This window comes from Calothrix sp. PCC 6303 (genome assembly GCF_000317435.1).
GTDB lineage: Bacteria > Cyanobacteriota > Cyanobacteriia > Cyanobacteriales > Nostocaceae > PCC-6303.
The window spans coordinates 6516876-6574546 of record NC_019751.1 but is presented as its reverse complement, the minus strand read 5'-3'; the positions used below and the strand labels follow the sequence as shown (position 1 = coordinate 6574546).

The window sequence follows — 57671 nt, the reverse complement described above, 5'->3', positions numbered from 1 at the left end:
GATGTGCGCTTGGTAATTCACTACAACCTACCACGAAATATCGAAGGGTACTACCAAGAATCAGGACGGGCGGGAAGAGATGGAGAACCATCCCGCTGTACAATGTTTTTCGGAGTTGGCGATATCAAAACCATAGAATGGAGTATCAACCAAAAAACTGATTCCCAAGAACAACTCATAGCCAAACAGCAACTGCGTCAAGTTATAGATTTTGCTGAAGGTACTGATTGTCGTCGCACCATTCAACTGGGTTACTTTGGTGAACGTTTTTTAGGAAACTGTGGAAACTGTGATAATTGTCGTTATCCCAAACCTGTGCAAGATTGGACAGTGGAAGCGATGAAGTTTTTATCTTGTGTTGCTAGATGCAAAGAAAAATTTGGTATGGGACACATTATTGATGTGTTGCGGGGTGGGAAGACAGAAAAAATCAAGCTTTATAAACATGATACCCTCTCCACCTACGGCATCGGCAAAGATAAAAGTTTAGATGAATGGCGGATGTTGGGACGTTCTCTATTACATCAGGGTTTAGTTGAACAATCAAGTGATGGTTATGGTGTCTTAAAACTTAATTCCCTCAGTTGGGAAGTGATGCGTCGTCAACGCAATGTCTCTGTAGCTGTGTTAACAGTGCAAAGGGAAAATGTTAAAGAAAAAAGTCAAAAAGCAGTGGCAGCAGAAATGCTATTGCAGCGGTTGCGGGGGTTACGTAAGAGTTTGGCAGATGAACAAAAAATCGCACCATACGCGATTTTTGCAGACTCCAGCTTGAAGTTAATGTCACAAAGTCTTCCCCGCACCAAAGCAGATTTTGCCAAACTTTCCGGTGTGGGAAAACATAAATTAACTGAATATGGCGATCGATTTGTCGCCGAAATTCAAGCTTTTTGTCGAGAAAATAATATACCAGAAACTAAAATTATAGAAACTAAAACGCAATTTACTACAGTTAGTGATGATTCACCTTCCACAACAGAATTAGTTACTTTGCAACTGCATAAACAAGGTTTGAGTATTGGGGAAATTGCCCAAGAACGTAATTTACGCTCTACAACAATAATTCGTCATTTATCTGACTTAATTGAAAAGGATCAATCTATAGATATTAATCAATTGGTGGATTTAGAAAAGCAAAAGAAAATTCGCCAGGTTTTAGATATATTGGGTGATATTTCTCTCACACCAATTAAGGAATATTTGGGTGATGATTATAGCTTTGATGATATTCGTTTGGTGCGGGGAATTTGGCGGAAGAAAGGAAAGAAGTGAAAATACAAGTTTGGATTTAATTGAATGTCTTTCCCTAAAGTCTGCCATGATCATCCCACCCTGGCAAGCTTTACATTAAAACTAAATTATCGCGGTGAATCACGGTTTCTACACCTTTGTATCCAAGGATTTGAGCGATCGCTTGTGACTTTTGACCCTGAATTTTGCGTAGTTCTTCACTTCCATAGTTTACCAGTCCTCTGGCTATTTCATTGCCAGTGCGATCGCATAACTGAACGGCTTCTTGAATATCAAATTCTCCCTCAACTAAAATTATACCCGCTGCCAGTAAGGATTTGCCGCTTTGGGCGATCGCAGATACTGCACCTGCATCTAAATACAGTTTTCCTGCGGGTACCAAACCATAGGCAATCCAGCGTTTCCTGGCTGATGTGGGTTCTGGTTGCGCTTGGAACTGCGTACCAATATCCTCACCCTGAATAATTTTGGTAATATTGCGTGGTTGTTTCCCTTCAGTAATTACAGTTCTCACCCCCGCAGACGTGGCAATTCTCGCGGCAGAAATTTTGGTTTTCATTCCCCCTGTCCCCCATTGTGTCCCCTGCATCCCAGTTTCAACTTCTAAATCTTTGATGTTGCTTACCAAGCTAATGGGTTTGGCATCTGGTACCGAGCGAGGATCAGCAGAGTATAATCGATCCACATCCGTCAGCAAAAACAACCAATCGGCTTCCACCAAACTGGCAACCAATGCCGAAAGCGTGTCATTATCACCAAATTTCAGTTCTTCCACCGCCACAGTATCATTTTCGTTAACAATGGGAATTACACCCAACTGCAACAATTCATTAAAAGTATTGTAAACATTTAAATAGCGGCTACGCTGCACCAAGTCACTACGGGTTAGCAAAACTTGGGCAATGGGTTGCTGTAAAGTTGTAAATAAGTCGTCGTAAATTCGCATCAGTCGTCCCTGTCCCACAGCCGCTACAGCCTGCTTGAGGGCGATATTTTTGGGACGTTCAGTTAAACCTAATCGCGCACAACCCACACCCACAGCACCAGATGACACTAAGATGACGCGGTATCCTTGACGCTGTAATTGTGTCAGGATTTCTGCTAAAGTCGCAATGGTGGATAGCGCCAGTTGCCCGGTTTCTGGTTGCGTGAGGCTGGATGTTCCAATTTTGATAACGAGAGTTTGCATCTGAAAGGGGAAAAGGAAAGAGTATTTTTGTAAATTCTTCCTATTTGTTATCGTGGCAGACTTTGTGCAAAGTAACGCATTAAGCTATCGTATTTTTGAAAATAGTAAAAAAACATAACATGACAGCTATATTCCCACACAAAAAAGCTAAAGCACTCAAAGCTGGTAGTCGTCGTCCAGCAAAAGAATTATGCAGTGAATGTGGATTATGCGATACATATTTTGTTCATTATGTCAAGAATGCTTGTGCATTTATTAATCAGCAAATAGGGGCTTTAGAGCAGCAAACTCACGGACGCGAACGACTTACGTCGCGCCAGCTTCCCATTCTTGAAAATCCCGATGAATTATATTTTGGTGTCCATCAGCAAATGATGGCAGCTAGAAAAGTTGAACCCATCGAGGGGGCACAGTGGACGGGAATTGTGAGTTCCATTGCCATTGAAATGCTCAACCGTGGGATGGTGGAAGGGGTAGTATGTGTCCAAAACACCAAAGAAGACCGTTTTCAACCAATGCCAGTAATTGCCAGGACTCCTGAGGAAATTCTCGCCGCCCGTGTGAATAAACCCACCCTATCCCCCAACCTATCGGTGCTGGAAGAAATCGAAAAATCAGGGATGAAACGCCTATTAGTAATTGGCGTTGGTTGTCAAATCCAAGCTTTGCGAGCGGTAGAAAAACAGCTAGGCTTAGAAAAACTCTATGTTTTGGGGACTCCTTGTGTTGATAACGTTACCCGCGCTGGGTTACAGAAATTCTTGGACACCACCAGCAAATCTCCGGATACAGTTGTGTATTACGAGTTTATGCAAGATTTTCGCGTACATTTCAAGCACGAAGATGGTTCTTTGGAAACAGTCCCCTTCTTTGGCTTGAATACCAAAGAACTCAAAGATGTCTTTGCCCCTTCCTGTATGAGTTGCTTTGACTATGTAAATTCCCTGGCAGATTTGGTAGTTGGGTATATGGGCGCACCATTTGGTTGGCAATGGCTCATAGTACGGAATGATACAGGAAAAGAAATGTTAGAATTGGTACAAGACCAAATTGAGACTCAACCTGTAACGTCTCAAGGAAAACGCCAAGAAGCCGTTCAGCAGAGTATCCCTGCTTACGATAAAGGCGTAACTTTACCAATGTGGGCAGCAAAATTAATGGGTGTGGTAATCGAAAAAATTGGTCCTAAGGGTTTAGAATACGCCCGTTTTTCGATTGATTCCCACTTTACCCGCAATTATTTGTATGTCAAACGACACCACCCTGAGAAACTAGAATCACATGTGCCGGAGTTTGCCAAGCAAATTGTCAAACAATATAAATTACCAGAGTAAGTGAAGTACCCCATCTTGCCTTCGGCTGAAAATGGGGCTTCCAATTTCAACTAGCACAAGGACGGTCTTATTCGTCTACGGAGTTTCCCGTCTCATTCGCAATTGCCTCCACTAGCCATCTAGCTTTTGGTCTTACACCGCGTCCACAGGCAGAACCTCGCCTTCCGCAAGGTTATAACTTTTTAGTCCTACTCGCCTTGGATTTACGGCAATAGCCAACCAGCTAGGTTTTCAGATTCCCTGAACTCTGCCGAGTACATACTTTATACCCAAAGGGTGGCCTCTTAGTCAGTCAGGTGGGTCATCGACCGATACAATTATACCAGATTGTGCGCTGGATAGAGCGCACGTTGCTATCCATCCCCAGCTTGTAGAAGCATGGGGAATTCCGCAAATTTCGTTAAAAAATAAGTAATGAGTAATGAGTAAGGGACTTCCAAGAAATAATTTCTCCAATTTTGTGGAGTGGGCTTCTAGCCCGCTCAATATAAGGACGGGCTGGAAGCCCATCCCACAAGAAATAATTTGGGTATTTTTTTATTTGGAAGTCCCTAATAAGTAATAAGTCTGTTTTTTGACGACGATTTTGATTTTGTATAGACGTGTGTGTACACCGTAGCTTACAAGTCACAGGAAACAAAAAATCTCTTCTCCTGCCCCTGCTTTCCCCATGACTGGTTTAATATTAATTGTTGATGATGAAAGTTTAGTGCGATCGCATCTGCGGGAATTGCTAGAAAATACAGGTTATGTAGTGGCAGAAGCTGAGACAGGAGAAGAAGCCCTGTCAATGTATAGTCAGCTACATCCAGATTTGTTGTTACTGGATGCGACCATGCCAGAAATGGACGGTTTTACTTGTTGTCAGAGGTTGCAATTACTTCCGACTGGTGACAAAATTCCAGTATTAATTATGACCGATGATTCTGATCAAGTAGCAATTGAAAAGGCTTTTGCAGTTGGGGCAACCGATTATATCCAAAAGCCGATTCAATGGTGTGTTTTGAAACGAAGAATACAACAAATACTAGTAGCCCGCAGAACCATGGAAGAATTGCGTAGCTTGCGGGACGTAGCTTGTTCAACGGAAGTCGTAAGTCTTTCCCAAGCTCAACAGTCATATTTGCCAGAGACGCAGTTACGGGTGGCACTACAAGCGACGCGGATGGGGATTTGGGATTGGGACATTAATACGGGTTTACTTACATGGTCAAATGATCAACAGATATTATTTGGTTTTAATCCTGGCGAATTTGATGGTAAATACGAAACTTTTTGCAGATGTATTCACTTTGATAGCCGTCATGTTGTCACCAATGCAGTTGAAAAAGCCATCAATGACGATGTTGAATATGACATTGAATTTAGAATTTTGTTACCCGATGGAAATATGCGCTGGGTTGCCAGTAAAGGGGTAGTAATTCGTGATGCTTCGCAGGTAGCATTGAGAATGACTGGTGTTGATACGGATATCACCAAGCGCAAGCAAAACGAGTCAGCTTTGGAAGTGTATGCTAACCATCAAGCCTTAATTGGTGAACTTAGTCAATTGGCATTAGCTGGTAGTGATTTAACCACATTATTTGAATGGGCTGTTTTTTTTCTGGCTAAAAGTTTGGCAGTTGAATACACCAAAGTTTTGGAACTAATGCCAGATGGAGAAAACTTGTTGTTGCGGGCTGGGGTTGGATGGATGCCCGGTTTGGTGGGAAATGCTTTGGTAGGAACAGATGTTAAATCTCAAGCTGGTTATACGCTACTTTCTAATGAACCTATTGTCACTGACTTACGAACAGAAAGGCGATTCTATCAACCACAGATATTATGTGATCACCGCGTCATTAGTGGTGTCAGCGTGTTAATTCACGGAAACAAACGTCCTTTTGGGGTTTTGGGGGCACATACCAGATTACGTAGAAAATTTACGCAAGAAGATGTTTATTTTTTACAAGCAGTAGCAAATATTTTAGGAACAGCAATCGAGAGAAAGCTTTCAGAAGAAGCTCTCAGGCAAAGCGAAGAACGCTTCCAAATATTAGCAAGGGCAACAAATGATACTGTTTGGGATTGGAACTTAATTACAAATCAGGTGTGGTGGAATGAATCTGTAAAAACCCAATTTGGTTATTCACCTCGAAGCAGCAAAACCGATCATCACTGGTGGAGCGATCGCTTACATCCAGAAGAGCGGGAAATTGTGTTAGCCAACTTGAAAAAGGTAATCGATGGTGGAGAACAATCTTGGTCAAGTGAATACCGTTTTCGTAATGATAGCCACCAATATAGCCATATTTTTGACCGTGGATTTGTGGTCAGAAATCAAGATGGGCAAGCAGTACGGATGATTGGGGCAATGATGGACATTACAGATCGCAAACATGCTCAAGAAGAGCTAGTTAAACAGAACATGCGAAGCTTGCGCGAGGTAAGTCGTTCGCAGTTATTCGCCGATATCACATTAAAGATTCGCCAATCCCTGCAAATTGATGAAATTCTCCAAACCAGTGTCAACGAAGTCCAAAAACTCCTAGATGCAGATCGGGTTTTGATCGTCCGTCTTGATCCCGATTGGTCAATCAAAGTTGTTAAAGAAGCCCTAATTCCTGGATGTACATCAATTCAAGGACATGATATCAATGATCCTTGCTTTAATCAAACCTATATAGAAAAATATCGCCAAGGGGGAATTAGTGCGAACGACTTACGTCGCGCAAGCTTCGCTAACATCGAAGAAAGCAACATTCAAGGCTGTCATGCGGAATTTCTTCGACAATTCGGTGTTAAAGCTAACCTAGTTGTCCCAATTTTAGTCCAAAACCAACTGTGGGGACTATTAATTACCCACCAATGTAGCCATCCCCGTCCTTGGACAACCTGGGAAACTGAGCTTTTATCACAACTCGCTGATCAAATTGGCATCGCCCTAGCCCAAGGTAAACTATTAGAAACAGAAACCCGTCAGCGTCTAGAACTTGCCCGTTCTAATGAAGAATTGCAGCAATTTGCCTTTGTCGCTTCCCACGACTTACAAGAACCACTGCGAAAAATCAAAGCCTTCGGTAATCGACTCAAAGTTACCTCTAGCGATAATCTCGGCGAACAAGGACTAGATTACATCGAACGCATGACAAATGCCTCTGAGCGAATGCAATCGTTGATTGAAGACCTATTAATGTTGTCACGAATTACAACCAGGGCACAACCATTTGTACCTGTGAATTTAGTTCAAGTTACCGCCGAAGTCTTATCCGACTTAGAAGTAAGTCTTCAACAAACAGGTGGACAAGTAGAAGTTCACAATCTTCCAGTTATTAACGCTGATCCGATCCAAATAAGGCAACTCTTACAAAACCTCATTGGTAATGCTTTAAAATTTCACCGTCCCCAAGTATCACCCTTAATAAAAATTTATGGTCAAATATTAACTAAACCTGATGGTACTGAAGAATGTGAAATTACCATCGAAGATAACGGTATTGGGTTTGATGAAAAATACCTAGACCGAATTTTTAACGTTTTTCAACGTCTTCATGGACGTAGCCAATATGAAGGTACAGGTATTGGTTTAGCTATCTGTCGCAAAATCGTCGAGCGTCATCAAGGTAAAATTACTGCACATAGTCGTCTAGGATATGGGGCAAAGTTTATTGTCACTTTACCGAAATATTGGGTGTGAACTGTCTAAAGCCCCGTCCTTCTGGGACGGCTTTTTATTGTATTTTCATTTAATGGGTAGAATTTTTGTTATCTTCTTAAGATTCTTAAAATAAAATGTATTTGCTCTCTTAACTTATATATTGTTAATGGGAATAATAAAAAATGAATCCTTTTGCATTAATTATGCATGTTTAATCACATAAATGCTCTCACCTCATCAGAACTAAAATCCGCCATTGTTCGTTATCCGTTGACAGTGAAACCAGATACAACAGTGATGGATGCGATCGCCCAAATGAGCGGTGTGCGGAGTCTTTGTGAAACAACTGCATCTGTTGACAAGCAATTGGATGAACTATATTTAGAAGCACGCTCAAGTTGTGTGCTAGTGGTGGAAAATGAAAATTTAATAGGTATTTTCACTGAGAGAGATGTGGTGCGCCTCTGTGCCCAACAGGTTCCTCTGGAAAATTTGGCAATTCGAGAGGTGATGATCCATCCAGTAGTTACCATACGTGAATCTGAATTCACAGATTTATTTTCGGCAGTTCAACTCATCCAGCAGCACCGTATTCGCCACTTACCAATCCTGGATGAGCAGAATTGTATAGTAGGGTTGATAACCCACGAAAGTCTGCGGCACTCTTCTCGTCCTGTAGATTTATTGCGGTTGCGGCTAGTATCAGAGGTGATGACAAGTGAGGTGATTTGTGCCGCACCAGATGCCTCCATGCTGGTGATCGCCCAGCTAATGGCAAAACATCGGGTTAGCTCCATCATGATTATAGAATCAGATGATCAGCAAACTCCAGCTTTAGCAACTCCTGTGGGAATTATTACCGAGCGTGATGTTGTACAGTTTCAGGCATTGGGCTTGAATCTAAAAACCTGTCTAGCAATGACAGTGATGAGTACGCCAATTTTTGCTGTTCAACCTGATGATTCCCTATGGCTGGTACAGCAAACCATGGAACAACGCTTGATCCGCAGGTTGGCAGTGACAGGACAACAGGGTGAATTATTGGGAATTATCACTCAAACAAATTTGTTACAAGCCCTCAACTCCTTAGAAATATTCAAGTTAGCAGAGGTATTGGAAAAAAAAGTAGTACGCTTGGAAGCAGAGAAAATCCAACTACTAGAAAGCCGCACCGTTGAACTAGAGCAGGAAATTAAAGCTAGGACGAATATCCTCATAGCTAAAGCAGAGCGCGAGAAGTTGGTGACAGATCTCGCCACACAAATTCGTTCATCTCTGAGTTTGCAAACAATTTTGGACACCACCGTGGCAGAGGTACGGAAATTATTGGGTTGCGATCGCGTGAACATTTGGCAGTTTGATCAGAATTGGCAAGCGATCGCAGTTGCTGAGTCCACTAACTCCTCACGTTCACTGCTGGGCGAGTGCATTAATGAAACCTGCTTCAAAGAACAATATAGTGAAATTTATCGCCAGGGACGGATTCGTGTCGTATCTGATATTTACAACGCCAAAATCTCCGATTGTCACCGCGATATGTTGGTGGGTATCGAGACGCGAGCCAAAATTTTGGTACCCCTATTGTGTGGTGATCAGCTTTGGGGTTTACTCAATGTCTCCGAAAGTCACCACCCCCGTGATTGGCAGCCAGAAGAAGTCGAATTGCTACAAGTGTTATCAGTACACCTAGCGGTGGTGCTTCAGCAAGCCACAACCTACCAAAAATTGCAAGAGGAACTCATTGATCGTCAACAAGCAGAAGCACTACTCCAAGAAAGTGAAGAACGCTACATCACATTAACTACTAATGCTCCTGTGGGTATTTTTCGTACCGATACTGATGGGAAATGCATATATGTTAACGATCATTGGTGTCTAATTTCTGGAATTGCCCCAGAGGATGCCTTTGGAGACGGATGGCGACAAGGATTACACCCCGAAGATAGAGACAAAATCACGGCAGAGTGGTACCAATCGGCTCAAGAATGCCGCCCCTTTCAACTTGAGTATCGCTTTCAACGACCTGGTGATGGTAAGGTGGCATGGGTCTACGGGAAATCTGTAATAGAGAGGAATGCCAACGGAGATGTAATTGGCTATGTAGGAACAATTACTGATATTACCGACCGTAAACGTATACAGTTAACATTACAAAAATTAGTTGAGGGAACAGCCGCCGTTACTGGAGAGGACTTTTTTAACGCTTTAGTACGCCACATTGCCGAAGCCTTGAATGTCCCCTATGTCATAGTTACAGAACTTGCAGACGATAAGCTCCATACCTTGAGCTTTTGGGCAAATGGAGCCTTACAACCGCCAATTTCCTACCATCCGGCTCTTACTCCCTGCGAATGTACTCTCAGAAATGGGGAATTTTACTGTAAAAACCAAGTTCAGAAATTTTTTCCTGACGATTTAGACTTGGTGACGATGCAGGCAAATAGTTATTTGGGTATTGCCTTAAAAGATGATCATGGCAATGCCATTGGCAATCTTTGCATTCTAGATGTGCAGCCATTTCGGGAGACGCAATACAGTGAAGCACTCCCTATTCTTCAGGTATTTGCAGCGCGAGCAGCGGCAGAATTACAACGCAAGGTAGCAAACAATGCAATATATCGCTTAAATCATAGTTTGGAAAAGAGGGTAGAACAGCGAACTCAAGAACTACAAGCACGAGAAGCTCAACTGCGTGATCTGTTTGACAACGCCACCGATTTAATTCAAAGTGTTGCTGCCGATGGTCAGATTGTATTCGTGAATAAGGCATGGAAACAAACTTTGGGATATGACGATACTGACTTAAAGCAGTTGTCTATTTTCCAGATTATTCATCCTGATGAATTAGTCAACTTTCAAACAACAATGCAAGGCATATTTGCTGCTTCCGATTGCTTAAGGATGGAAACCAGATTCTTGACAAAAGATGGTAGAGATCTGATTGTTGAGGGGAATATCAATTGTCAATTTCAAGATGGTATCCCCATTGCGACACAGGGTATTTTTCGGGATATTACCCAGCGCAAACAAGCTGATGAAACCATTCGACTGCAAGTCAAACGAGACAGTTTACTACGAGAAATTACTCAGAAAATTCGTCAATCTCTAGACCTACATACTATTTTTGATACTGCTTGTCAGGAAATCCGTCAAGCACTTCAAGCTGATCGGGTAGGGATTTTCAAATTTTATCCTGAATCCAATTTTGATGATGGCGAATTTGTAGCTGAATCTGTGGTTGAGGGATTTTCCTCCGTGATGAAGATTCGGGTACATGATCACTGCTTTGGCGAAAATTATTCATCTCTGTATTCCGAGGGTAGATTTTATGCTGTTGAGGATATTTATAATGGGGAACTGAAAAACTGCCACACTAGCATCCTGGCTCAGTTCCAAGTACGTGCCAATTTAATTATGCCCTTACTTTGCGGTGCTGATTTATGGGGCTTGCTATGCATTCATCAATGTGCAACAACTCGCACTTGGCAGCAGCCAGAAATTAACTTGACACAGCAGCTTTCCAACCAGTTAGCGATCGCTATTCAACAAGCAAATCTGTATGATCAATTGCAACAAGAACTCACCGAACGACAACAAGCAGAGGCAAAGTTAACCCATAGCAATCAAAAATTGGAAATTTCTAACCAACAACTTGCCCGTGCCACCCGCCTTAAAGATGAATTCCTAGCCAACATGAGCCACGAACTTCGTACCCCCCTCAACGCTATTCTGGGGATGACTGAAGGACTACAAGAACAAGTTTTTGGCACCATTAATACAAAACAACTTAAAGCTTTGGAAACTATTGAGCGCAGCAGTTCCCATTTGCTGGAATTGATCAACGATATTCTGGATGTGGCAAAAATTGAAGCCGGACAAATTGAACTTGATTACACCAGTACTTCAGTCTCTCATTTGTGTGAATCAAGTCTGGTATTTATTAAACAACAGGCATTACAAAAACGTATTCAACTGCAAATAAAACTTCCAGGCAATTTACCTGAATTGCTTGTGGATGAACGACGCATTCGTCAAGTATTAATTAACTTACTTAATAATGCCCTCAAATTTACTCCAGAAAAAGGACAGATTACCTTAGAAGTTATGCAACTTCCACCCGACATATCATCTATCGATTCAACGGAGCAATATTTCTTACAATTTGCTGTAATTGATACGGGTATTGGTATCTCGCCAGAAAATATCAACAAATTATTTCAACCCTTTGTACAGATTGATAGCTCCTTAAATCGTCAGTATGCAGGTACAGGCTTAGGGCTAGCATTAGTCAAGCGAATTGTCGAACTCCATGGCGGTAGGGTGGGGTTAACTAGTGAACTAGGTATAGGCAGTCGTTTCACGATAGATCTGCCATTTAATCACAGTTCTACCCTGTCACGGGAAAAAATAGGAGGTGAAAAATCAACTGTTACTCTAGAACAAGATCTTCAAATGGCTGAAGAAACAACAAATATAGCCCCCCTAATCTTATTAGCAGAAGATAACGAAGCCAATATAAGTACAGTTTCTAGCTACCTTGGCGCTAAAGGTTATCGTATTGTGTTAGCAAATGATGGACAAGAAGCTATCGACTGTGCTAGAAACCATCGTCCCGATTTAATCTTGATGGATATTCAAATGCCAGGGATGGATGGTTTAGAGGCAATGAAACAGATTCGTCTTGACCCGAAATTAGCGGATATTCCGATCATAGCGCTTACAGCATTAGCAATGACAGGCGACCGCGATCGCTGTTTAGCAGCAGGTGCTAATGAATACTTGAGTAAGCCTGTGAAGCTTAAGCAACTGGCTAGCACAATTCAACAACTCATAGCAGCCAAGGAAAACTAATGAATGCAAGTAGGCAGTTGGGATAAGCGCAAACAAGGCGTGTAGCTTTGCTTCCACCTTAGTTTGTAAGAAGGCTTTGAGTAAAGTTTACGATTTGTTACCATCAACACTGGATTCCTTTCTTGTCTAATTCAGGTTTATAGAGATTTTTAATCCTAACCTTTTCTCCTCTCCTCAAAAAATCATGTAGATTAAGTTAAGTAAAGCTGTATATTTTTGCGTTCCAAAAAGCCACGATGCTGAAATCTCGCTATTCTATTGCTTGGATAAATAAACTTGCACAAGTACCACAAGCAGCCTGGGATGCTTTGGCAATGCCTCTAAAAACGCCATTTTTAGAGTGGGAATGGCTGAATAATTTGGAGGTGTCTGGAAGTGCGACGGCAAGAAATGGGTGGTTGCCGAATCATTTGACAATTTGGCGTGAAGGTGTGTTGATTGCTGCTGCACCACTATATTTGAAGGGACATAGTTACGGTGAATTTATTTTTGATAATCAATGGGCTGATTTAGCGCAGCGCATTGGGATTGAGTATTATCCGAAAATGGTGGGGATGACTCCTTTTACTCCTGCGGAGGGTTATCGATTTTTAATTGCACCGGGGGAAGATGAGGGGGAAATTGTGGAAATGATGGTGCATGAGATTGATGTTTTCTGCACGAAGCATGGAATTAGTGGATGTCATTTCCTGTATGTCGATCCTACCTGGAAATCGGTTTTAGAAAGAAGTGGTTTTACGGGTTGGATAAATCACAATTTTGTCTGGCAAAATTCCGATTTTAGTAGTTTTAATGATTATTTAGCTGTTTTTAATGCTAACCAAAGACGTAATATTAAGCGGGAACGTCAAGCTGTAGAGAAAGCTGGTTTACGACTCAAAGCTTTGACAGGGGAAGAAATTACCAAGCCGATGTTAGGTTTGATGTATGATTTTTATGCTGATACCTGTGACAAGTTTGGTTGGTGGGGAAGTAAATACTTAACTAAACGCTTCTTTGAATCCCTGTCTGATCAATATAGCGATCGCGTGTTGCTAATGGCGGCATATAATCAGGACAATGACCAAACCCCCGTCGGTATGTCGTTTTGTTTATATAAAGGTGAACGACTCTATGGGCGTTATTGGGGAAGCTTTCAGGATATAGACTGCTTACATTTTGATGCTTGCTACTATTCACCAATTGAATGGGCAATCAATAACGGTATCAAGATTTTTGATCCTGGTGCTGGTGGAAGACATAAAAAACGTCGAGGTTTTCCCGCAACCCCAAACCACAGCTTGCATCGATTTTACAATAACCGTTTGCAGCAGATTCTCTGCCCTTATATTCGAGAAATAAATCAACTCGAACAAAAGGAAATCGAGGCAATTAATGCTGAATTACCATTTAACCAAAAAAATAATTCTGGGGCATCTACTACATGAAATCAAGAGCAAGAATTTCAATCAAAATAAATGGTTGATTTCTGCACGCAGGAATCGCGTGACTTCCAGTCATGCGAGGTTCAATTATTTACTTCCTTTCTGCTGTGGGTGGGAAAAGTATCATAATCTTTCAGCATTGTCCATGAAAATACTAAACTGTAAATAAGACAACAAATCTTAAGATAGTAATTTGTGAGGGGAAATTCATGGATTTAACACTGGAAAATCTTACAGCAATTGATGACAAACTATCGCAGCGTTACATCGAACTTGATCCCGAAGGTTATTTTATTATATACGTTGACCGTGAAGCTGGTATTATATGTGCCAAGCACTATTCCAATATAATTAATGATAAAGGTTTAGCGGTTAATCCCGAAACTGGTGAGGTGATTCCGGCAAAGGGAAAAGTTGAACGCAGTAATATGACTCTTTATACTGGCAGAACTGCTAAGGAGTTATGTGTGAAATTATTTGAAGAAATTAAACCTTCTCCTGTAAGTATGCTTGACCATGCGGCATATTTGGGAAGAGAATTTCTCAGGGCAGAAATTGCTTTGATTTCGCAACGAGAGTATGTGCAGGATTAGGAAATAGGGTGACAGATTGGTTTGCGTCAATCTATCACCCTTTAGGAACTTCCGCTGTTTCAACTAAATCTGAAACTATCTAGAGAGTGAACATCCTCAGATTAGATGTCGTGTCTATTTTTGTATCATGGTTAAAGGCTAACTAGCGAGATTTTATTTACCCATCAGAAGAAGGTTGATTCACTTGATATATATAGTATGTTGCCATGGGGATGACGGTAGCAGCGATTAAAAGTCCGATTACCCAAGCTGTGGAATTACCACGTTCTTTTTCAGTTTCTTCTGAAGATGCAAAGGTGCTTTCAACTCGAACATTATCAACGATTTCTGGTGGACCTGGATCTGGTTTTCCGCTCAGAATTGCCACTACGCGATCGCTTACATCCAAAAATGCCTGATTATATCTATTACCATCCCGTAATGGTGCCATTAATGTTTCATCAGTGATACTTTTAGCTGTATCATCTGCAAGTGTAGCCTTGACGGCATCACCAGTTATAATTGCATTCCCGTTAGTCAGAGTGTCGATCATGATCAAGGTTTGGTTTACTTGTGCTTCTTTGCTGGGAAACCATTTCTCAAACAATGCTTTGGTAAAACTCTCCGGGGTTTCACCATAATCGAGACGACGAACTGTAATAAATCTGACTTCGTTACCCGATGCTTGAGCTAATTCTGATAATGCACTGCTAATTTTACCTTCATTGGCACGACTGATAACATCAGCTTCATCCACTACCCAAGTATCGGGTGTAAGTCCTGATATTTCATATACACCTGTTGCTAAAGCTGGAGTCGCTAATAGCGTTATCGCTAAAATCACCATCACTAGGCTATGAACAATTGCCTTGATGGATTTTTTCCAGCTTTTGAATGTGTTGAGGAGCTGTTTCATTGAAATAGACCATTCATACTGACTTCCTCAAAAATACTACACAACAAGTACCCGTGAAGTCTCGTTTTTCGAGAAAAAGGCTAAATCCATCCTTCCAGCAGTTATCTATATTCAACAAGAAGGCTTTGCGTACAGCCAAAAGCTAGGAAAATAGACCTTAAGGTGTTGAAACTGTTCCCTGTTCACTGCTTGCTGTTACCTGATTTAATTGCCTTCCTCACAGCTTCCTCTTGTCCAACTATTGATACATAAGGTGTAAGTAAATGCCGACAAGCAGCAGCATATATTTGTTCTGCATTAACAGCGCTAATCATTTCTTGGAAGCGGATATCAAAGTCAATACCTAGTCCCAAGGTTTCATACCATCCATAAATTTGGGCGATTTGGGCGTTAGTTTGTTTACCCAAAGCATATTGACCCAGAATTTTATTTTTTGCTGCTTGGATTGTATCATCGCACAGAGGAGCAGACGAAAGTAAATCGACTTCGTTTTTCAAACCGTCTAAAGCGATTCTGGTATTTTCCGGTGCAGTCCCCATATATACAATAAATGAGGCAGTAAGGAGACGAGTTGGATAAAATGCGGAAACTTCGTAGGCTAAACCGCGTTTTTCGCGTAATTCTACAAATAAGCGGCTAGAAAGTCCGTTACCTAGGTAGGTTGATAATAGTTTTAAAGCAGCATAGTCAGGAGAATCAACAGCGGGTGCGAGATAACCCAGCATGATGATTGACTGTTGGGTTTGTTGAAATGTGCTAATAGCGTGGGGTGCAGTATCAATCTCAGATACAGTTAAACCTGGAATTGGTTGGTTAATGGGTGCTTGCCAATCACCAAAGACTTCTTGGATTAGTGCGATCGCATCACTAGATTTAATCCTACCAGCTATACTAATTACTAAATTATCTGGGCGAAAATAGGTTTGGTGATATTTCACCAAATCATCGCGGGTTAAACTTGCCATGGTTTTTTCATCACCTAACCCTGATTGGGAATAGGGATGATCTTTGTACATTGCCAAGCGTAATTGTTCAAAAGCAATACTGAAAGGTTGTTCTTTTTGGGAGCGAATATCTTGAAGTGCTAACCGTCTTTCTAATTCTACTTCCAACTCTGGGAAAGTAGGCGATCGCATAATTCTCCCAGCTAGCGCTAACATGTTGGCAAAGTCTGCCGTTACCGTTTTGAGAGACACCAAAAAATAATCAGCACTTGCGTCTGTACCCAAACTAGCACCTACCGACTCCACCTGCTCGGCAATTTCCATGCTAGAAAGTCCGTCACATCCCTTAGTTAGCAATGCCGATAGCAAATGAGCTAAACCTGATTTTTCTGATGGTTCATGACAACTCCCAGAACGGATAAAAATTCGTCCGGCTATGATATCCGCAGTGGGGTTCTCTGTTAATAACACCACAATTCCGTTATCTAAAACAGTTCTGTGAATATGGGAGTTTCTTGGCAAGGTTGTCATAAATTAGGAGGTTATTTTGTAGAGATGAGACAATTACATCTCACTTCATCACAGTTACTGTATATTTTTCTGGAGAAAGATAACTATTAGCGAGTTTTTGCAGTTCTAAGACATCATACGACAAAATTTGCTGCGGATAAGTTACAGCAATTTCGGGTTGGGCAACTGTACTGTAATATCCATACAAGCTAGCTATTTGGTTGGGAGTTTCTGTAGAAAACGCATAATCACTGCACAACAAGCGTTGACATCGAGTTAATTCAGCTTGACTAATTCCTTCTGAAAGTAGCTTTTCTAAATGTAAGCAAATCAAAGCTTCCACAGTCTCAATATTCTTGGGTTCCAACCATGCAGTAATTGTAAATAAGCTGGATTCCTTTTGCAGAGAAAAATTACTACAAATTCCCTGAACTAACTGTTGTTCCTCCCGTAAATCCCGCACTAAGCGCGATGTGCGTCCCTCTGCTAATAATGTTGATAACAAATCCATCCCGTAAGCTGCCCTCAATTTTTCTACTCCAGGACAAACCCAAGCCATAATTAACCTAGCTTGTTCTAATCTAGGGATAGCAATTTCTTGACGATTAATTCCGGTAATTATTGGTTTTGATGTTGTTTCCGGCTGTAAAAACCCATAGCAATCACTGGTAAATTCACAAAACGTCTCACCAACAATTTCTAACGCTGATGCTTGAGAAATTCCACCCACAACTACAGCAGTCATATTTTCCGGTTGGTAATATTTTCCGTGAAAATTTCGCATTGCGGCAGGTGAATTTTGCATCAATTCCGACTCAGTTCCCAAAACAGAACGTCCGTAGGGATGATGTTGATAGATATTATTAATTAAATGTTGGTATCCTAACCAATCAGGATCGTCTTGTGCTTGACGAATTTCTTCTATTACTACATCTCGTTCTCGATTGAATTCATCATCGGGAATTGCTGGATGAAGCAACATTTCCAACATTTGTGGCAATATTTCCCCCAAATGGTCTGATACGGTAGTCAGATTATAATGGGCATAATCATAACTAGTAGCAGCATTACTTACTCCACCTCGGTTTTCAATATTTCTATCGAATACTCCTGGTGCGACTTTGGCAGTACCTTTAAAGATCATATGTTCTAAAAAGTGAGCCATGCCAAAATACGGTTGAGATTCTAAAGCTGAACCTGCACCCACCCAAATATCAGCCACAACAACGGGAGTCGCAGTAATCTGTTGATGAATGAATGTTAATCCATTGTCTAATTTACAGACTGAAGCTGGAAACTCTTTATTAATCGACATTAATCGACTTTTATGTATAATATCTTTGCTGTTTATAGCCAAAATTTGGCTAATTTAACTAATCTTAACTGTTATTCAAATTACATTTAGACTCAATTTATACAAATAATACAAATTACAGGTTGAGGTGTCGAGACTTAATAATTAAAGCCTCCAAAGTTTTATCAACTTTGAAGGCTTCAAATATTGTGTACCGCAACGCCGTTTTACCTAAGTTTTTGACCTGGAAAATCCAGGTGGGAACCAGTTCCTCCGTTTAAAGTTTCCGGGTACATGCCCGGTATACTGCCACGAGAATTGTAAGGCTCCCTTTTGCTTCAAGTTATAGATCAAAAAACTTGATGGCAGTCACCAACGTCACAGTACAACAACCCCATTATAACCTTCCAAAATCATGTTGTGTCTTGATTAAAGGAAAATTTACCATTTTTGATTTAATCATGACTTTGCCTAACTTTGAGTCGGGTACCAGATTGATTCTATTTGTTGGGCTGTTGCGATCGCATGTTCTCGCCGACACTGGTCTAATATAACAGTTACATGTCCCAATTTGCGTCCAGGACGGGATTCGGTTTTCCCGTACCAATGGAGATGTGCTTGGGGTATTTCTTCTATTTGTTGACGCTTTGACAGATAATCACTTTGAGAATTTTCATATCCCAAGAGATTCACCATCACTGCACCTGGACAATTTAGAGCAGTGTTTCCTAATGGTAAACCACAAACTGCTCGTAGGTGTTGCTCAAACTGAGAAGTCTGGCAAGCATCTAGGGAGAAGTGTCCAGAGTTATGGGTTCTTGGGGCTATCTCATTCACTAGCACTTTGTCATCTGCCGTCAGGAATAGTTCTATTCCAAAGACTCCAATCACCTCTAAATGATTGAGTAAAGTACAAGCTATATTGGCAGTTTGGGCTGCTACCTGGGGTGAGATATCCGCAGGGGCAATAACTCGCCGACATACCTGTTCCTCTTGTTGAGTCTCTACCACTGGATAGATGACAACTTCTCCATTTACTGATCTAGCTGCGATAACAGCTAATTCACGAGTGAAGGGAATGAATTCTTCCAATAGATATATCGGTTGTGTGGATGAGTATCTAGAGTGGTGAGTGGAGGCAAGGATTTCTTTTAGCTGTCCTAGGTTTTTGACAATGTAAGTTCCTTGTCCATCATAACCATGACGACGAGCTTTGAGAACCACAGGGAAACCTAATTGTGTCAAGCCAGAATCACTTGATGCAATTATCGCTTCACTATCCAAAGGGAGGAAATTAGGAACGGGTAAATTTAAATCTTTGAGGTAACAGCGTTGGTGGTATTTATCCAACAAGGGTGCCAAAGCTTCGAGTCGCGGACGAAAGCAAACACCTTTGTGTGCCAAAATCGACAGTGCTTCCACATCAACAAATTCATTTTCAAAGGTAATCACATCACTTTTTTTCGCAAGTTCAGCAGTGGCAATGGCATCATCAACCCTTGCTTGCACAAAAAAGTCTGACTTTAAATCGTATCTTGTGAACTTTTGGACTGGTTTCTGCAATAATGCGATCGCAACAGCCGGATCATCAGGACTGGGAGTTTGGACTACCAACTCAACTCCTAGCTTTTTCGCTGCACCACCCATCATCCAAGCCAACTGTCCACCACCAATTACACCAACACGCTTCATTTACACCCTAGCGAATAACGAGTTTCAACACCAGTTTGAGAATTTACACCACTAGCTATGTTGCACAATTCTCTAATTTGTGCACCATCTAAGATTGCATCTGTAAAATCTGCACCATTGATCTTTACATCAGTAAAAATCGCACGCAGCAATAGCGCTTCCTGAAGGACGGCATCACTTAAATCCGCCCCTGTTAAGTTTACCTGATCCACTAGTGCATTTGCTAAATTTGCTCCATGTAGATTGGCTTTAGTCATAGTTGATGCACTCATTACAGCACCTCGTAAATCTGCACCCCTAAAGTCAGCTAATTCCATATTGGCATTAGAAAATTCGGCTGCTTGCAGGCTTTGTCCTGAAAAATCCTGACGGGCTAATTGGGCATTACTAAATGATAGTGGGTGTGTCCAGTCTGCCAATGCTGGAGATGTCAAGAAAAATGCATCTATGACTAATATCAATACTACAACTTTTCGCCAAAACATAACTAATTAGATCAGGTAGGTTGCTTTTCTCAGCTTACAGCTTGTAACTTCACACTATACACATCAGTTTTTGTCATTTTTGGGGATCAAGAGTAGTTCCGTAACCATAGAGGTAAATTAAGCACTTTATCCCTAGAAAATTAGATTATCTAGTCAAAGACTAGAATCTCAATCTTCATAAAAATCAATAATCTCAGTATATAGACTTAAGGCTTTTTCTAATTTTTTAGCGACAAATTTAAAATATCTACTGGTAGGCAAATTTATCAAAGATCAAACCATTGATGTTTTAAGCATAAATTCATCATTTATTGCCAAGAATAGCTCTTTAGTTTAACTTAATATTTTCTATTTTTTGATATATATCAAGACTTGTGAGTCAATGCCACAGTTATCGCTAGTATTTTTCTCATATCATCTTTATTGCGAATTATATCGCCAACAAGAGTTAAGTAAAGTTTATTTTCTTTTTGCTTGAAGCACCCCATTTTGCTGTTAGTCTTATAGTTGTAAAGCAGCGGTCTATCCGCGTAATAAAACCTATTATAACTGCTTCATAAAACTTGACATAAGTTGATTAATTGATATCTATAAGTTTCCATTACCAAACCTGTTAGCGACCATCTAATCGCTTCATCGCCAACCCTTAGTCCTCAATAAATTATGCAAAGTTCTATTTCTCGCCTTCGTCTCATGAATCACTTTTGTAACCAATGGGTTGAAGAATGGTGTGAAGATAACGGCTGGACTGATTTATTTGAAGAGCGACGAAATAATTACTGGGCATTTCCCCCAGGAGCAGTCATGCCTGAGCCAATTCCCGGTAAAGTATTAAGAGCTATCAAGCAAGAGAAAGGAATGACATCCCAAGAAAAAATCTGGTCAGTTTCCGCTGTGGTGGCTACTTGCGTGGCAGTAGTTTCGACCTATATATTCAAGTGTCCAATGCCGATAATCGTAGCCTTCGCATTCGATGCAGTTACAGCTGCAAGATTAGAAGTTGAAGATATATAGAGGATAGCAACTGTGCCAAGTCAATTTTGCTAGACGAAGACATGGACAAAAAAGCCCCTTATTTCCGGCTTCTCGTTTTAGGACTAATACAATTAAAATTGATCTTATTCAGAGTGGAGATGTAGCAGTGCTGCATCTCCACTTAGTTATTACTTTTTAAGCAACTGGGATATTTGTCTACAAGAGAGGCAAAATTCAGTGTCGGTTTTCCATTTGCATAATTGTCATCAGTCACGGAAAATTTCCACACCCTTAAGACAATAAGAGCCATAAATCAGTACATTTTCCGTTTAATTACGATAATAAACCAGATTTTTGCACCAAAAAGCCAAAATATCCATTATTATCGTCTATGGAAACATGATCATAGGTTCACAGCCTAAATTTGGGTAAACAGTTCAAATCAGATTATGACCCAGTTTCCCTGCTATTAGATACAGATATTTAGGTTTCCTAAACACAAGTTAGACCTGATAAAGGTGTACTTGATAAAAACGAACAACACTCTATATCTAGAATATGTCAACTCTTTCTTTAATTCGATAATGTAAAAAAACCTCGTCTTCAACTCGATTTACTTCAAGCAACTGTAAGCGGGGTGCAACATCAGCCAAAAAACCCATACCTGCTACCGCACTGGGTGCAGCAATACCCCCCAAAATCAAAGGACAAACAGTAAACCATAATTCATCCACCAAATCAGCTTTTATCATCGATGCCACCAAATCACCTCCACCTAGTACAGCAAGACGTTCGATACCTAGATTCGGTAAACATGAAAGTACTTTTGTCAAGTCTATTTGACCACAATCACTCTCAAATATCAAAATTCGCTGAAATTCTGAGCGATTCTGCCAAAAATTTGCCCCCTGCTGACTGGTAATTAACCAGCGATGCACTGGCTGATTAAAGAAGCGAATTTCCGGATCTAACTTAGCTAGATCTGTAATAATTAGATGAAGCGGTTGAGCATCCTTACCAGCTTCTTTTCTGTGTCGTAGCAAATCTAGATCGGTAATAGTTAGTGTTGTGCCGTAGGCTCGAAGCGTATCAGCACCAAATAGTACAGCGTCAGAGGCAGAAATCTGTCTTTCTAGGTGTGCTTTATCAGTATTTGAGCCGAACCGAGCAGGCGATCGCCTAAAGTCTGATATCTTACCATCTACACTCACTGCAAGAATTACAGTTACAAAGGGTCGATGTTGCATCATTGATTTTACTAGGATATTTGTTTATATTTGTCAGCAGTAGCACCAGTTAGCTATGGTAAACCACATTTTTGCATTGATAACTGAGCAGTAGGTGGCAAAAAATAATTATCTAGTTGAAGATTTTAATCCAAAGTTAAAGTAGTAAAGTATTGAGCTATCAGCAGCTAAACTATACATCAAAATAAATTGGTGGTAGTAAAATCAGGCAGAATCACGATTCAATTACAACGTCGGAAAAAGCTGATTTATGACTATTCAATTACCCTCGATTCTGAAAAATCCTGAGTCAAAATAAAAAAACCTTTACTTGCAGGAGCATGAGAAATGTAAAATGTATAAATTGTATGAATTTAGAAGGGTTCCAGGCAACGCACAATAAGTATTCATCCATTTTGTGATTAACATAGGGAAATACTTTTTGACTTTTAACCTGTGATACTCTTAGTAAAGTCACATGCTTAATTAGGCACTCTAAAATTTTACCAATCAAATTAAGTTGAAATATAGTTGAAGCTGAATAGCTAATTCATCAGTCACTATAATTAGCGGATATTAATCATAAATTAATGACAATTACTGCTAAATTTAAATATCATTGCTATTGTGGTTTGGAGATGCCGAGAGAGACTACCAATGGCTAAACCCCGCCAATTATCATTCCGTCGCATTTTAACATCCAGAATTTTATTTCTGTCAGTCCCTATTTTATTTATAGGTGAGTTTGCAGTCTTTCAAAAAGCACGCGATAGCCTTCTAGAAACGGCTCGAAAAAATCTCACTGAAAGTGCTGTAATGAAGGGCGAAAAAATTGCTGATACGATTAGTAGTCTCAAAATTAATCTACTTAGTATTAGTCAAGCTACTCAAATTCGCTCAGGTTCAGCGGCTGAAGCTCAAGAATTCATTAACAAAATAACTCAAGAATCTCCACAACACCTTGAGTGTATTCAACTAATTGATCTAAAAACACAAGATGTGATTGCCAGCACCTGCGGTGAAAGGGCTATTGATGAAGTCAAAAAGCTGAATAACAGTACAGATATTCAAGCTAAAGTAATTATCCCTCCCAAAAATTATACAAATATTAATACCGCTGATCCGAGTATGAAAAATAAATTGCAAATACTCCTATCAACCCCAGTTTATAATTTGAATGGTGAACCAAATTATGTTTTGAGTATTCAATCAGAACTACAAGAGAAAATTAGAAAGCAACCAGGATTGTTTATAGGTTCATCTGTCGTTATATCTGAAGACGGTACAATATTGACACATCCTATAACCACAAGGATTGGAACTAATATTGCTCAGCATGTAGATGCTTCTCGTTTAAAAAAGATTGTGCGAAATGCCATTTCTGGGAAAAAGAAATATTTACATTTCTTTTTTGAAAAACAGGGGGAAGAACTAGTTGCTGGTTACACTGCTATTCCTAGTCCAGTTACTGTATCTTCTTCCCAGAAATGGATTATTCTAGATGTAACCACTTTAGATAATGTGTTGTATGGATTGGGAACAATCAAGTTAGTTTTATTTATTTTAACGGTTGTCTTAATTGGTGCAAGCATAGTAGCTTCTTTATATGTTTCTAATTACTTGGCAAGTCCAATTGAAAAGTTACGAGATTATGCTTTAAAAACTCATTCAAATCAATCTCCAGAAGCAGTTTCACCTGATGATTTTGATATTCGTGAATTTAATCAACTTGCCCAAGCAATTGGTCAGATGGTAGAACGCCTAAAAAATTGGGCAGAAGAATTAGAAATAGCCTGGAAAGATGCTAAGGATGCGAATCAAGTTAAAAGTCAATTTTTAGCAAATACATCGCACGAATTGAGAAATCCTTTGAATATTATTATTAATAGCATTCGGATTGTTAGGGATGGATTATGCGATGATCGAGAAGAGGAATTAGAATTTCTTCAGCGTGCAGATGAAACTGCTATTCATCTTTTGGGATTAATTAATGATTTGCTAGATATTTCCAAAATTGAAGCTGGTAAACTTTCTGTATTTTTGGAACCTGTTGATCTGCATAATTTGCTAAAGGAAGTTATTAATTTACAGTCGGTGAATGTGCAGCAAAAAGGATTAAAATTAAATATTCCTATGATGTTGGATTCAATTCCTGTAAATATCGATCCAATTAAACTAAAGCAAGTATTTATTAATGTAATTGGAAACGCAACTAAATTCACCGAAACTGGAAGTATTACAATTTCTACTAGTATTGAAGAAATCAATGCAAAGCCACATGTAATTATTGCATTTCAAGATACAGGAATTGGGATTGATTTATCTCAACAGCAAAAATTATTCCGTCCATTTGTTATGGTTGGAGATGCCACTTCACGTAAAATTGGTGGTACAGGTTTGGGATTAGCAATTTCCCGTAACTTAATTGAGTTGATGGGGGGAACAATTACCCTGAGTAGTCCTGGGATTAATGAAGGAACTACTGTAACTGTTACTTTACCGTTAATTGATCCTGAGTCATCCGAAAGAGAAAATCAAGAAGATGATGTTGTTTTATCGGGGATGGGAAAAGCTGAGGATGAAAGTCTAGCTTCAGAGATTATAGAGAATCTATCATGTAATAATGAAGTTTCCTCTAACTTTGTGAATAATATTAAGTGCGATGAGTTAGTGACTACAAAATGGAGAATCAATAGGTAGATTTTCTGGTTTCCTAGTTTTGTGGGAAAGTATATGTTAGCCTGCGACGCATCTAATTTTTATACCTCAGCAAATTCAGGGCAAACGATTGTTCCCCCCTAATGGATATTATCTTGAATCTCATGATTTTGCGTGAATTTTGGATAGCTACAACTTAGCTAAAAGCTTCTGATAGATATTCTGCGGCTGCGGCAACAACTGCGATCGCGTTATCATAATCTAGCCTAGTTGGTCCTAATACTCCGACACTACCTACTGGAACTGTACCACGCCGATATGTAGAAGAGATCAATGTACAGCTGCGAATTGGTTGTAATGTGTTTTCGGCACCAATGCGGACGGTGACACGGGATTTGGCAGAATCTTCTTCTGGTTCATCCACAATCAACTTCCACAACTGTTCTTGTTCTTCCTCCAATAGTTGGATGATGGTTTGTACCTGCTGTAATTGCGAAAATTCTGGCTGACGCAAAACCTCTGATACACCACGTACCATAATTTGGGTGGTAGATGGATTGTGAGTGCGACGACTCAGTTCAACTAGGGAAGTTTTGAGAAATTCTCCATAACATTGAAATTCTCGATCTAACTGTGTCCAATCCAGTTTACCCAACTCTAAAAGATTCTTACCACGTAAATGACTATTTAAGAAATTTGAAACAATTTGTAACTCCCGATCGATTACCTCTGTATCTGCTTCACTAACTCGGTTTACAGTTGTCATATCCATCAAGATTGAGTGTGTCTCGTAGCTATCGGTGACAACAATCAACATGACTCTTCCCGCTTCTGCTTGTACTAGCTGTAGATGTCGTAAAGCTGCGGTACTATTTTGCGGCATTGTAATTAAAGTAATGCATCCGCTTAATGTCGCTAAAATTTGAGCGGCACCTTGTAAAAGCGCTTCCAAACTCCAATCTTCCCACTTCAAACGTTTCTGTAAAGCTTGTTCTACCTGTTGCACCAAGATTTCGCTGGGAGTTACAAGTTGATCGACATAATGACGATAACCTGAATCTGAGGGTATTCGCCCAGCTGAGGTATGAGGTTGATACAAAAGCCCAGTTTTTTCCAACATCCCCATGATGCTACGGATTGTGGCGGAACTAACTCCGAGGTTATATTCCTCTACTAAAGCTTTGGAACCTACGGGTTCAGCAGTAGCGATGTAGTGTCGCACTGTTGCCCAAAGTATGTGCTGTTGTCGGTGAGTTAACTGGACTTGCATAGGGTGTGTTTGCTGAAGCAAAACTTAAGAAAATTTAAAAAATATTTTTGAACGAACAACTTTCGGGTGGATAGCGATGGAATATATGTAGCCGAAGAAAATAAATTATTCGATTTTTTTTACAAAAGCTAAAAACAAAGTTACGTTTGTGCCCCAAAGTCTGATTCAATGCTAGCAAAAAACAGATGCAAGCTCAGATCATGCGTAACAAAAGTATTAAGAGATATGAGGGCAAAATAATCTTTGTTTATTCCTTCTCACTTTCCCCATCTTTTATGTTTTCACGATTGCTTGGGAAACAATGTCTTTTTCACTACTAAAGTATCTGGCGATTTGAACTGTTGCTACCGTGTAACTGCTGATGTGTGGGAATTACTTAACAGGAGTGAGGGAGTGAAGGAGTAAAGAAATTTTAGCTAACAGCCAACAACTAATCTCTACATTTCCTTTAATATTGCGGAATCGATGAGTCTATGATTGTCGAATAGGCAGCGATGCCGCCAGCAATATTGTGAACATTTGTAAATCCTTGGGCTACCAACCACTGACACATTTGGGCTGAACGGATGCCATGATGGCAAAGAACAAAGGTTTCGGCATTGGAATCGAAGCGAGAATGTATTTGGTCTGACCAGTTAGCAAACTCGCTCAATGGTAAATTAATAAAGCCGTCGATGCTGGCGATGTCAATTTCTTGGGGTTCACGGACATCAATTAGCTGAGGCTGATTATCCGCTGTAGCAAGACGTTGTGTAAATTCTTCAACGGTAACTTGGGTAAAAGACTGGCTGGAATTTTGATCTGTCATGAAAATTTGTGTAAACAATCCTCTTACTTATCTTGACAAAAAATTTGAGCGATCGCTTAAATCAGTTAACAGTTATCAGCGAACAGGGTGCAGGGAACAGCGAACAGAGTATATGTGTGCTACAGAATCTAAATCTTACTGATAACTGATAACTGATAACTAATAACCGATAACTGATAACTGATTATGAGAAGATGCCTAGTGTTCCGTTTTTTAGCGATAAATCTCATTGCGCTGCTAATGAGTTTGTTTGTGTGTGGAGAATTCCCTTACCAAAGTGTACTTGCAGCTAATATTACCACTGGTAAACCTGGTGCTGCGATTTTCGTGTCCAAACAAGCACCTGTAGTTGTGTCTCTACAAGGAAATGTAGAACGGTTACAGGGTTTGGGTAAAGAACAGTTTAGCAAATTAAAGACAGGTTTTTTTGCAAATACTGGTGTTAATTATCGCCAAGATGTGGAACCTTGGTTAGGAAATGAAATTACTTTGGCTGTAACTACTTTAGATATCGACCGCGACCCTGATAATGGTAAACAGCCGGGATATTTGATGGCACTTGCCACTAATGCACCTGAAAAAAGCCAGGAATTTCTTCAACTACTCTTTTCTAAGCGGGTACTAGCGGGTGCTGATTTGGGTGTGGAAGAATATGCAGGTATCAAGTTGATTTCTGATAATTCCCAATTAGAAAAAGGAATGTTAGCTGGTGCGGTGGTGGGTGATAAATATGTGTTGTTTGCTAATGATGCTAAGGTATTACGGGAAGCTGTGAATAATGTCCAAGCACCTGATTTAAACTTGACTACTGCGCCAGAATATGTTGAGGCAGCAAAACAGGTTTCAAAGGATGCCTTTGGGGTTGTATATTTAAATCTTCCGGCTGTGGCAGAATGGCAGGGACTAAAGTTGCCTGTACAAACTTTTGATAGTCAAATTATTTCCTTAGCTTTAAATTCCCAAGGTTTGTTGGCTGAAACTGCTGCATTTACTCCTAAAGAAGTTTCCCAAGATACAGCAGAATTAACAAAACCTGTGGGTGCGCTGGAGTATATTCCACCTGTGGTGAGTCTGGTGGTGTCGGGAACAGATTTAGCTAATGTGGGTAACGGAAATTTAGCTGCATATTGGCAACAGTTGGTAGGGACATTATCTAGTAAGAAAGATGTCAATTTGAATAATTTTGTCCAACCCTTAGCAGAAATTCAAAACCTTTGGGGAATAGACTTAGCGAAAGACGTATTTAGCTGGGTGCAAGGTGAATATGCAGTTGCATTATTGCCAAATCCCCAACAAAATCGTTCAGAATGGGTTTTTGTGGCAGAAAAAACTCCTGCTACTGCTGATGGTATTTTACAACTAGACGCGATCGCATCTCGCAACGGATTGAGTCTAACCACTTTTACCTTAGATAATCAATCCATCGTCACTTGGACTAAAATCACCGCCAATAGTAAAAAATCCAGTAAAAACAAAGAAAATTTTAGCATCGAAGCAAAAGCCTATGGAGTGCATACCACCATTGGCAATTATGAGGTTTTCACATCTTCCCTAGAAACGATGCACGAAGTCCTCACTACCAAAGATAATTCATTTGGTAAAAACTCCGATTTCCAAAAAAGTATCGCTGTGATTCCCAAGCCGAACCAAGGTTATATATACATAGATTGGGTAAAAAGTAAAGAGATTCTGGAAAAGCAACTACCCATATTGAAGTTAGTAAAGGTTGTAGCCAAGCCCTTTTTAGAGGATATGCGATCGCTTACCATCAGCAGCTACGGCAAGGAAAGCAATTTACTTAAAGGTGGGATCCTTTTTAAATCAGTTAACAATTAACAGGGAACAGTGAACAAAGTTGATAACTGTTAACTGATAGCTGATAACTGGTAACTGATTTGTGTCAGATTTATATCTGTCACAACACCCAAGAACTTACATGTCATGACTAGTTAAGATCGATGTATAAAAATACTCATAAATTTTGTTGGAGGGCTGGAATGGAGCGAAATCGCCCCCGACTAATGGCTAATTTTCGACTTATGAAGGGCATATTGTCGCAAAATCGGTTCAAAAGCGGACTATTGCTCGGTTTGTTGACACTTTTCACCATGCCTGCCGTTGCGAAGACAGCTAATTTCGGGACTATCACCTTAGTATCCAATAGCGGCAAAGAGTCTGTGTCTGTATCAGGATATACAGGTGGTTCCTATTCGTTATCGGCGATTAAAAACCGCGATCGCAATAATAATAGTTGTATTGGTTTTGCAGATCCTAACCCTGACTACATTTTAATTTTAAAACAAGACGTTCCTAAGCTAAAAATGCAAGTTAATAGTGGTGGTTCTGACACAACTATTCTGGTGCAGGGTCCCAACGATAATATAATCCGTTGTGGTGATGACACAGGAAGGAGTAAAGATGCCAACATTAATGATAAAAACTGGAAAGCTGGAACCTATAAGTTGTGGATAGGAACCTTTAACCCTGGGGTCAAGTACAACTATACCTTGTCATTAGATCAAAGTTAATTGCAAATTAGGCATAAGTTTTGATATACAGACGTAGCAGTGCTGCGTCTTTTTCATAGCAGTTATAAGCCTCATCCATCATGGAAAGTGGAGTTTTGCCATTGGGATCTCAGGTAGACAGGAAGTAGCTTCACTTCTGCGGAGAAGCAAGCTACGAAGAGTAGCATAAGTCCGTAGGGTTGGCTACGCCTACTCACAATTTTGAGTTACAAACTACGGTTCTCAAAATATAGGAATCCGATTTGATTATTGTTGGCGTAGCCTGTGCTTTACACTTAAAAATTTAAGTATATGTAGGGAGTGTGTTTCATAAATCAAATATGAGTTCTTTAGATAAGGTTTAGGAATGTTGATCTGAATGTTTTTTTGGGAACTCTATATTTATAGCCTTATCTTTGACTGGTATTAGCTGACTCAAAGGTAGGGTAATTTGTGCAGCAATTTAGTTAATGATTGTGACGGATGAATTTGGCTAGAGGAAATAAAAGCTATCTCACCTTAAGAAAATTATCTGTAGCCTTCTTTATCGAAATTGGTATCATATAAACTTTTGATCAATTTTATTTATATTTGTGTAAAGGCGCGATCGCATTATGAAACTAAGACAGAAAACTTTACTAATTGTTAGTGGAACTTTAGCTGGTTTGATTGGTGTTATTTATCTAGCATCTGCGAATATATTTATGGGGAGTATTCGCAAAGCAGAAGAAAATGAAGCTCAACAGACTCTCAAAGGTGTGCAAAACTTACTTTTGCAAAGTCAAGAAAGTTTTAGCGATCGCTATGGAGATTGGTCAGCGTGGGATGATACCTATAAGTTCATTCAGGATAAAAACCCTGACTATATTAAAACAAACCTTGTACCCAAGCAGTTAAGCTTATTAAAAGCAAATTATATGCTTTTCGTCAATACCGCTGGAGATGCAGTTTACGGGACTGGGTATGATGAAAAGCAAAAGGTGATGTTATCTATACCCAAAGAATTAAGCGATCGCATTAGCAAAAAAGATGATTTACTACTGAAACGTCCTGACTTGACAACTAAGTCTACAGGAATTATGGTTTTACCCACTGGTCCAATTTGGATTACATCCCAACCAATTCTCACCAGTGATACCACAGGACCAATCAAAGGTTCCCTAATTGTCGGACGTAGAATTAGTGACGAAACAATTGATCAATTATCCCGATTAGCACGTCTCCCACTAAAACTGTACAGATTTAACGATTTAGATTTACCTCCAGAAATTGAAAAAATCCGTACATCTCTTTCTCCTAAACAAAATATTGTCGTTCAACCCTTAAGCGAACAAACATTAGCAGGTTATCTTTTAATTCCAGATATTGATGGGAAACCAGGATTAATTTTGCAAGTTGATATTTCTCGAAGAACTTATCAACAAGCACAAAGCAACCTTCAATATCTAATTATTAGTTTGATTATTGCTGGAGTCATATTTGGAGCAGTAGTTTTATTTTTACTAGAACGTTCAGTTTTATCACGGTTGACACTATTAGCTTCCGGTGTAATACGTGTGCGTGACACTAACGACTTAGGTTTGCGCTTGTCAATTCCTGGTCAAGATGAAATGTCAAATTTAACCGCACATATTAATGATATGCTGGACGCGATCGCACAATCAGACGAACAGCAAAAACAAACGCTTGCTCAATTGGAAGCTGCAAATTCCAAAATTCAAGGGCTTAATAAAACTCTCAGAACAGATAATTTACGCATGGGTGAAGAGTTAGCTGTTACACGACAACTACAAGAAACAATATTGCCCAAAGCAGATGAACTTCTCAAGATTTCCGAATTAGATATTGCTAGCTTTATGGAACCTGCATCCGATATTGGTGGTGACTATTACGATGTCATCGAAAGTCATGGTTGCATTAAAATCAGTATTGGTGATGTCACCGGACATGGTTTGCAAAGTGGCATATTGATGGTGATGGTACAATCGGTAGTCCGTGCATTATCAGCCGCAAATATTACTAACAACACCTTATTTTTAAGCTTGTTAAATCAAGTCATTTTTGAGAATGTCCGACGCATGAATTCCGATAGAAACCTCACTATCGCCTTTCTCGATTATAAAGCTGGTAAAGTCACATTAAGTGGTCAACACGAAGAGGTAATTATTGTCCGTGCAGATGGTCAAATCGAGCGAATTGACACCATAGATTTAGGATTTCCTGTTGGTTTAGAAGCTGATATTACTAACTTCATTGGACAAAAAGAAGTAACGCTATTTTCTGGGGATGGGATTGTACTTTACACAGATGGTTTAATAGATGCAGAAAGCACCAATAAAAAACAGTACGGAATTGAAAGATTGTGTGATGTTTTACGTCATAACTGGCATCACAATGCCCGTCAAATTCAGCAAGCTGTAATTGATGATTTATGGAGTCATATCGCTAGAAAAAATCTCCAAGATGATGTCACAATTTTAGTTATCAAACAAAAATAAATGTGATTGAAATTGCTGATTTGATCACGGTCTTGTTTCCCGTTGAGTATTACGTAAGTCCTGCCTAAACTCCAAACGATATCTATATAGTGCCACTGGACGAGAACCAGCTTGAAAATAATTTTTATCTTGGGGAGAAAGGTACACAGCCGTAACTTGGTCAGCAATAATTTGTGGAGTTGATGTTAACTGTGGTTGATAAGCAGTGGTGGATTCAACCTGGTTAAAATAGGGATTATTTCCACCTTTAAATAATTGCTGAAAAACTTCTGTAGTTATATATCTATCATCTTTGGTGTTTTCTACTTCCCTAGCTGTGACAACTGAAACCAGTTGCCGATCACCCTTTAACAAGGTAATTTGACGATTGGGTGATTCTGGATCTACCTTCACAGCTAATACCAATTCATCGCCTAAGTAAGCCCGTGCTAAACTCAAACCATTAAATGCTCTATCGGCAACAATTAATTTTTTCTCGTTTACAGTCCGAGGAATTAATTTAGAGCCAGAAATTACTGATTTCTCTGGAATAAATTTAACTTTGAAACTAATTGGTTGATTTAGATATTGACGATTCCCCTCAAAACCAGGTGTGATGATATCTGGTGCTAGAGGTGCAGCTAAATCCACAAGCGTACTTGTCACCAACCAATCACCCAACATCCACTCTGGGTAAGCTAAATCTCCTGTAGCTGGTTGAACTGAGGTTAATTTTTGCCACTGGGGAAAATTCTCCAACCTTTGGGCAAGTTCCCCCGCTTGCACCTCACAACTCCACAACAAGCAGAAACAAACTAAACATAAATTCCAAATTGCTTTCATTTGGGAGAATATTGACTGAAGTTTAGACTAAAGATAAATATAAGCGATCGCAATATAACACTTAGAGAATGATGGTCAAAAAATGGCAGATATCATCAAGTGGAAAAATCCGGTAAGGGACTTCCAAATAAAAAAATACCCAAATTATTTCTTGTGGGATGGGCTTCCAGCCCGTCCTTATATTGAGCGGGCTAGAAGCCCACTCCACAAAATTGGAGAAATTATTTCTTGGAAGTCCCTAAAAAGCGATCAGCTACGTTGAACTGATCGCAAAATAATGTTGACTTTCTTAACCGATATAATCTAAGGATGCTAAATCGGCATTAATTCGCAGGACAAGTTCTGCACCATCAGTTTTAAAAGTCTTCGCTTCAAAGAAATTTCCCTTATCCTGGATTTCGGCAAAGTCTCCAACACCAAAAACACCAAAGCTACTCAGGTCAATATTGTCTACACCAACCTCGTAATCTGCAATAGTCAAAGTATAACCAATAGCATCTTTGTTCACAGCAACGAAAGTATCTGTCTCATTATCTCCTGTTATAGCAGTGCTGAACGGATCATTTTGCAAATTATTGATTAGTTGATCATCATATTGGTTAGAACCTCCTCCAACCAAAATGTCATCTCCCCAAGCAAGAAGCCTATCAGTACCTGCTCCACCTACTAAGATATCATTGCCTTTTTCAAGTTGATTATCGGCTGATGTAAATCCATCACCAGACAAGACATCAGAACCTAGACCTCCAAAAAGATAATCGTCATTCTTGCCGCCTAAAAGTGTGTCATTGCCATTAAAACCTTGAAGAATATCATTGCCATCTCTTCCTTGAATAGTATCTGAGTCTAATGTTCCTCTCAAAAAGTTGTCGCTATCATTACCAATTGTCAATACCATGTTTCTTCTCCAAAAGGTTAAGATTAAGTTAATTTTGTATTTGGTATGAGTTGAGATAACTTGAGTTTTGAATATCAACTTCATTACCTATTCTTCATAATTATCAAGAGATAGTAAGAATAACATGAAGTTTTAATGAGAAAGTTCTCACTCTTATTTTCGATGAAAGAATATTTTTTACTAACTAAGAAGCTTAAATATATTAAGACATAAAAACGAAAAATCAAGATTTTCGGGAGGTTTGAGAATGAGTCAAATAGCTGAGTAACTGTGATGCTTAATAATTAGTTTATAAATGCCTTCTGATCATCAATACCTTCGCCATTTTACGAAAAGTAGAGCCTTCAGCAATTTCTCTCAGACCCTTAGATGAAAGTCTGTACATGTATATTAGAGGTGTTGCGTTGCGTGTTGTCTTACACCTAGCTACCCCTCCACAAGCTAATAAACAGTGTTTTTACGCTCATTGAGATGCTCCCGTTAATTTTTCGGTAGAGGGTTTTATTTATCTTCTTCAATCCATAATGGTTTTAAGCCTTCGCCAAGCTGTTAAGCGCCTAATTTGTATATATAAAGGGGGAAAGACTTCGGCGTGAGCGCTACTTTACCTCCGGTACACTTCGTTCCGACTAGGCTCAGTACAAGTCAGTCCTTACCTCCGGTACACTTCGTTCCGACAGGCTCAGGAACCATCGAACGCTGCCCGCACCACAAAGGTTATAATTTTTGAACTTATAGGATTTAGCTGCGTAGCAACTTATCTGTTGAAAATAAAACTCTTATTTTTGCAGAAATCGGATGATTTTGCCCGGTTTTTGTGATGATCTGTGTTTGGCAAAGGAATTGATTATGGTTCATACTTTTCGTAAGCGGCAACGATTCGCTGAACCAAAGCATGACGAACAACATCTTTTTGGGAAAATTCACAAAAAGCAATGCCTTCAACATTTTTCAAAACATTTACCGCTACAGATAGTCCAGACTCTTGATAATTTGGTAAATCTGTTTGGGTAATGTCACCTGTAATTACCATTCGAGAACGGAAACCCAACCTAGTTAAGACCATTTTCATTTGGGCTGGAGTTGTGTTTTGTGCTTCATCCACAATAATGAAAGCATTACTGAGGGTACGTCCCCGCATGTAGGCTAGTGGTGCAACTTCAATTACACCCCGTTCGATTAGATTCGGTATTTTTTCGGGGTCAATAAATTCATTAATTGCATCGTAAAGGGGACGTAAATAGGGGTCAACTTTCTGTTGCAAGTCACCCGGTAAAAAACCCAGTTTTTCCCCTGCTTCTACAGCGGGACGTGTCAAAATCAACCTTTCAAACTTCCCTGCCAGTAGTGCCTGTACAGCCACAACCACGGCTAGAAAGGTTTTACCCGTTCCAGCAGGACCAGTACAAAAGGTCAAATCGTTTTTATTGAGTGCTTGAATATACTGGCGTTGAAGAAAAGTTTTGGCGCGAACATCTTCACCTCGCCGGGTTCTGGCGACAATATCCCGTTGTAAATCTTGTAATTCACCTTCACGGTGGTTGTCCAAAGCTTGGTGGGTGGTGAGAATATCTGTGTTGGAGACATTTTTGCCTTTCCCCCAGAGATATTCAAGCGATCGCACTAATTTTACAGCCTGCTGTACTTGGTCTTCGTTACCAGAAATTAATAAATCCTGCCCACGTAAAACTATTAAAGCACCAGTTTGTTGGGACAGAACTTTGATATTTTCTTCGTTAGTTCCAGAAAGCGCGATCGCACTTTCAATATTCGGCAGTTGAATCGTTAAAGAACCTGCCATAGTTAAATTAAAATTTCCTTTGGGTGATAAATTCCCAATAGATATTTACAAAACCTAGTATTGACAAAAGTCGGTTGTCACCCATTACCATTAATAACCAGATAACTAGTAGTAAAAAAATACTAGTTATTAGCTAATTGGTAATGGGAATTGTGTTTAGTGTCAGAAATGCACGATGGGGAAAATACCATCTTTTGATCTGAATATTACCCTGACTGCACTAGCGGTCTAGTTGACGAATCCGGGGTTTAGTGAAAACAGGTGGATTCTCACTACGTCCATCTCTGTTACCTGTATCTTTCCCATCTCTGAATTTGGGAGGAGGTAATCGTTCTTCTCTTTCTTCGCCGAAAGATGAATCATCTCGGATGTTACTGCCGTAGATATCTAAATATACAGATTCCCCAGCCGATTGGGCAGCGGCAGCAACACAAGTGCGAATTGCCTGAATATTGCGTCCACCTCGTCCAAATACTTTTCCTTTGTCTTCCCCATCGAAAGCGACGCGAATCCAAGCGTGCTTTCGGACGTGGGATATTTCACAATCAACCTTTAAAGACTCAGGAGATTCCAAAAACGGCTGAACAAGAAACCTGACTAATTCAATATAATCAGGGTTCGATGTTGAGAACATAGAGGATGCGATCGCTAAATTATCTAAATTACTATGATGCAGGTTTTGCACTTACTGGTTCCAATACGTTAGCTTTTTGTAAGAGGCGACGTACAGTATCCGTTGGTTGGGCACCTTGTGCTAGTCGCCTTTGAATCCCTGGTATATCCAAACGAACTTCATCCGTTCTGGGGTTGTAATATCCTAACTCTTCCAAGGGACGAGCGTCACGACGGGTCAGATTACTAATAGCAATAATCCGGTAGCTTGCTTCCCGCTTTTTTCCAAATCGCTTTAAGCGCAGTTTAACCATGGCTGAAACACAATTCTCCTATATTTACTTTCAGTCAAACGCTAATTTTAGCACTAGTCAATGCTAAAGGGACAAAAGTCAAAAACTCTGCTCATAATTAGCTTTGAATAGCATACTCTCGACTTCTTCTTAACTACAACGTCCCAAAACCCTTCTTCTTTTTATCCTTCTTGGGTTTTTTCTTCGCAGTCGCACCCGCGTTATAACCTCTCCACCCCGGTGCAGCTTGAGGATTTCCACCTCCGAACATATTACCCATTCCCCCACCAAACATATTTCCCCCTGGCATTCCCGAAAAATTCCCTTGTCCCATTTGCTGCATCATGCCACGCATCCGTTGGAAATCAGAGACAAGTTTACTCACATCATTTTCTTTATACCCTGAACCACCTGCAACTCGGCGACGACGGCTAGGAGAACTTGCCAACAAATCAGGGTCACGTCGTTCCTGCTGAGTCATGGAGTTAATCATGGCTTCACAGCGCTTGAGTTGGGTTTCACCCTGCTTCAATTGGTCGTCAGTGAGTTTATTCATCCCTGGAATCATCTTAATGATGCCACCCAAGGAACCCATATTTTTCAGCAGACGTAACTGCTTGAGAAAATCAGTAAAGTCAAACTTTGCTGACAAAATTTTCTCTTGCATTTTCTCAGCATCAGCAAGATCAATTTCTTCCTGTGCTTTTTCCACCAAAGTCAGCACATCACCCATTCCCAGAATCCGTGATGCCATCCGGTCGGGATAAAATGGTTGTAGTGCTTCCACTTTTTCCCCAACACCAACAAATTTGATGGGTTGACCAGAAATTTGGCGTACTGATAGTGCCGCACCACCACGGCTATCACCATCCATTTTTGTCAATATTGCCCCAGTAATCCCAATTTGATCATGGAAAGTCCGGGTCAAATTAGCAGCTTCCTGACCTGTCATTGAATCCACAACTAACAGGATTTCATGGGGTTGAACTGTGGCTTTAATCTGCGCCAATTCTGCCATCATATCCTGGTCAATTTGCAAGCGTCCGGCTGTATCAATAATTACTGTATCAACACCATCAGCTTTGCCCTGTGCAATTCCCTGACGGGCAATTTCTACTGGATCAGCATCGCTACCTAGCTGAAATACCGGGACTTCGATTTGCTTACCCAAGGTAATCAACTGATCAATCGCAGCAGGACGATACACGTCAGTAGCCACCATCAAACAAGTTCTGTTTAATTTACGTAGATGCAGGGCTAATTTGGCTGTGGCTGTGGTTTTACCTGTACCCTGTAACCCCGCCATCAACACCACAGTTGGGGATGTACTAGCCTGTGCGAGGGGAACGTTTTCTTCCCCCATCACCTTGACTAACTCATCATGGACAATTTTAATAAATTGCTGTTCAGGCTTAATTCCTGCTATTACCTCAGCACCCTGTGCTTTGGTTTCCACCTCATTGATAAAATCTTTTACAACTTGCAGATTGACATCGGCTTCCAATAGGGCACGACGTACTTCTCGCAAAGCATCTTGAATATTGGATTGGGAAATTTTATCTTGTCCCCGGAGCTTTTTCCAGGCAGATTCTAAACGGTCAGATAGTGCGTCAAACATAGTATGGTTAGAGTGAGTTAATCAGCAGGGAAGGTTAGTTGTCAGTACAGTGGTTTTGCTTCTATAAAGAACCAAAAGGTTGATTTTTGCACAAATTCAACCAACTACTTCCGGGGAGTATATTAGAGTTGTCTCAAATTCTATCGTATCCCCCCAGGAGCATCGCTCCTGCACAACTCCACCGGAGTTTTATATCTACCAGCTTAGTGGTTTTCTTGAGGACTATAGTCATTTCCATCAGATATATTGCAAAAGTCCCAGTTTGATCATGAGACTTTTTGAGTCTTCGCGCCAGTCTATGTTGGGAGTTGATGTGGTGGAGGACATGAAATTATCACAAAAATTTTACGTAAACTTTATGAAATTACTGAATATTTATTCAAAAAATTTCAATAATGGATGTATAAACTACAACATACATTAAATTTTACAGGTATAAAAATTCTGAATGTAAAATCAATGGTCGGTTGATTTATGCGATCGCTAGAGGAAAGCAATAGAGATTCTAAAGTACTTATAAATAATTTTCAATTTATTCAATTTAATTTATACTTTGTCAGTATTAGAACTTGTCCCAAATGAAAAAAAGAGCATTATGAGTAAAGATATAATCAAAATTTCCGAAGATAATACTGTAAATGCCGGACAAGAGTCCTATGACAAACGCGATTTATTAGAAAAAATTTTATATCAACCTGATTGTAATTTAAATCAGGTGAATCTGATTTTAGCAAATCTTAGCCACATAGAATTAATCAATGCCAATCTAGAAGGTGTATATCTCAGCGGCGCTAATCTAAATCATGCCAACATGAGTTATGCAAATCTCAACAAAGCCAATCTCAGTGGTGCTGACTTAAGCAACAGTAATCTCACCAATTCTTTCTTTGAAGATGCCAACCTTAGCAGCGCTAATTTTTGCTTTGCTAACCTGGTTAATGCCAAGCTGGCAAATAGTAATCTTAGCTCTAGTGATTTGAGTCATGCTAACTTAGCAGGTACAGATTTTCAGGATGCTAACCTGAGTGGTTCTAAATTTGTGTCTGCAAACCTAGAATATGCAGCTTTAAAAAATGTTTATCTCTGGAATGCGAATATTTCTGATGCTTGTTTAATCGGGACTAACTTAAGTGATGCTTACATGCATAGTGTTAAACTTAATGGTGCAAATCTGACTAATGCAATTCTCCATAGAGTTAAATTAAGTGATGGCAAGCTCAGAGATACAAATTTGATCAATGCTGATTTGAGTGACGCTCAATTAGTTGGAGCTAATTTAACAAATGCAAATCTGACTGAAGCTAATTTAGCAGGAGCAAATCTCACTAAAGCTAATTTAACTAATGCTAACCTTCGCAATACCAAAATTGATCAGCGAACAAAAATAGATTCAAAATGGCGAACAATTTGGGAATTATTAAATCATCAATTTCACGGCAAAAACCTCCGAGATATGAATTTTGCTGGTGCTGATATTGAAGGTGTTGATTTGCGAAATTTTGACTTGACAAACCTAAATTTGAATGGAACACAAGTTAAAAATACCTTATTTGGATGTAATGAGGGAATTGATTGCCAGATGAAAATAAACTTAAAGTTAAGGGGTGCAATTGTTGAAGATTGATAAAGCTGAAATATCCCAATATTGGTAACTTGTTTTAACTCACATCACAAACCTTTCCATCACAGGAATTGAAAAAAGTTTGAGGGTTTCATTCCCAGGAATAAAGGACGGCAGCGGCTTTTGATTCTGGGTCTAAATCACAGTTAAAAAAACATACTCATTACTTATTTTTTAATAACCTATAATTATGAATAAATGACATCGTGGAAGCTTCCTATTCAGGTGATTATTTTGAATATCCCAACAGCCCTTATCATGCCGATAGATCAAACGGTGAATCTGTGTTCATCGTTCCTAACTTAACTAGAATTTGCGGCTTAATTTTCTCATATTCATTTTTCAACAAATTCTTACTCAACTGCCCTCCCCCCGAAGCTAATGTGTGGCTAATTGCCAGCCAATCATGCAAACGTCGGCATTGATCTGTGGCAATAGTAGACATGAGAATATGTTCAGGATACTTCGGTTCTTCACTTGCAAATAATAGCAAACGGTAATGTCCTGTTTCCCCAAGTAAACGAGCAACTTCGATAGCAAAATTAGTTTTGAGATCAAGATAATAGGGTAGCCACTTTGCACCATGTTGACGGTTATAAATCACCGTAATCCATAGCAGCATCGGGTGAGGATTCATAATAAACATGAATTGATTATAGCGAGTACAAACAAGACGTTTCTGAATTTCTTCCCTCGGAAGCATGATCCAAAGTGTAGGGTTAAGACTATTATTAATATTGAGAATATGAGGAAAAACAATATTTGCAATTGGCTTATTTTTGGGCCAAGTTGCTTGTTTGATAATTTCCTCTCGTGACAAAGCTGCTCGCAATGCTAAAGAATTTCGCTGTTCTGATTCAGCAATTGTTCCAGAGGAATCAACATCTAATGGATTTGGCTTGAGGGGAATTAAACTTAAATGATCTGTTGTTTCTACATTGGTAAGTATATCAAGAATTTCGCTAACTTTTTGAGGGCGATCGCCTGATGCTTTAGCAAGGCAATTCATCACCAAGTTTTCCACAGATTTCGGTATTTGTAATTCCGAATTAATGTCAGCAAAGGAACGTGGTTTTTCGTAGTGATGAACTTTGTACCACGCTCCAAAGGAATGAGTTGGTGCAACTAAAGGTAATTTCCCTGTAAGCATTTCAAACATCATCACACCCAGACTGTAGATATCAGAACGACTATCAAGTTCTTTGCCTTCCATTTGTTCTGGAGAAGAATAAGCTAGGGTGCCAAGATAGAAGTTAGTTTGATGGGTGTTAGATTGAAGCAATTTTGCAATTCCAAAATCCAGGATTTTAACTAGTTCCCCAAAGCTAGGATCTGCCACAACCATCATGTTGCTAAGTTTGACATCTCGGTGAATAATGGGGCAAGGATAACCGTCAATTGGGATACCATCATGGGCGCATTGTAAACCCAAACAGATTTGGCGCACCATACTTAAAAATCGCGGCAATGTGAGATGTTGTTTACGAACAATTTGGCTGAGGCTTTTACCTTGGAGATACTCCATCACATAGAATGGGGTGTTGTGCTCATCTACCCCATAGTCCATAACCCTAACTATGTGAATACTCTTTTGTCCCAATAAAGCACAAGTTTTGGCTTCACGTTCAAATCTTTCTCGCAAGCGCATCTTTTTATTTTGGATGGACATTGAGAGAAATTTAATTGCGACAGGTACACCACCCAACAGGTTATCTTTAGCACGGTAAACCCGACCCATCGCTCCAGTACCGATTAACTCCTGGAGGTGGTAGCGTTTGACGAGTAAGCGACCAATATTGGGGTCTGACATAGAAACTTGATTCCGATATTCAATAAACTTGTTTGCAAATCTCTCCCATCAGAGAGGCAATAGGGTTTTGGATAAGTAGCCTGGTAAAATCAGGGTTTTGGCTAATTCATGTCCATATTTTGGCACTGAACTATATTTTCCCTGAATTTAGTTTTCCCAATTTTTAGGTTAGTTATTCACTTTTGCAGATCTAAAACATATTTGTGATTGAAAAAGAGGAAAGGGGGCTTTCTAGCAGGGAGGAAGGGAGATGGCACTGAGCAAAGCTCAGAAAAATCAGAATGCAGCAGATGGGGATTCGACAAGGCAGCTTTTGGGGATTTTAGTCCGAATGCCAAAACCTGTCGGACTAAAATCCCCGTCACAAAACTTACTTGCGGCTTGTTTTAACACCCTACCGAGGAAATGTGTGTGGAGAAAAATATTGAGTTGCAAGTATAGTCATTTGTTGCACTTCTTGACTAATTGGTGCTGGTTTCATTTCGCCGCGAAAGTCTAATAGTTGAACCAGAATTAAGTAGCCTACTGCTAACAGGATTGAAATGACCCCTGTGATTACTGCCACGATTTTAGAACGGTTCATAATGATTACCTATAATAAATACTATATTATGCTACTACTAAATTGTTCTACACTGGTATAAAGGGGAATTTCTTAGGATGCCATAGAGATTGATTTCGTATTAAATGATAAAGTTTATTTAAAAGTAATACATAGCAGGCGATTCTTTCAGTTTGCCGGAAACCTAAATAGTTTTGCAATATCTGATAGATCAAACTTTTATTTTTATTTTTGAATTTAGGAAAGTGTAGGAGTGCTTGCTCTAATAGTTCTAAATATGCTGAATAGTCGATTAATAATACTTCACGAGCTAAGTAAAAGTAGGATAAGGCGATGGCTTGATGATAATTAGTTGATAGCCGATTTAATTTGATTAATTGCTGTTCTGATTTATTTAAAACTAAGAGATGACTACTAATCCAGAATTCTTTGGAGCGTGTAGAGACAGTAATGTTTCCATAACGACGATAAATAGAGTAACAACCTGGTTGATAATCAACTTTAGCACCGTTAATAACTAGAGAAATTAAAAAATCTCGATCTTGGGCTGCAAATAGTTTTTCATCCCATCCTTGACTATTTATAATTAGACTTCGGCGATAAAGAAATGCTGCTAATGCTACCCACCAAGTTCCTAAAAGTGATTCTAATATATCTGTTTGGGTTCCTGATATTTTGATGTCTCCTAAAAAGCTGGTTCCATCTGGTAAGTGATATTTGTGTCTCCAATCTCCATAAACTATGTCTACTGATTTTTTTTCTAAAAAATCAACTTGTCTAGCAATTTTTTCTGGGGATATATAATCATCTGCATCTAAAAATTGAATGTATTCTCCTTGAGATAAACTAAATCCCAGATTTCTGGCAAAGTTGCCACCACTGCGGGGGATTGATTTCCAAATAATTTGATGGCTGAAATTCTTGATAATTTCTAATGAGTTATCATTAGAACCGTCATCAATGACTATGATTTCTATATTTTGGTAGGTTTGGTGTAAGCAGCTATTGATTGCTTCTGATAACCATCTACCTGCATTAAAACAAGGTATGATGATTGAGACGAGTGGTAGCATATATTTTTCGGAATTTATCTGAGTAATTTTTAATAGTTTTAGAGAAAAATAAGTTTTAAAGCTGATGTCAACTAATAGCTACAAATGTATTTAATTTAGATATTCATTCCCAGTTTTATAAGTTGATTATCTGCCATATTCTTGGCTGGTAAAATAGTGATTGGCTAGCGATTTTGCCTGGTTGAACTGTGAATTTAAAAGATGGGATGATATCTAAGGAAGACATACCTGATTTGATGTATATTTTAGCACTGTAGCATCCTGGTAAAAGACCCAGATAGGGCATTCGCATTTGAATTTCAATTTTTCCAGGGAGTATTTTGAAGGTGTGATGGTCGCTAGCAGATGTGATGTATAAAACTCTTTCTTGGTATCCTGATAAAGCGGTAATGATTACTCCTAAATTAGCATGAACAATTGGTTTAGTTACTTGACATGTGACAGATAATATGGATGCATCTCCACATATTGGTGCATGAATAATTCTGTTTTGTGTGTCTTTAAAACAGAGGCAGGTGATATCTATTCCCAGACTTTCATGGGCTGATTTTGGTGGTAAGTGCATCATTCCTAATGCTTCATTTACATCTCCTGCTGCTAAATCTGCTTCGTATTGACGAATAACTGCTGTGGTTTCTCCAAAGGTAATTGCTTTTCCTTGGGATAAGTAAATTGATGATTGACAAATATTTAAAATTACATGGGGATTATGGGCAACTAGAATAAAAGCTGTTCCTTTTTGGCGTAATTCTGCTAACTTTTGATAGCATTTCATTCTAAATTTGATATCCCCAACTGCCAGGACTTCATCAATTAGTAAAATATCTGGTTCGATGTGGACTGCACAGGCAAATCCTAAGCGTGCTACCATTCCGGAACTATAGGTTTGAACGGGTGTATCTATAGCTTCGCCAATTTCGGCAAATTTGATAACATCTGGAAGTTTTTTGTGAATTTCCAGGGTTGTTAAGCCGAGAATTGACATGTTGATATAGATATTTTCACGTCCTGTGAGGATGGGGTTAAAACCTGCTCCTAATGCAATTAAAGGTGCTATTTTACCACGAATTTTGACGCAACCTGTGTCGGGTTTAATTAAACCGCTAATGATTCGCAGTAATGTGGTTTTTCCGGCACCATTTGCACCAATTAGTCCTAATGCTTCTCCTGGATGTAGTTGAAAGCTGATGTTTTCGATTGCCCAGAATTCTTGGGGACGCAGTTTTTGACTTATGCGATCGCGTCCTGTAAATTCTGTTAATATATCGTTGATTCCGTAAAATAGCGATCGCTTTAAGTTACGGCAGAATTTTTTGGAAAGGTCTGCTACTTCTAAGATTGGGATGTTTGTTGGGGTTTGGTTTAAGGGTGGTTGCTGAATTAGGTTAGTCATGACTATGAACCAATTTTTTCAATCACAAATGGCATTGCTAAACGAAAAAATATCCAAGTTAGTAGTAAACCTATGAGGGTAATTGTGCTAACGAGCCAAAATTCTGGGGCTTGTGATAATATTCCGGTGGTTGATAGTTCCCGAATTGTCACGATTAATGGTGTTACTGGGTTGAATTTTACTAGTATTCCAAATAGTCCTTGGTTTGGTACTGGGTAGATTATTGGGGTCAGAAATAACCAAAATCCACTTATTAATGTGATTCCTTTGGAGATGTCTTGATATAAGATTCCAATTGGTGCTAGTAGTAAACCAATGAAGGTACCGAATAATATAAGATGGATAATTGCGATTGGTGCGAGGATAATTGTCCAGGTAATAGGAATTTTAAAATAGATAAATAAACAAATTATTAATAGTAGCTTGATGCTGAAATTAAAGCAAATTTCTCCAAGTTTGGCAATGATTAATGCTTCACGGGGAAAGTTGATTTTGGTGAGGATTGATTTTGCTGCGGTGACTGCTTGTAATGGCGCGTTTAATGCTTCGATAAATGTTTGCCAAAGTGTGGTGCTAAACATGACGTATGCTGGATAGGGTATGTCTGTTTTTCCCACTTTGATGACGTTGGCTTGGTTGGCTAGGGTAAAGCCGATTGCTGTTATGATTGATGGGAGAAATGCCCAGGTTATTCCTAGGAGTGATTGCCGATATTGGACGGTGAGATCTCGTATCATGAATCGATATGCTAGTTGTCGTGATGCGAGGATGTCTAACTTCATTTGTTGAAGTAGTTGGAGTGGTTTTTTGAGGGTGTTTTTTGGGGTGTAGATGATTTCTGGTTTCACAATTAATTAATTTTTTTTAACGCAGAGTTTCGCAGTAGACGCTTTTGCGGCTTGCCGCAGGCTGGGAAGCGCAGAGTTTCGCACAGAAGAGGAAGAGAGGAGGAGATGAGGAATAAGGGAGAGGATGATGCGGAGGATTTTTCGCAGGATTTTGATTCCGAGGTTGGGAATAGGAAGGTTTTTTGTGAGGGGATATATTATTGCTATGTTTTTTCTCCATCCTAGGTTTTTGTAGCGTTGTTGAAAGTATTTGTCTGAGGTGAGGTTCCACTTTTTTTGTAGGTGTTTTAAGCTGCTGTATTCCCATTTGTCATTCCAACGGAACATGTAATAGTGGATGTCGCTGAGGTTGTTGAGTGGTAGTTCTGTTTGGTAGGTGACGATGGAGTTTGGTTCGAGATATATGGAACCTCCTGCTTGGGTGACGAGTAAACAGAAATCTAGATATTCTTTGGTGTTGAGGAGTTTTTCGTCGAGAAAGCCAAGTTTTTGAAAAATTTTGGTGTCTACTAACATGCAATGAAATTCTGCAAGTCCAGTTTTTTGACGTTGTAGTTTTGGGTTGATATCTGTGATTTTTTTCCCTTGTTTGTATATCCTGTCGATGATTTTTCCGTTGTGAATGCCTGTTTCTCCTCCTGCACAATGGATTTCTTGATGGAGGGTTTTTCCTTGACAAACTAGGGGGATAACTATGGTTGCTTCTGTGGTTTCTGCACAGTCAATTAATGGTGTTAACCAGTTGGGGGATACGATGACATCGTTGTCGATGAAAACAACATATTGACTTTGGTTATGTTGTAATCCAATGTTTCTTGCTTGGTTGGGGGAAAGGTAATGGTTGATGCGAATAAGTTGGAATTTGTTGATGCTTGCTTGGGCTTCTAGATATTTTTGAATATGGGGTGGTGAACCTGCATCTATATAGATGAGGTGGAAGGGATAATTGGTATTTTGGTAGATGCTTTCTAGTGATGCTTGGGTAGAACTAAATTTTTCTCTGGGAACTACGATTATTGTGATTTTGGTTGGGGAGGAAGGCATAATCAGTTATCAGTTGGAAAACTCTAAGATTTCGCTTTTCTTTGTGGAAGTTGGTTTGATTTGTTGTTGATAAATTTCGACTAATTCATCGTTGAGTTTTTCTATGTCATAGTGACTCCTGACAAATTCACATCCTGCTTTTCCCATGGTGAAGCAGATTTCTGGATGTAAAATCAGGTATTCTAGGGAGGATGCGATCGCGCTTTCATTCCGTTCTGGTACTATAAATCCAGAAACTCCATCCTCTATCAGTTCTGGGATTCCACCATGGTTTGTCCCAATTACTGGTAAACCTGTTAGCATTGCTTCTTTTAAGGTGTTGACGGGTGCATCTTGGTTTCCATCTTTTGCTGTGATACTGGGTGCAATACAAATGTGTGATTCATCCAGGATTTTAATGATTTCTTGTTGGGTTCTCCAACCAAGTAATCGAATTTGATTATTTAGCTTTAGTTGGTTGATGAGCTTTTCTAAGTATTCTCTCTCTTCTCCATCCCCAATAATCAAATATTCGAGGTTGGAATATTTTTGAATCACTTGATAAATTGCTTTAATCGCATATTCAATGCCTTTTTTCTCGATTAATCTACCAACTGTGACAATTTTTATTCTACTATTGGGGTGACAATAGCGCTGTTTAAATCTAAATCTGTGGGTATCAATCCCAGAACCATGAATTATTATTTTATTGGGATTACATCCTAGTTGGATGATTCTGTTTCTAAAGTAGTGGCAGTTAGTGAGAAAAAAGTCACCCTGAATAAACAATTTTTGATATACGTTCGTCCCGAATTTCTGGAGATACCAACTGATGTCATAACCTCGGAAAGATGTAATTAGTTTTCCTTTAACTACCCCAATTTCCCTGAGTTTCATTCCTTCGATTCCATGCATTCCAAATTGACAATGAATCACGTCATATTTGGGTGTATCGATAAATCGCATGGCAGAATATAGAAATCTCAGTGATGCAGCAAATCTTCCGTATTTAATCAGGTTGAGACTACGCAAAATAGCGATGGGGTTTTTATGGAGATTTTTAACTATCCAAGCTAAAGCTATGAATAATCTTAGTATATAGTTATCAGGGATTTCTCCCGTATATCTAACGTTTTTCAGTAAGTTGTATTTTTCAACATCTGAATGTAGTAAATCTGTATGATCTAAATAGTGTGCATAAATATCTATCTGATGACCTCTTCTAATCAAACCTGTAATTTGGTTCAGGATGAATGTCTCAGTTATTGCCGGGAACCTATCTACTATCAATGCAATTTTCATATCAAAAATTACAGCACATTAGCTGAATCCAAAGCAGTTTGAAATGAATTTACCAGCAATTAATAGGGGAGAAATCGAAAATTGTACCTATAAAAGTATTTACTTTCGCAGTATATTTATAGTCCTTTTATAATACCTTAAAATAGATGATTTTCGCAAAAATACTTACGAAGAAGGAAAATTAAAGTTACATGAACTTAACAGAAAAGTATCTTTCACCACTTCCTGGAGATGTACTAGGAAATTTACGTCGTGCTGATGGGATTTTGGAGAGTTTACGTACAGGGACAACACCAATTACAACAGTAGTAAATGAGACATCTGAACCTTTGAATACTGTGGATTGGGATGTGGTTATTTGTGGTGGAACTTTGGGAATTTTGATTGGTGCAGCTTTGGTACAAAAGGGTATCAAAGTGGCATTATTAGAACGGGGGATTTTACGGGGAAGGGATCAAGAATGGAATATATCCCGTCATGAGTTGCAAGTATTTTTGGAATTAAACCTGTTAAATCAGGACGAATTGGAGAATGCGATCGCATCTGAGTATAACCCCGCACGGGTTGGTTTTACTGGTGGTACAGATATTTGGGTGCGGGATGTTCTCAATGTTGGGGTAAATCCTGTGTATTTATTGGAAACACTCAAACAAAAGTTCCTCGCAGCAGGGGGAATGCTATTTGAAACCACTCCATTTATCTCGGCAACTGTACATCCTGATGGTGTCACCGTAAATAGTAAGTTTACAGCTAAACTGCTAATTGATGCTATGGGACACTTTTCAGCCATCACCCAACAAGCACGTCAAGGGAAAAAACCTGATGCACTTTGTTTAGTTGTGGGGACTTGTGCTGAAGGTTTTCCGGAAAACAGTACCGGGGACTTGTTGTTATCTTTTACGAATAGTGAAAAACAATGTCAATACTTTTGGGAAGCTTTCCCAGCTAAGGATGGAAGAACAACTTACATGTTTACATACATGGATGCACATCCCCAAAGACTGAATTTAGAAGATATGTTTGCTGAGTATTTCCGTCTGATGCCAGAATATCAGGGTGTGGAATTGTCCCAGCTTGATATTAAGCGTGCGTTATTTGGTTTTTTCCCTTCATATCGTCAAAGTCCATTGCAAACACCTTGGGATTTTATTTTACCCGTGGGAGACAGCAGCGGAAATCAGTCACCTCTGAGTTTTGGTGGATTTGGGGCAATGGTACGTCATTTACAGCGGTTGACAGTAGGAATTGAAGAAGCGCTACAAAGTCAACAATTATCAACTACAGCTTTAGGTTTATTACAACCCTATCAACCCAGTTTGACAGTGACTTGGTTATTTCAAAAAGCCATGAGTATGGGTGTAAATCAAAAAATTTCCCCAGAACAAATTAATAATTTATTATCAGCGGTGTTTGTGGAAATGCAGAAATTGGGTGAACCTGTGCTGAAACCTTTTTTACAGGATGTCATTCAGTTTTTGGCTTTAGCGAAAACGTTATTTTTAACAGGTTTGCTGCATCCTTTATTGATTATCAAAATAATTCCTCAAGTTGGTTTATTAACTTTGCTGGATTGGATTAGACATTATCTAAATTTGGGAATTTACTCACTTTTATTTTGGATAAGTCCTATATTTAAACCTCTTATTAAACACTTGCCTGTGGCAACACAATATTATTGGTATCGTTATGTTGATGCCTGGAAATATGGTTCTGGAGGAGATTATAATCTGAATAATTAGTTGTTGAACATATATTAATAACTAGTCCCACAAAATTAAATTTCCCAGTCAAGATAAAAGTCACGAAGAGAAATATAATCTATGGGTTTACCAACGCTAAACCCATAAATAACACCTGGTTTTCCATCTTTGGTATTTGACATTGTGCCTAAATATCAATATTAAAGTTATAATCTTGCTCTTGCTGTATAAAGATGATCTAAAGTTGAAGCATAACAATTGACATCTAGATTTTATTAAACAAAAATATAAATATACTAAAAATAGTCAGAAAACAACCTTTTTAAAATGCTATTAACGTTTATTTGTAGCTTATCTAGCTAACCCCTAGCACCGTAGTCAATGGACTTCCACAAAATAAAATATCCTTGGGTTTTAGTAGCGTTCGATGGTTCCTGAGCCTGTCGGAACGAAGTGTACCGGAGGTAAGGACTGAGCGCTCGCACCGAAGTCTTGCCGGAAAAGATTGGGATGTCTTTTGTACCATGGAAAATTGGATAATTATTTAATCGGAAGTCACTAAATACTCTACTTTAAATAAAATTAATCAGATGATTGAACCACAACCCAAAACCAATAGATACTTCGGAGTCACAATTGGTTTATTAAGAGAGCGTGAAGGATTCTTAGAAGAAATTCGTCAAGGAATTAGATTACCTAGTAAAATTATGTCCTTACTAGTTTCTAGCTCTTTATTTCTAGCTATTTATGGAGCCATTATTGGAGCTTATCACAGTTGGATGCAAGCTTTATCATCTGCAATTAAACTACCAGCTTTGTATCTCATGACATTGCTAATTTGTTTACCAACTTTATACTTTGCCAATATTATCTTCGGTTCTAAAAGAACCTTAGCTCAACATTTTGCCTTAATTTTGACTGCGGTATCTGTAACTAGTGTTCTCCTATTTAGTTTCGCCCCAATTAGTCTATTTTTTCTCATTACCACCAATAGCTACCAATTTTTCATATTACTAAATGTTGCTATTTTTGCACTAACAAGTTTAATTGGAATTTCATCCCTATACCAAGCTACAAATGTAGTTTTAGAACAAGAAGGAGAAGGAATTGCCATTAGAAGAAAAATAGTACGTTCTTGGTTATTCTTATATGCATTTGTTGGTAGTCAATTAGGATGGACATTGCGTCCATTTTTTGGTACACCTGGTTCAACTTTTGATTTATTAAGGGAAAGAGATGGAAACTTTTATTTGAGTGTGATTCAGTCGTTAGCATATTTATTCGGCATTCACTCTCGGTAGATTGTAAGGCACAATTGAGAATCTAAATTTAACTTAGTAAATATATGTTGCACAAGAAAAAAAACGGAAATAACCACTTTTCCGTACTGCTGGGACTATTACGCGATCGCCAAAACTTTTTAGAGGAGATTCGTCAAGGGGTAAGATTAGAAAATAAGGCGATTTCGTTGTTTGTTACCAGTTCCATATTTTTTGGTATATATGGTGTAATACTCGGCTCATCCCACAGCTTTGCTCAAGCCTTAGTAAGTGGTATCAAACTGCCAGCTTTTTATTTACTCACACTAATTATCTGTTTTCCCACACTGTTCTTTTTCAACGTTTTATTCGGTTCTCGCAGCAGCATCCAACAGCATTTTGTGGTTCTCCTCACCGCTGTTTCAGTTATAGGTGTTTTGTTATTTAGTTTTGCACCCGTAACCCTATTTTTCCTCATTACTGCTCCCAAATCTTACCAATTCTTCAAACTATTAAATGTCTCCATCTTCATGATTACAGGTACATTTGGAGTCAAGTTCCTCTACGATGGTATGCAACTACTTTCCCAAGATAATGAAGTTGGCAAAGCAACCCGAACTAGTATTCTGAGATCATGGTTACTTTTATATGGTTTTGTGGGGATGCAATTGGGATGGTTTCTCAGACCATTTTTTGGTGCACCAGGAACAAAATTTGAACTATTTCGCGCAGTGGAAGGGAACTTTTACTTAAATATTGTGGCAGCAATATCGGAAATTTTAGGTTATAAATAGTTCAGTTTCAGCACCAAATAGGAAATAGCAATTCTATTTTAATTATCATATTTTTGAGGTTCAGATCCCCGACTTCTGTGAGAAGTCGGGGATCTGAACCTCAATGTTTAATTTTAACTAACTAAAATTTATAAACTTTCAATTTAAACTAGCCAATGTCCTGCTAAAAACGCTAGTTAACTTAAGTTATCTAATTATATATAAATCAGTATTTTTACGCACTTATTTCAATTTGCAACCCTGAAAAGCCTGCTGTTTCATGATTGTTTTCAACAACATGTACAAAAAATATAACATATACTGAATATATACTTTAAATCCTAATGTACGTAAAAATAGGCAAAATCAGATGCACAACCTCAGAAAAATGACTTTAAGAGATATGTCAGAGTGTGGATTAGCGTTACGTAGATTAGGTGACAATGCTCTCAGCATGGAAGAAGTCAGCAATAATATCATTCAATATCTATATAATAATTTTGTGGACAGTTCACCTAATGATAAATCCTGTGTATTAATTCGTTTTTTCAAAACCCACTCATATAGAGATTTGACTCCTGATTTACAGAAACATGCCAAAGAAATATTAAGTACTCCCACCGTATCAAACAATTTAAAATGCTTGACAATGCTGGCAACTGCTGGAGAATTACCAGAATGGAATTCACGACATCAATCTGTTGGACATAAAGCAATTCCCTTAGCAAATGAAGATGCGATCGCTCGGATGCCAATGCTTTCCCAATTAGTTCAACAATTAGGTCTAAATCCTGGAATTGTGGTGCAACCAGATCCCAATTTATTAACAGATTTAGAACAGAGAATGTACAATGTATTTTATGTTCCTAATGCATTAGATAGTCCCTATATTCCTGCACAAGAATCATTTGTGATACCCTTTAATGTCAAATCAGTATTAGGCTTTGGAGGATTATTACCTTCGGGAAATATATATAGTATATTGATGTTTTTGAGGATATTTATTCCTCCAATGGTGTTGAATCTATTTCGCCCTTTAGCCTTGAATATTAAAACAGCAATTCTTCCTTTTGATGATGGTTGTGTTTTTCAGGAAGATTTTCAACGACTTTCTAATATGGAAGCAGTGGAGAATTATCAAAATCAATCTTTTAATTATCTAAATTCTAAAATTGCTACCTTAAATCAGTTACTAGATGTTTCTGAACAATCTACTATTACTCAATCAGATAAACTAGAAAAAGCAATATCTAACCTTCATGAGACATTAGAGCACTTACAAAAAACTCAAATTCAACTAATTCAAAGTGAAAAAATGTCTAGTTTGGGTCAAATGATCGCAGGTATTGCCCATGAAATTAATAACCCAGTGAATTTTATTGCTGGGAATGTTAATTACGCTGAAGAATATATTCACAGTTTATTAGATTTATTGAAACTCTATCAAGAAAAATTTTATAATGTTCCGCTAGAAATAAAACAAAAAATTGAAGAAATAGAGCTTGAGTTTCTCACATCTGACTTGAACAAAATCATGAAATCTATGAGAATAGGAACGGAGAGAATTCGTGATATTGTTGTTTCGCTGCGAAATTTTTCTCGTCTTGATGAAGCAGAAATCAAAGAGGTAGATATTCACTCAGGAATTGATAGCACCTTGATGATTTTAGAACATAGGTTAAAGCCTAGAGGCAACTATCAAAAAATAGAAATTATTAAAAACTATGGCGATTTACCTCCAATAGAATGTTATCCCGGTCAAATTAATCAAGTATTTATGAATATCCTGGGTAATGCTATTGATGCATTAGAATTAGGTGTTGGGGAAGAGTCCCCAGTTCAAACACCTCAGATTGCAATTTATACCGAAATAGTAAAGGAAGAATGGGTAGTAATCAAAATTGTTGATAATGGTGTGGGAATGACACAAGAGGTCTCTTCTAAATTATTTGATCCGTTTTTCACCACAAAACCTGTAGGTAAAGGTACAGGATTAGGATTATTTATCAGTTATCAAATTGTGATCGAAAAACATTCTGGAAAACTTGTATGTAACTCTCAAATAGGGAAAGGTACAGAATTTATGATTAAAATTCCTATGAAAAATCCGGGATAAACTTGGAAGTATCTTATAGTACCAATTCAAAAAATGTTTGCAATACATCAATCAAGAATATGAGACGCGATATATCACGTCTCTACGAAAGAAATTCATCTCATTCTGGGTAGGGTTCTTAGTTATAATGGGGGTCAGGTAATCTGTCGCAAATGTTTTTAGAATCTGTATCAGTTAGAACTTACGCAACTGGCACATTTTTTTCGTAGGGTGTGTGACACTTCGATCAATTTGAAAGGAAAAATAAAGGTTTTGGTGTCACGCACCAACCTTATAATTGTGACAATCGCGTAAGTCCTGTAAGTTTTTAGCTAGCACTGATATTACTGGTAATTAACTGTCGATACTCGCTTTTTTGTTTCACACCTTTGACTTCATTCACTAGTTCCTTATTTTTAAAGAACTGGACTGTTGGTGTACCCGTAACCCCAGCATTTTCAGCAATATCTCGATCTTGATCTATGTCTATTTCCACAAAGTGAATTTGATTGTCAAACTCATCCACAACTTTATTTAAAATTGGTTTCAAAGTTCGGCAGGGACCACAACCAGGAGAAACATACTTTACAACTAACAAGCGATCGCTTTCGTGGAATAATTTACGTAATGCGTAACCACCTTCATGACGTGTAGCATCAAGATTAAATTCTCCAGTGCTAGATTGCTGTATTTGTTGTTGATGCTGTAATTCGTTGCTGGGTGTCTCCACCTGAGTATGAAATTCGGTAATTAATCCCTGCAACGATAACCATCTTTCTGATAACATCGCTGCCATACAACCAGAACCAGCTGCTGTAATTGCTTGGCGGAATTCGTGGTCTTGGACATCACCAGCGGCAAATACCCCTTCTAAACTGGTCTCTGCTGTCCCTGGCTTGGTGACGACATACCCCACCTCATCTAATTCTAATTGTCCTTTGAATAGGCTGGTATTGGGCTTGTGACCAATGGCATAAAACAAGCCTTTTGCGAAGATGCTGCTTTCTTCACCAGTTGCCGTGTTGCGAACCTTGACACCTTCCATTGTACCGTTGCCGAAAACATCAATTGTTTCGGTGTTCCAATGCACCTGAATTTTTGGGTTACTTAGTACCCGATCCTGCATAGCTTTAGATGCCCGCATTTTATCCGATCGGACGATCAAATTTACCTTGGAACCATATTTAGTTAAATAAATTGCTTCCTCTGCTGCCGAATCTCCTGCTCCAATCACTGCTAAGTCAGCACCGTGAAACAACGGAGTTGCACCGTCACAAATCGCACAGGCAGAAATTCCCCGGCTCCAAAATTCATGTTCACTTGGTAAACCTAAGCGTTTTGCAGTGGCACCTGTGGCAATCACAATGCTATGTGTCTTAATTTCCCGCTCTTGCGATCGCACTGTAAAGGGACGCTGGCTTAAATCTACCGAAATCACATCTTCAGTATATAACTCTGCTCCCCAACGCTCTGCCTGTGCCTTCATATTATCCATTAAATCAGGACCTGTAATGCCTTGTGGAAAACCGGGGAAATTCTCCACTTCCGTCGTTGTCATCAACTGTCCACCAGGTAAGCCTCCTGCTTGGAAACCTTCAAATACAACAGGTTTGAGGTTTGCCCGTCCCGCATAAATTGCCGCAGTATAACCCGCAGGACCCGAACCAATAATTACTAAGTTTTCTACTGTGGAATTTGTCATAATTAGCTCTAATAAACTCATAACGACTACGCTTAATTCAGTATAACATAGGTCATAAGAAGCAGGGGAGCAGGGGGCAAGGGGGAAGAATTGGAACGGAGCAAGAGCGTCCTACCCCTCTGCCTCTTCAGTCACCGAATCTAAAGCACATCAATTTACCCTCACAACGTCCTCTGTTTACATGGAAACAGCGGTAATTTAAGAATTCTTTACAATCGTGATTTGAAAAAATACCTACTTTAGCTAAAAATAAGATGAGAGACTTTCACAAATCTTAAATCTTAAACTTAAGTAGAGGAGTTTAATTATATGGACGGTATTGATTTTCGTATTGCCATTGTTTTAGCACCCATTGCGATCGCAGGTGGCTGGGCAGTATTTAATATTGGAGCAGCAGCTTTGAGACAGATACAAGGTTTTTTGAATAAGGAAGTCTAAATAACTAATCTCCATATTCCGGTAAATTAAAGTAGAGACGCGATATATATCGCGTCTCTCTCTGCTATTGAGTTTACGGCTTCAGCCCTGAGGTTAATCAAGCAAACCCCAAATCGTTACCCTTCCCAGCATGAACTAGGGCTAACTTTTGATACTTTTCGGCATGTTCAACTAATTCCGCTGCTTCCGTGGGAGAAATTTGACGTACAACTTTCCCCGGAACACCAACCACCAGGGACATAGGTGGAACATCTTTGGTGACAACCGCACCAGCACCAATAATGCTGCCAGTACCTACCCGTACTCCATCTAACACTATTGCACCAATACCAATTAAGCAGCCAGCTTCAATGTGAGCCGAATGAATTACCGCTCGATGCCCTACAGTTACGTGATTTTCTAAAATGGTGGGTTTTGTAGGATCACAATGGAGAATCGCCCCATCTTGAATATTGCTACATTCACCAATGTAAATTTTTTCAACATCTCCCCTCACAACAGCACCATACCAAATGCTCGCTCCGGCGGCAATTTCCACGCAACCAATAACGACTGCGTTATCAGCAACGAAGGATGCTTGAGAAAAGTTGATGGGAGACCAGTGGGAACAGTTAGACACGATAGAATGTGAATACAATAACCAGAGATACTGGAAAACCTCCTAAATTCCGGAGGTTAGTCGCAAAATTAGAATATCATAGGTCAAGCTGTGATGTTATTTTGTGCAAAACATCGGTTGTTGATTTGATGGCGGAAGTGTGATTTTTAATTAAAAATTCAACTTTTCCAACTAAAAATTACCAACTGAGAATTCCAAGTAATTTCAGAAGAAGCCTTGAGGTGACTGTTGGACTTGATATTAAAATTTACTTCATTGAGTCACAGCCATTTAATCATCTGAGTATGAGTTCAAAAAGTCTCAAAATCGCCGATTCGACTGGTAATCACAAAAATATGTTGAAAAGCACTTCATGATGGATTTAGCATTGCAGTACCCGATTTTTGGTCCCGAAATTCAGTGTCCCCATTGTCGCCAAACTATTGCGGCACTGACTTTAACTGATACCTATTTGTGTCCCCGTCATGGAGCATTTGAAGCTAATCCGAAATCTGAAGAGTTAGTTCACCTTCAGTCGGGACGGCATTGGCGAAGATGGGATAATGAATGGTATCGTCAGCATACTCACCCTGATGGAATTCGCTTTGAGATACATGAAGCGTTGGATAAACTCTATACACAGGGTTATCGAGCAACCAAGGTGATTATCGCTCGGCGTTATCAAGAATTAATGGGTGGTTATTTGGAGCGTAGCACACCTTGGCGCTCTGGGCAGTCGGAAACCACCTCAGCTAGGCTTTATGGTTTACCAGTGGAGTTTAGTCCGGAGCCTGTGGGAGAATCCTGCTGGGAAGTGATTAATTTTGATTTGGAAAAGGAACCTGGTGTACCTGTAAGGTATCCTTATTTTCGATTGTTCGAGTAAGTTAATGGGTTTTTAGATTTTGGATTAGTGGTTTTTTGCCAAAACCTGTAGTGCTGAAGTCCAAAATTTATAACCGAATATCTCAAACCCAAAATTCCATGCACCACGTTTCGATTCGTACCGCTAATATTCATCGCGCGATCGCATTCTACCAACTACTGGGATTTAAGGTATGCGATCGCTTTACTACCGGATACACCCTAGCTTGTTGGATGGAAGGTTTGGGTGGCAGAATCGAACTGATTCAAATTCCCGAACCAAAACCCGCTGCTGATGCATTTTCTGATGAGCATTATGTGGGTTATTATCACTTATCTTTCGATTTAACAACAATAACCCCCGATTTGCCAACTTGGTTAAGTAATCTCCAGGATGATTTTGTAGCAGCTTCTGCTAATCACCCTGATGAGTTACAACCATTAAATATCCTTCTAGAACCTACTCAGCAGCAAATAAGCGATCGCATTTATGAAGTAGCCTTTATTGCCGATGCTGATGGTTTA

General features: G+C 39.2%; 44 protein-coding genes and 1 other RNA gene (2 of these 45 cut by a window edge). 20 read left to right on the top strand and 25 right to left on the bottom strand.

What is annotated here, in order from left to right; all coding sequences use genetic code 11:
• Nucleotides 1–1272: the 3' portion of a DNA helicase RecQ gene (gene recQ, locus CAL6303_RS26715; RefSeq protein WP_015200963.1), read on the top strand. It extends 903 nt beyond the left edge of the window; only the last 1272 of its 2175 coding nucleotides appear in the window; its start codon lies off the left edge, out of view; the stop codon is at nucleotides 1270–1272.
• 70 nt (nucleotides 1273–1342) lie between these two features.
• On the opposite strand, the gene proB is transcribed toward recQ, so the two are convergent.
• A complete protein-coding gene (gene proB, locus CAL6303_RS26710; RefSeq protein ID WP_015200962.1) occupies nucleotides 1343–2440 on the bottom strand; it encodes a glutamate 5-kinase in 1098 nt (365 codons plus the stop codon).
• Between the two features lie 119 nt (nucleotides 2441–2559).
• Here proB and CAL6303_RS26705 point away from each other — a divergent pair, with 119 nt between their 5' ends.
• The 5 genes from CAL6303_RS26705 to CAL6303_RS26685 all read left to right on the top strand — a co-directional run bounded on the left by CAL6303_RS26705 (nucleotide 2560) and on the right by CAL6303_RS26685 (nucleotide 14279).
• Entirely contained in the window at nucleotides 2560–3774 is a 1215-nt protein-coding gene (locus CAL6303_RS26705; RefSeq protein WP_015200961.1) for a Coenzyme F420 hydrogenase/dehydrogenase, beta subunit C-terminal domain, read from the top strand.
• A gap of 670 nt (nucleotides 3775–4444) precedes the next feature.
• Nucleotides 4445–7450, top strand: a complete 3006-nt coding sequence (locus CAL6303_RS26700; RefSeq protein ID WP_015200960.1) for a PAS domain-containing protein — start codon at nucleotides 4445–4447, stop codon at nucleotides 7448–7450.
• Between the two features lie 168 nt (nucleotides 7451–7618).
• Complete coding sequence (locus tag CAL6303_RS26695) at nucleotides 7619–12262, top strand: GAF domain-containing protein (RefSeq protein ID WP_015200959.1); 4644 nt, start codon at nucleotides 7619–7621, stop codon at nucleotides 12260–12262.
• Between the two features lie 236 nt (nucleotides 12263–12498).
• Nucleotides 12499–13689 (top strand): GNAT family N-acetyltransferase, encoded by a 1191-nt coding sequence (locus CAL6303_RS26690; RefSeq protein WP_015200958.1) that lies wholly within the window; start codon nucleotides 12499–12501, stop codon nucleotides 13687–13689.
• 206 nt (nucleotides 13690–13895) lie between these two features.
• Nucleotides 13896–14279, top strand: a complete 384-nt coding sequence (locus tag CAL6303_RS26685) for a DUF4346 domain-containing protein (protein WP_015200957.1) — start codon at nucleotides 13896–13898, stop codon at nucleotides 14277–14279.
• Nucleotides 14280–14436: 157 nt separating this feature from the next.
• Here CAL6303_RS26685 and psb32 read toward each other — a convergent pair whose 3' ends face one another.
• The 6 genes from psb32 to CAL6303_RS26660 form a co-directional block, all read right to left on the bottom strand.
• Nucleotides 14437–15174, bottom strand: coding sequence for a photosystem II repair protein Psb32 (gene psb32, locus CAL6303_RS26680; protein ID WP_015200956.1), 738 nt, complete (start codon nucleotides 15172–15174; stop codon nucleotides 14437–14439).
• A 182-nt stretch (nucleotides 15175–15356) separates the two neighbouring features.
• Complete coding sequence (locus tag CAL6303_RS26675) at nucleotides 15357–16649, bottom strand: M16 family metallopeptidase (RefSeq protein ID WP_015200955.1); 1293 nt, start codon at nucleotides 16647–16649, stop codon at nucleotides 15357–15359.
• A gap of 40 nt (nucleotides 16650–16689) precedes the next feature.
• Entirely contained in the window at nucleotides 16690–17943 is a 1254-nt protein-coding gene (locus CAL6303_RS26670) for a M16 family metallopeptidase (protein WP_015200954.1), read from the bottom strand.
• 186 nt (nucleotides 17944–18129) lie between these two features.
• A non-coding RNA gene (ssrS, locus tag CAL6303_RS28865) (6S RNA) lies at nucleotides 18130–18312 on the bottom strand.
• A gap of 81 nt (nucleotides 18313–18393) precedes the next feature.
• Nucleotides 18394–19614, bottom strand: a complete 1221-nt coding sequence (locus CAL6303_RS26665) for a 5-(carboxyamino)imidazole ribonucleotide synthase (protein WP_015200953.1) — start codon at nucleotides 19612–19614, stop codon at nucleotides 18394–18396.
• Complete coding sequence (locus CAL6303_RS26660; RefSeq protein WP_015200952.1) at nucleotides 19611–20099, bottom strand: pentapeptide repeat-containing protein; 489 nt, start codon at nucleotides 20097–20099, stop codon at nucleotides 19611–19613. The genes CAL6303_RS26665 and CAL6303_RS26660 overlap by 4 nt, the downstream gene beginning before the upstream one ends.
• 663 nt (nucleotides 20100–20762) lie before the next feature.
• On the opposite strand from CAL6303_RS26660, the gene CAL6303_RS26655 reads away from it, so the two are divergent.
• Entirely contained in the window at nucleotides 20763–21113 is a 351-nt protein-coding gene (locus CAL6303_RS26655) for a hypothetical protein (RefSeq protein WP_015200951.1), read from the top strand.
• Nucleotides 21114–21625: 512 nt separating this feature from the next.
• Here CAL6303_RS26655 and CAL6303_RS26650 read toward each other — a convergent pair.
• Nucleotides 21626–22324 carry a RibD family protein gene (locus tag CAL6303_RS26650; RefSeq protein ID WP_015200950.1) on the bottom strand — a complete coding sequence of 233 codons (699 nt, stop codon included), beginning with the start codon at nucleotides 22322–22324 and terminating at the stop codon, nucleotides 21626–21628.
• Between the two features lie 633 nt (nucleotides 22325–22957).
• Between CAL6303_RS26650 and CAL6303_RS26645 the strand changes: the two genes are divergently transcribed.
• On the top strand, nucleotides 22958–25000 hold the full coding sequence (locus CAL6303_RS26645) for a sensor histidine kinase (RefSeq protein WP_015200949.1): 2043 nt from the start codon (nucleotides 22958–22960) through the stop codon (nucleotides 24998–25000).
• A 154-nt stretch (nucleotides 25001–25154) separates the two neighbouring features.
• Here the strand turns inward: CAL6303_RS26645 and hrcA are convergent, their stop codons facing one another.
• Complete coding sequence (gene hrcA / locus CAL6303_RS26640) at nucleotides 25155–26228, bottom strand: heat-inducible transcriptional repressor HrcA (RefSeq protein WP_015200948.1); 1074 nt, start codon at nucleotides 26226–26228, stop codon at nucleotides 25155–25157.
• Between the two features lie 448 nt (nucleotides 26229–26676).
• Complete coding sequence (locus CAL6303_RS26635; RefSeq protein ID WP_015200947.1) at nucleotides 26677–27036, bottom strand: rhodanese-like domain-containing protein; 360 nt, start codon at nucleotides 27034–27036, stop codon at nucleotides 26677–26679.
• 186 nt (nucleotides 27037–27222) lie between these two features.
• On the opposite strand from CAL6303_RS26635, the gene CAL6303_RS26630 reads away from it, so the two are divergent.
• From CAL6303_RS26630 to CAL6303_RS28720, 3 genes are all read left to right on the top strand, one after another.
• A complete protein-coding gene (locus CAL6303_RS26630) occupies nucleotides 27223–28872 on the top strand; it encodes a DUF3352 domain-containing protein (protein WP_015200946.1) in 1650 nt (549 codons plus the stop codon).
• Nucleotides 28873–29075: 203 nt separating this feature from the next.
• Nucleotides 29076–29564 (top strand): hypothetical protein, encoded by a 489-nt coding sequence (locus CAL6303_RS26625; protein ID WP_051036829.1) that lies wholly within the window; start codon nucleotides 29076–29078, stop codon nucleotides 29562–29564.
• Between the two features lie 593 nt (nucleotides 29565–30157).
• Nucleotides 30158–32041, top strand: a complete 1884-nt coding sequence (locus tag CAL6303_RS28720) for a CHASE4 domain-containing protein (RefSeq protein ID WP_015200944.1) — start codon at nucleotides 30158–30160, stop codon at nucleotides 32039–32041.
• 24 nt (nucleotides 32042–32065) lie between these two features.
• Here CAL6303_RS28720 and CAL6303_RS26615 read toward each other — a convergent pair whose 3' ends face one another.
• Nucleotides 32066–32863, bottom strand: a complete 798-nt coding sequence (locus CAL6303_RS26615) for a DUF6816 family protein (RefSeq protein ID WP_015200943.1) — start codon at nucleotides 32861–32863, stop codon at nucleotides 32066–32068.
• Nucleotides 32864–32945: 82 nt separating this feature from the next.
• Here CAL6303_RS26615 and CAL6303_RS26610 point away from each other — a divergent pair, with 82 nt between their 5' ends.
• The gene (locus tag CAL6303_RS26610) at nucleotides 32946–33125 is read left to right on the top strand and encodes a hypothetical protein (RefSeq protein ID WP_041740004.1); all 180 of its coding nucleotides are present in this window, start codon (nucleotides 32946–32948) and stop codon (nucleotides 33123–33125) included.
• 27 nt (nucleotides 33126–33152) lie between these two features.
• Here CAL6303_RS26610 and CAL6303_RS26605 read toward each other — a convergent pair whose 3' ends face one another.
• From CAL6303_RS26605 to ffh, 5 genes are all read right to left on the bottom strand, one after another.
• Entirely contained in the window at nucleotides 33153–33761 is a 609-nt protein-coding gene (locus CAL6303_RS26605) for a calcium-binding protein (RefSeq protein WP_015200942.1), read from the bottom strand.
• A gap of 847 nt (nucleotides 33762–34608) precedes the next feature.
• Nucleotides 34609–35562, bottom strand: coding sequence for a PhoH family protein (locus CAL6303_RS26600; protein ID WP_015200941.1), 954 nt, complete (start codon nucleotides 35560–35562; stop codon nucleotides 34609–34611).
• 220 nt (nucleotides 35563–35782) lie between these two features.
• Nucleotides 35783–36196: a KH domain-containing protein gene (locus CAL6303_RS26595; RefSeq protein ID WP_015200940.1), complete on the bottom strand. Its 414-nt coding sequence runs from the start codon at nucleotides 36194–36196 to the stop codon at nucleotides 35783–35785.
• 31 nt (nucleotides 36197–36227) lie between these two features.
• Nucleotides 36228–36488: a 30S ribosomal protein S16 gene (gene rpsP, locus CAL6303_RS26590; RefSeq protein WP_015200939.1), complete on the bottom strand. Its 261-nt coding sequence runs from the start codon at nucleotides 36486–36488 to the stop codon at nucleotides 36228–36230.
• 133 nt (nucleotides 36489–36621) lie between these two features.
• Complete coding sequence (gene ffh, locus CAL6303_RS26585) at nucleotides 36622–38085, bottom strand: signal recognition particle protein (RefSeq protein ID WP_015200938.1); 1464 nt, start codon at nucleotides 38083–38085, stop codon at nucleotides 36622–36624.
• Nucleotides 38086–38680: 595 nt separating this feature from the next.
• On the opposite strand from ffh, the gene CAL6303_RS26580 reads away from it, so the two are divergent.
• Nucleotides 38681–39709, top strand: coding sequence for a pentapeptide repeat-containing protein (locus CAL6303_RS26580; protein WP_015200937.1), 1029 nt, complete (start codon nucleotides 38681–38683; stop codon nucleotides 39707–39709).
• Nucleotides 39710–39962: 253 nt separating this feature from the next.
• Here CAL6303_RS26580 and CAL6303_RS26575 read toward each other — a convergent pair whose 3' ends face one another.
• The 7 genes from CAL6303_RS26575 to CAL6303_RS26545 form a co-directional block, all read right to left on the bottom strand.
• Nucleotides 39963–41516, bottom strand: coding sequence for a serine/threonine-protein kinase (locus tag CAL6303_RS26575; RefSeq protein WP_015200936.1), 1554 nt, complete (start codon nucleotides 41514–41516; stop codon nucleotides 39963–39965).
• A 394-nt stretch (nucleotides 41517–41910) separates the two neighbouring features.
• Nucleotides 41911–42099 carry a hypothetical protein gene (locus CAL6303_RS26570; protein ID WP_015200935.1) on the bottom strand — a complete coding sequence of 63 codons (189 nt, stop codon included), beginning with the start codon at nucleotides 42097–42099 and terminating at the stop codon, nucleotides 41911–41913.
• 47 nt (nucleotides 42100–42146) lie between these two features.
• A complete protein-coding gene (locus CAL6303_RS26565) occupies nucleotides 42147–43151 on the bottom strand; it encodes a glycosyltransferase family 2 protein (RefSeq protein ID WP_015200934.1) in 1005 nt (334 codons plus the stop codon).
• A gap of 115 nt (nucleotides 43152–43266) precedes the next feature.
• A complete protein-coding gene (locus CAL6303_RS26560; protein ID WP_015200933.1) occupies nucleotides 43267–44544 on the bottom strand; it encodes a polysaccharide ABC transporter ATP-binding protein in 1278 nt (425 codons plus the stop codon).
• A 2-nt stretch (nucleotides 44545–44546) separates the two neighbouring features.
• Entirely contained in the window at nucleotides 44547–45392 is an 846-nt protein-coding gene (locus CAL6303_RS26555) for an ABC transporter permease (RefSeq protein WP_015200932.1), read from the bottom strand.
• Between the two features lie 6 nt (nucleotides 45393–45398).
• Nucleotides 45399–46436: a glycosyltransferase family 2 protein gene (locus CAL6303_RS26550; RefSeq protein ID WP_015200931.1), complete on the bottom strand. Its 1038-nt coding sequence runs from the start codon at nucleotides 46434–46436 to the stop codon at nucleotides 45399–45401.
• Nucleotides 46437–46445: 9 nt separating this feature from the next.
• A complete protein-coding gene (locus CAL6303_RS26545; protein ID WP_015200930.1) occupies nucleotides 46446–47717 on the bottom strand; it encodes a glycosyltransferase in 1272 nt (423 codons plus the stop codon).
• 191 nt (nucleotides 47718–47908) lie between these two features.
• Here CAL6303_RS26545 and CAL6303_RS26540 point away from each other — a divergent pair, with 191 nt between their 5' ends.
• The 4 genes from CAL6303_RS26540 (at nucleotide 47909) to CAL6303_RS26525 (ending at nucleotide 53565) form a co-directional block, all read left to right on the top strand.
• On the top strand, nucleotides 47909–49456 hold the full coding sequence (locus CAL6303_RS26540) for an FAD-dependent oxidoreductase (protein ID WP_015200929.1): 1548 nt from the start codon (nucleotides 47909–47911) through the stop codon (nucleotides 49454–49456).
• A gap of 551 nt (nucleotides 49457–50007) precedes the next feature.
• Complete coding sequence (locus CAL6303_RS26535; RefSeq protein ID WP_015200928.1) at nucleotides 50008–50718, top strand: hypothetical protein; 711 nt, start codon at nucleotides 50008–50010, stop codon at nucleotides 50716–50718.
• Nucleotides 50719–50762: 44 nt separating this feature from the next.
• Complete coding sequence (locus CAL6303_RS26530) at nucleotides 50763–51470, top strand: hypothetical protein (protein WP_015200927.1); 708 nt, start codon at nucleotides 50763–50765, stop codon at nucleotides 51468–51470.
• Between the two features lie 349 nt (nucleotides 51471–51819).
• The gene (locus tag CAL6303_RS26525) at nucleotides 51820–53565 is read left to right on the top strand and encodes a sensor histidine kinase (RefSeq protein ID WP_015200926.1); all 1746 of its coding nucleotides are present in this window, start codon (nucleotides 51820–51822) and stop codon (nucleotides 53563–53565) included.
• Nucleotides 53566–53872: 307 nt separating this feature from the next.
• On the opposite strand, the gene trxB is transcribed toward CAL6303_RS26525, so the two are convergent.
• On the bottom strand, nucleotides 53873–55246 hold the full coding sequence (trxB, locus tag CAL6303_RS26520; protein WP_238993746.1) for a thioredoxin-disulfide reductase: 1374 nt from the start codon (nucleotides 55244–55246) through the stop codon (nucleotides 53873–53875).
• Between the two features lie 309 nt (nucleotides 55247–55555).
• Between trxB and CAL6303_RS26515 the strand changes: the two genes are divergently transcribed.
• On the top strand, nucleotides 55556–55684 hold the full coding sequence (locus CAL6303_RS26515; RefSeq protein WP_015200924.1) for a photosystem II protein Y: 129 nt from the start codon (nucleotides 55556–55558) through the stop codon (nucleotides 55682–55684).
• 97 nt (nucleotides 55685–55781) lie between these two features.
• Here CAL6303_RS26515 and CAL6303_RS26510 read toward each other — a convergent pair whose 3' ends face one another.
• On the bottom strand, nucleotides 55782–56303 hold the full coding sequence (locus CAL6303_RS26510; protein WP_015200923.1) for a gamma carbonic anhydrase family protein: 522 nt from the start codon (nucleotides 56301–56303) through the stop codon (nucleotides 55782–55784).
• Nucleotides 56304–56655: 352 nt separating this feature from the next.
• Here CAL6303_RS26510 and CAL6303_RS26505 point away from each other — a divergent pair, with 352 nt between their 5' ends.
• Together CAL6303_RS26505 and CAL6303_RS26500 are read left to right on the top strand one after the other, a co-directional pair.
• Nucleotides 56656–57168 carry a TIGR02652 family protein gene (locus tag CAL6303_RS26505; protein ID WP_015200922.1) on the top strand — a complete coding sequence of 171 codons (513 nt, stop codon included), beginning with the start codon at nucleotides 56656–56658 and terminating at the stop codon, nucleotides 57166–57168.
• A 98-nt stretch (nucleotides 57169–57266) separates the two neighbouring features.
• A protein-coding gene (locus tag CAL6303_RS26500; RefSeq protein ID WP_015200921.1) for a VOC family protein crosses the window boundary here: on the top strand, nucleotides 57267–57671 show its 5' portion. Its footprint extends 33 nt past the window's final position; the window shows 405 of its 438 coding nt (coding positions 1–405); its start codon is at nucleotides 57267–57269; its stop codon lies off the right edge, out of view.

What these genes read in the sequence shown, in the direction of transcription:
- CAL6303_RS26635 (WP_015200947.1), bottom strand. Translation starts at nt 27,036, where the DNA reads ATGACAGATCAAAATTCCAGCCAGTCTTTTACCCAAGTTACCGTTGAA.
- CAL6303_RS26695 (WP_015200959.1), top strand. Translation starts at nt 7,619, where the DNA reads ATGTTTAATCACATAAATGCTCTCACCTCATCAGAACTAAAATCCGCC.
- CAL6303_RS26685 (WP_015200957.1), top strand. Translation starts at nt 13,896, where the DNA reads ATGGATTTAACACTGGAAAATCTTACAGCAATTGATGACAAACTATCG.
- CAL6303_RS26615 (WP_015200943.1), bottom strand. Translation starts at nt 32,863, where the DNA reads ATGAAAGCAATTTGGAATTTATGTTTAGTTTGTTTCTGCTTGTTGTGG.
- CAL6303_RS26630 (WP_015200946.1), top strand. Translation starts at nt 27,223, where the DNA reads ATGAGAAGATGCCTAGTGTTCCGTTTTTTAGCGATAAATCTCATTGCG.
- CAL6303_RS26550 (WP_015200931.1), bottom strand. Translation starts at nt 46,436, where the DNA reads ATGCCTTCCTCCCCAACCAAAATCACAATAATCGTAGTTCCCAGAGAA.
- CAL6303_RS26525 (WP_015200926.1), top strand. Translation starts at nt 51,820, where the DNA reads ATGCACAACCTCAGAAAAATGACTTTAAGAGATATGTCAGAGTGTGGA.
- CAL6303_RS26560 (WP_015200933.1), bottom strand. Translation starts at nt 44,544, where the DNA reads ATGACTAACCTAATTCAGCAACCACCCTTAAACCAAACCCCAACAAAC.
- CAL6303_RS26690 (WP_015200958.1), top strand. Translation starts at nt 12,499, where the DNA reads ATGCTGAAATCTCGCTATTCTATTGCTTGGATAAATAAACTTGCACAA.
- CAL6303_RS26595 (WP_015200940.1), bottom strand. Translation starts at nt 36,196, where the DNA reads ATGTTCTCAACATCGAACCCTGATTATATTGAATTAGTCAGGTTTCTT.
- CAL6303_RS26600 (WP_015200941.1), bottom strand. Translation starts at nt 35,562, where the DNA reads ATGGCAGGTTCTTTAACGATTCAACTGCCGAATATTGAAAGTGCGATC.
- CAL6303_RS26670 (WP_015200954.1), bottom strand. Translation starts at nt 17,943, where the DNA reads ATGTCGATTAATAAAGAGTTTCCAGCTTCAGTCTGTAAATTAGACAAT.
- CAL6303_RS26650 (WP_015200950.1), bottom strand. Translation starts at nt 22,324, where the DNA reads ATGATGCAACATCGACCCTTTGTAACTGTAATTCTTGCAGTGAGTGTA.
- CAL6303_RS26675 (WP_015200955.1), bottom strand. Translation starts at nt 16,649, where the DNA reads ATGACAACCTTGCCAAGAAACTCCCATATTCACAGAACTGTTTTAGAT.
- CAL6303_RS26610 (WP_041740004.1), top strand. Translation starts at nt 32,946, where the DNA reads ATGGCAGATATCATCAAGTGGAAAAATCCGGTAAGGGACTTCCAAATA.
- psb32 (WP_015200956.1), bottom strand. Translation starts at nt 15,174, where the DNA reads ATGAAACAGCTCCTCAACACATTCAAAAGCTGGAAAAAATCCATCAAG.
- rpsP (WP_015200939.1), bottom strand. Translation starts at nt 36,488, where the DNA reads ATGGTTAAACTGCGCTTAAAGCGATTTGGAAAAAAGCGGGAAGCAAGC.
- proB (WP_015200962.1), bottom strand. Translation starts at nt 2,440, where the DNA reads ATGCAAACTCTCGTTATCAAAATTGGAACATCCAGCCTCACGCAACCA.
- CAL6303_RS26570 (WP_015200935.1), bottom strand. Translation starts at nt 42,099, where the DNA reads ATGAACCGTTCTAAAATCGTGGCAGTAATCACAGGGGTCATTTCAATC.
- hrcA (WP_015200948.1), bottom strand. Translation starts at nt 26,228, where the DNA reads ATGCAAGTCCAGTTAACTCACCGACAACAGCACATACTTTGGGCAACA.
- CAL6303_RS26535 (WP_015200928.1), top strand. Translation starts at nt 50,008, where the DNA reads ATGATTGAACCACAACCCAAAACCAATAGATACTTCGGAGTCACAATT.
- CAL6303_RS26540 (WP_015200929.1), top strand. Translation starts at nt 47,909, where the DNA reads ATGAACTTAACAGAAAAGTATCTTTCACCACTTCCTGGAGATGTACTA.
- CAL6303_RS26545 (WP_015200930.1), bottom strand. Translation starts at nt 47,717, where the DNA reads ATGAAAATTGCATTGATAGTAGATAGGTTCCCGGCAATAACTGAGACA.
- CAL6303_RS28720 (WP_015200944.1), top strand. Translation starts at nt 30,158, where the DNA reads ATGAAACTAAGACAGAAAACTTTACTAATTGTTAGTGGAACTTTAGCT.
- CAL6303_RS26515 (WP_015200924.1), top strand. Translation starts at nt 55,556, where the DNA reads ATGGACGGTATTGATTTTCGTATTGCCATTGTTTTAGCACCCATTGCG.
- CAL6303_RS26505 (WP_015200922.1), top strand. Translation starts at nt 56,656, where the DNA reads ATGATGGATTTAGCATTGCAGTACCCGATTTTTGGTCCCGAAATTCAG.
- CAL6303_RS26665 (WP_015200953.1), bottom strand. Translation starts at nt 19,614, where the DNA reads ATGAAGCGTGTTGGTGTAATTGGTGGTGGACAGTTGGCTTGGATGATG.
- CAL6303_RS26575 (WP_015200936.1), bottom strand. Translation starts at nt 41,516, where the DNA reads ATGTCAGACCCCAATATTGGTCGCTTACTCGTCAAACGCTACCACCTC.
- CAL6303_RS26700 (WP_015200960.1), top strand. Translation starts at nt 4,445, where the DNA reads ATGACTGGTTTAATATTAATTGTTGATGATGAAAGTTTAGTGCGATCG.
- CAL6303_RS26705 (WP_015200961.1), top strand. Translation starts at nt 2,560, where the DNA reads ATGACAGCTATATTCCCACACAAAAAAGCTAAAGCACTCAAAGCTGGT.
- CAL6303_RS26530 (WP_015200927.1), top strand. Translation starts at nt 50,763, where the DNA reads ATGTTGCACAAGAAAAAAAACGGAAATAACCACTTTTCCGTACTGCTG.
- CAL6303_RS26605 (WP_015200942.1), bottom strand. Translation starts at nt 33,761, where the DNA reads ATGGTATTGACAATTGGTAATGATAGCGACAACTTTTTGAGAGGAACA.
- CAL6303_RS26660 (WP_015200952.1), bottom strand. Translation starts at nt 20,099, where the DNA reads ATGTTTTGGCGAAAAGTTGTAGTATTGATATTAGTCATAGATGCATTT.
- ffh (WP_015200938.1), bottom strand. Translation starts at nt 38,085, where the DNA reads ATGTTTGACGCACTATCTGACCGTTTAGAATCTGCCTGGAAAAAGCTC.
- CAL6303_RS26580 (WP_015200937.1), top strand. Translation starts at nt 38,681, where the DNA reads ATGAGTAAAGATATAATCAAAATTTCCGAAGATAATACTGTAAATGCC.
- trxB (WP_238993746.1), bottom strand. Translation starts at nt 55,246, where the DNA reads ATGACAAATTCCACAGTAGAAAACTTAGTAATTATTGGTTCGGGTCCT.
- CAL6303_RS26565 (WP_015200934.1), bottom strand. Translation starts at nt 43,151, where the DNA reads ATGCTACCACTCGTCTCAATCATCATACCTTGTTTTAATGCAGGTAGA.
- CAL6303_RS26655 (WP_015200951.1), top strand. Translation starts at nt 20,763, where the DNA reads ATGCAAAGTTCTATTTCTCGCCTTCGTCTCATGAATCACTTTTGTAAC.
- CAL6303_RS26645 (WP_015200949.1), top strand. Translation starts at nt 22,958, where the DNA reads ATGGCTAAACCCCGCCAATTATCATTCCGTCGCATTTTAACATCCAGA.
- CAL6303_RS26625 (WP_051036829.1), top strand. Translation starts at nt 29,076, where the DNA reads ATGAAGGGCATATTGTCGCAAAATCGGTTCAAAAGCGGACTATTGCTC.